Source organism: Bradyrhizobium sp. Gha (genome assembly GCF_900113735.1).
Taxonomy (GTDB): Bacteria; Pseudomonadota; Alphaproteobacteria; order Rhizobiales; family Xanthobacteraceae; genus Bradyrhizobium.
The window spans coordinates 1-40,881 of sequence record NZ_FOQM01000056.1; the positions used below are offsets into that span (position 1 = coordinate 1).

26 protein-coding genes and 11 pseudogenes are annotated in these 40,881 nt (G+C 58.6%); 10 read left to right on the forward strand and 27 right to left on the reverse strand.

The genetic code is table 11. The annotated features are described in order from the left end of the window. The 6 genes and pseudogenes from BM222_RS36990 to BM222_RS41755 form a co-directional block, all read right to left on the reverse strand. A partial coding sequence (locus BM222_RS36990; protein ID WP_143106167.1) for a pyridoxal-phosphate-dependent aminotransferase family protein occupies positions 1–618 on the reverse strand: 618 nt, incomplete at its 3' end. A gap of 166 nt (positions 619–784) precedes the next feature. Then, a pseudogene (locus tag BM222_RS36995) lies at positions 785–1,255 on the reverse strand (adenine nucleotide alpha hydrolase family protein); the annotation flags it as partial. Between the two features lie 1,635 nt (positions 1,256–2,890). After that, positions 2,891–3,115: pseudogene (locus BM222_RS40630) on the reverse strand (Rid family hydrolase); the annotation flags it as partial. A gap of 267 nt (positions 3,116–3,382) precedes the next feature. Next, positions 3,383–3,583, reverse strand: a complete 201-nt coding sequence (locus BM222_RS43550) for an MlrC C-terminal domain-containing protein (RefSeq protein ID WP_210188536.1) — start codon at positions 3,581–3,583, stop codon at positions 3,383–3,385. After that, positions 3,550–3,720: pseudogene (locus BM222_RS43555) on the reverse strand (M81 family metallopeptidase); the annotation flags it as partial. The gene BM222_RS43550 and the pseudogene BM222_RS43555, both read right to left, overlap by 34 nt. Next, positions 3,648–3,860: pseudogene (locus BM222_RS41755) on the reverse strand (M81 family metallopeptidase); the annotation flags it as partial. The pseudogenes BM222_RS43555 and BM222_RS41755, both read right to left, overlap by 73 nt. Positions 3,861–3,987: 127 nt before the next feature. On the opposite strand from BM222_RS41755, the pseudogene BM222_RS37010 reads away from it, so the two are divergent. Beyond that, positions 3,988–4,704 (forward strand): annotated as a pseudogene (locus tag BM222_RS37010) (methylmalonyl-CoA mutase family protein); the annotation flags it as partial. Between the two features lie 253 nt (positions 4,705–4,957). Here BM222_RS37010 and BM222_RS37015 read toward each other — a convergent pair. The 7 genes and pseudogenes from BM222_RS37015 to BM222_RS37045 form a co-directional block, all read right to left on the reverse strand. Then, positions 4,958–5,227: pseudogene (locus BM222_RS37015) on the reverse strand (lactonase family protein); the annotation flags it as partial. A gap of 426 nt (positions 5,228–5,653) precedes the next feature. Beyond that, complete coding sequence (locus BM222_RS37020; RefSeq protein ID WP_244547403.1) at positions 5,654–7,150, reverse strand: amidase; 1,497 nt, start codon at positions 7,148–7,150, stop codon at positions 5,654–5,656. 29 nt (positions 7,151–7,179) lie between these two features. Beyond that, positions 7,180–8,013, reverse strand: a complete 834-nt coding sequence (locus tag BM222_RS37025; RefSeq protein ID WP_092239590.1) for a GNAT family N-acetyltransferase — start codon at positions 8,011–8,013, stop codon at positions 7,180–7,182. Between the two features lie 156 nt (positions 8,014–8,169). Then, complete coding sequence (locus BM222_RS37030; protein WP_092239607.1) at positions 8,170–10,272, reverse strand: ABC transporter ATP-binding protein; 2,103 nt, start codon at positions 10,270–10,272, stop codon at positions 8,170–8,172. Continuing rightward, entirely contained in the window at positions 10,265–11,122 is an 858-nt protein-coding gene (locus tag BM222_RS37035) for an ABC transporter permease (protein ID WP_092239591.1), read from the reverse strand. The genes BM222_RS37030 and BM222_RS37035 overlap by 8 nt, the downstream gene beginning before the upstream one ends. Next, complete coding sequence (locus BM222_RS37040; protein ID WP_177243692.1) at positions 11,119–12,075, reverse strand: ABC transporter permease; 957 nt, start codon at positions 12,073–12,075, stop codon at positions 11,119–11,121. The genes BM222_RS37035 and BM222_RS37040 overlap by 4 nt, the downstream gene beginning before the upstream one ends. 97 nt (positions 12,076–12,172) lie before the next feature. Continuing rightward, on the reverse strand, positions 12,173–13,837 hold the full coding sequence (locus tag BM222_RS37045) for an ABC transporter substrate-binding protein (RefSeq protein ID WP_092239609.1): 1,665 nt from the start codon (positions 13,835–13,837) through the stop codon (positions 12,173–12,175). 598 nt (positions 13,838–14,435) lie between these two features. Here BM222_RS37045 and BM222_RS37050 point away from each other — a divergent pair. Next, positions 14,436–15,815, forward strand: a complete 1,380-nt coding sequence (locus BM222_RS37050; RefSeq protein ID WP_092239610.1) for a M20/M25/M40 family metallo-hydrolase — start codon at positions 14,436–14,438, stop codon at positions 15,813–15,815. A gap of 367 nt (positions 15,816–16,182) precedes the next feature. Here BM222_RS37050 and BM222_RS37055 read toward each other — a convergent pair whose 3' ends face one another. From BM222_RS37055 to BM222_RS37075, 5 genes are all read right to left on the reverse strand, one after another. Then, positions 16,183–17,676 carry an AMP-binding protein gene (locus tag BM222_RS37055; protein WP_092239592.1) on the reverse strand — a complete coding sequence of 498 codons (1,494 nt, stop codon included), beginning with the start codon at positions 17,674–17,676 and terminating at the stop codon, positions 16,183–16,185. Positions 17,677–17,717: 41 nt separating this feature from the next. After that, entirely contained in the window at positions 17,718–18,080 is a 363-nt protein-coding gene (locus BM222_RS40635; RefSeq protein WP_143106168.1) for a hypothetical protein, read from the reverse strand. Between the two features lie 399 nt (positions 18,081–18,479). Next, complete coding sequence (locus BM222_RS37065; RefSeq protein ID WP_092239594.1) at positions 18,480–19,697, reverse strand: serine hydrolase domain-containing protein; 1,218 nt, start codon at positions 19,695–19,697, stop codon at positions 18,480–18,482. Between the two features lie 134 nt (positions 19,698–19,831). Continuing rightward, a complete protein-coding gene (locus BM222_RS37070) occupies positions 19,832–20,158 on the reverse strand; it encodes an AtuA-related protein (RefSeq protein ID WP_092239595.1) in 327 nt (108 codons plus the stop codon). A 1-nt stretch (position 20,159) separates the two neighbouring features. Beyond that, positions 20,160–21,515: an acyclic terpene utilization AtuA family protein gene (locus BM222_RS37075; RefSeq protein WP_092239596.1), complete on the reverse strand. Its 1,356-nt coding sequence runs from the start codon at positions 21,513–21,515 to the stop codon at positions 20,160–20,162. 611 nt (positions 21,516–22,126) lie between these two features. Here BM222_RS37075 and BM222_RS37080 point away from each other — a divergent pair. From BM222_RS37080 to BM222_RS37095, 4 genes are read left to right on the forward strand one after another with little or no spacing between them, the layout of a single operon-like run. Next, on the forward strand, positions 22,127–22,981 hold the full coding sequence (locus tag BM222_RS37080) for a transporter substrate-binding domain-containing protein (RefSeq protein WP_092239597.1): 855 nt from the start codon (positions 22,127–22,129) through the stop codon (positions 22,979–22,981). A gap of 11 nt (positions 22,982–22,992) precedes the next feature. Continuing rightward, positions 22,993–23,709, forward strand: coding sequence for an amino acid ABC transporter permease (locus tag BM222_RS37085; protein WP_177243693.1), 717 nt, complete (start codon positions 22,993–22,995; stop codon positions 23,707–23,709). Further along, positions 23,706–24,353, forward strand: coding sequence for an amino acid ABC transporter permease (locus BM222_RS37090; RefSeq protein ID WP_092239599.1), 648 nt, complete (start codon positions 23,706–23,708; stop codon positions 24,351–24,353). Before BM222_RS37085 ends, BM222_RS37090 begins: the two co-directional genes overlap by 4 nt. Continuing rightward, positions 24,346–25,212 carry an amino acid ABC transporter ATP-binding protein gene (locus tag BM222_RS37095; protein WP_092239600.1) on the forward strand — a complete coding sequence of 289 codons (867 nt, stop codon included), beginning with the start codon at positions 24,346–24,348 and terminating at the stop codon, positions 25,210–25,212. Before BM222_RS37090 ends, BM222_RS37095 begins: the two co-directional genes overlap by 8 nt. 123 nt (positions 25,213–25,335) lie before the next feature. Here BM222_RS37095 and BM222_RS37100 read toward each other — a convergent pair whose 3' ends face one another. Then, positions 25,336–26,778: an MmgE/PrpD family protein gene (locus BM222_RS37100; protein WP_092239601.1), complete on the reverse strand. Its 1,443-nt coding sequence runs from the start codon at positions 26,776–26,778 to the stop codon at positions 25,336–25,338. 393 nt (positions 26,779–27,171) lie between these two features. On the opposite strand from BM222_RS37100, the gene BM222_RS37105 reads away from it, so the two are divergent. Continuing rightward, a complete protein-coding gene (locus BM222_RS37105) occupies positions 27,172–28,608 on the forward strand; it encodes an MmgE/PrpD family protein (protein WP_092239602.1) in 1,437 nt (478 codons plus the stop codon). Positions 28,609–29,213: 605 nt separating this feature from the next. Here the strand turns inward: BM222_RS37105 and BM222_RS37110 are convergent. Both BM222_RS37110 and BM222_RS40640 read right to left on the reverse strand, forming a co-directional pair. After that, complete coding sequence (locus BM222_RS37110; RefSeq protein WP_092239611.1) at positions 29,214–30,398, reverse strand: M24 family metallopeptidase; 1,185 nt, start codon at positions 30,396–30,398, stop codon at positions 29,214–29,216. A 415-nt stretch (positions 30,399–30,813) separates the two neighbouring features. After that, on the reverse strand, positions 30,814–31,137 hold the full coding sequence (locus BM222_RS40640) for a hypothetical protein (RefSeq protein WP_143106169.1): 324 nt from the start codon (positions 31,135–31,137) through the stop codon (positions 30,814–30,816). Positions 31,138–31,362: 225 nt separating this feature from the next. Here BM222_RS40640 and BM222_RS37115 point away from each other — a divergent pair, with 225 nt between their 5' ends. Further along, positions 31,363–32,361: a DMT family transporter gene (locus BM222_RS37115; protein WP_092239603.1), complete on the forward strand. Its 999-nt coding sequence runs from the start codon at positions 31,363–31,365 to the stop codon at positions 32,359–32,361. A 192-nt stretch (positions 32,362–32,553) separates the two neighbouring features. Here the strand turns inward: BM222_RS37115 and purU are convergent, their stop codons facing one another. The 4 genes and pseudogenes from purU to BM222_RS42585 all read right to left on the reverse strand — a co-directional run. Further along, positions 32,554–33,417: a formyltetrahydrofolate deformylase gene (gene purU / locus BM222_RS37120; RefSeq protein WP_210188538.1), complete on the reverse strand. Its 864-nt coding sequence runs from the start codon at positions 33,415–33,417 to the stop codon at positions 32,554–32,556. A 58-nt stretch (positions 33,418–33,475) separates the two neighbouring features. Continuing rightward, on the reverse strand, positions 33,476–35,983 hold the full coding sequence (locus BM222_RS37125) for a GcvT family protein (protein WP_092239604.1): 2,508 nt from the start codon (positions 35,981–35,983) through the stop codon (positions 33,476–33,478). Between the two features lie 524 nt (positions 35,984–36,507). Beyond that, positions 36,508–37,203, reverse strand: a complete 696-nt coding sequence (locus BM222_RS40645) for a M20/M25/M40 family metallo-hydrolase (RefSeq protein ID WP_349509900.1) — start codon at positions 37,201–37,203, stop codon at positions 36,508–36,510. Then, positions 37,158–37,283 (reverse strand): annotated as a pseudogene (locus tag BM222_RS42585) (integrase core domain-containing protein); the annotation flags it as partial. The pseudogene BM222_RS42585 and the gene BM222_RS40645, both read right to left, overlap by 46 nt. Positions 37,284–37,360: 77 nt before the next feature. Between BM222_RS42585 and BM222_RS43560 the strand changes: the two are divergent. Next, a pseudogene (locus BM222_RS43560) lies at positions 37,361–38,100 on the forward strand (IS110 family RNA-guided transposase); the annotation flags it as partial. Here BM222_RS43560 and BM222_RS43565 read toward each other — a convergent pair. After that, positions 38,085–39,077, reverse strand: a pseudogene (locus BM222_RS43565) (IS110 family RNA-guided transposase); the annotation flags it as partial. The pseudogenes BM222_RS43560 and BM222_RS43565 sit on opposite strands and share 16 nt — an antisense overlap. A 260-nt stretch (positions 39,078–39,337) precedes the next feature. On the opposite strand from BM222_RS43565, the pseudogene BM222_RS37145 reads away from it, so the two are divergent. Next, positions 39,338–40,178, forward strand: a pseudogene (locus tag BM222_RS37145) (IS256 family transposase); the annotation flags it as partial. A gap of 317 nt (positions 40,179–40,495) precedes the next feature. Here BM222_RS37145 and BM222_RS37150 read toward each other — a convergent pair. Beyond that, a pseudogene (locus tag BM222_RS37150) lies at positions 40,496–40,881 on the reverse strand (IS110 family RNA-guided transposase); the annotation flags it as partial.

The window sequence follows — 40,881 nt, forward strand, 5'->3', positions numbered from 1 at the left end:
GAGGCCGGGCGGTGTCATCAGGCCCTTCTGCGAGCCGGACATCGCGACGTCGACACCCCATTTGTCCATCTCGAACGGTATGCAGCCGAGCGAAGCCACGGTGTCGACCATGTAGAGCGCGGGATGATTGGCCGCCTTGATCGCCTTGCCGATCGCCTCGATGTCGTTCTGCACGCCCGAGGCCGTGTCGATCTGGACGACGACCACGGCCTTGATCCTATGCTCGGTGTCGCGGCGCAGCCGCTCCTCGACTTCATGCGGCCGAACCGCGCGGCGCCAGTCGCCCTTGAGCACCTCGACCTCGGCGCCCATCAGCGACGCCGCATTGCCCCAGCCGATCGCGAAGCGTCCGCTCTCCAGCACCAGCACCTTGTCGCCGCGCGACAGCACGTTGGTCAGCGCCGCTTCCCAGGCGCCGTGGCCGTTGGCGATGTAGATGTAAGATTTTCCCTTGGTCGCAAACAGCTTCGAGATGTCGCGGAGCAGGCTCTCGGTCAAATCGGTCATCTGCCTGGAATAGATGTCAATCGCAGGACGATGCATCGCCTGCAGCACTGCGTCGGGCATCGTGGTGGGCCCGGGGATGGCCAGAAACTCCCGGCCCGCGCGAACGGTCATTGCTATTGGTCCTTGTTGCTGGAGGACAGGCTGGTGGGTCACTGATTCACGTTTTACGCGCCGCTGCCGCTACGCAAAACGCAGAGCTCTAGCACTGATCTCTTGGTCTCACGGCAGCCGACAGCTTCTGCGTCCTCCCCCGAGCAGAACCAGCGGGTGCCCTTGCTAATCTTCGTCTTGATCTGAGCGTACCAGCGCCGGCGAGTTCTACCTTCGAAGCAAAGGTACTCTGTGCCCAGCCGAGCAGTGCCGCTACGATCTGGCCGGTTTGGCTGGAGTCATCATCGATTGCTTGCTTGCCGAGAATGACGAGGCTGGGGCGTTCGGCCTCCACGACGCCCTTCAGCACCTTGGCCAGACCGAGCGGCTCGGTCTTCTCGTCGGCGTTAACCAGAATGGCACGGTCCCGGGCCATGGCGAGCGCAGTACGCAACGTCTCCTGCGGCTGCTGCGGGCCGACCGAAACAATGGGGACCTCCTCGGCTTTGTCGGATTCCATCAGGTGGATCGCTTCTTCGAGCGCTATTTCGTCGAACGGGTTCATCACCATCTTAACCTCGGCAAGCTCGACGTTCATCGGTTGACCCGAACCTTGATTCGCATCTGCGAGGCGTTTTATGGACACCAGTATCTTCATATCCGCTCCCATCCGAACTCCATGAACCGTGCCACGCGCCTGACAACGCTCCCGCAATCGGCGCCCAGCATTGCCTCCTTTTTGCTCGCGCAAACCGAGGCAAAATGCGACTCCTCCACGATATCTCCTCTTCAAGAGAAGGACACTTTAGACAGCATCAGCCGCCCGCAACCATGAACCTGACTTGAACTGAACCGTTCTCGGATCAATTCAACGTCTGTGATTAAAGACGGACGGGTTCTTGAAGGTGCATGCCGGGGCTATGTAGATCGGGAGCGCTTCTCAGGACACCCAGAGACCGCTCTGCGTTCCAACTGTTGTCATGCGAGCGATCTAGCCGCTATTGGCTGTCGGGAGGCGGCGTCTTGACGGCGATTCGCTCCTGGTTTCCGTCTTATCTGATCTTCCGCCGCCGAATTTGTGCGCATTTGCGGATAGGCGGATTCAGCTGCCGCCGTTCTACGCCAAATGGACCCCGTGACGCCCTTCTACCGAGTGTGAGCTGTAGGGCATTTCGCGATGCGGGCCCTATGAAACGGAACGCCGCCGTCAAAATGCAACAGACGATCTGAAGGTTCCTGGGAGACCAGAGGGACAGATTGTCGTATGTCGCCTCACAGATGCACTTTATCGAATGTAACGCCTTTGCGGCGAAATTCATCGAAAGGCGGCGCTCGACACAGTTTTTATGCGTCATGCTAGCAGACTTTGCATCAATCGACATTGGTATCGAGCTAGGTCGAAAGGTCTCCATTCGGCGTAGGCCTCAGGATCAGCGCTTGCCGCGCATGTCTTCAAGATGGGCATGGCGAAGAACGGGCGCCGCGCTTGCGACTCTTGCATGGGTGACGGTAACGTCGCTCGTGAAGCGTAGACAGCAGGTACTTAAGCCCTGTGGCAGCGTCAAAATCATAGTCGTGCTGAAGCCTTTCGCCGTGTTGGGTGTGCGGGCATTACCGGGAAAGCCGTCATAGTCAGGTTTAGCGGTTCGGTCGGTGTCTCTGAGCAGGACAGAGGTACGGGATGGGCCCTTCCTCGGCTTAACCCACTACTGCGGCGGACCCGAGATGGCCGGTTCATCGTAAAGCACAAGACGGAAGGGAAACGCCTGACGCGCAAGCTGACGGCGGTGCGCCAGGACGCTTGGCGGTTGATGCACGCCGCCACGCAGCACGAGTGGTTCGCCGCCGTTCTGCGCGTGCACTATGGCTACTATGGCAGGCCGCACAATTACCCAGCGCTCAACGGGTTCTGCCGCGAAGTGCGCCGGACTGGCTACGTTGCCTGAGACGGCGCAGCCAGAAAAGTCGGCGCATGGGCTGGCCGGCGTTCGAGACCCTGACGGCACGCTTCCGCCTGCCAACTCGAGGCATCACTCGCACATGGGCGCAGGCGCGGATATGATGCGGATTACTCTCGGAAGAGCCGGGTGCGGGAAAGCTACATCCCCGAGCTGTGAGGGCGGAGCCGAATGGCTGAGCTACTCGAGCACGATCCTGACTTGCGGAACAATGTCTACAAGCTTTGGAACCGCATGAATTCAGGAAGCTACTCGCGGTGAGTTGACGGGCGACAGTCGTGTGATTGAGTTGCAGGTGCTTGGCAACCTTCGATATCCGCCCCGCGCGTGCGACCTCAAGGAATATTCGAACCTGCTCCCAATCCATCGACTGAACTTTCTTCAGAGTGGTTGATTGCGCCTTCAACGCGGTTAAACTCGTCAAAATACCGTGCATTGTTCAGCCAGATGTTGGGCGTCAAAAGGCGCGTCTTGTCGGCGCCAGCAGATTCGAGCAACTTGTCAATGCGCGAGAGAATTTCAGATGTTTGCTGCTTGATTGATGCGTGAGACGTATCGGGTACCTGACCGCCACATAGGCAACGCCACTAGCGATCACCAGTTGGCTCATCCGGGCATTTGTTTTGACGCGTTTGAATATCAGAAGTCATGACTTCTAAATCCTGAGTAGTCGCTTGTTATGCGAGGAGCCCGGGGCTGGTCTTTTCATCCATCGGCCAGATCGGACGGTTGACGCGAGTGTATGGAATCTTGCGGTAGTCGGAACCCGTGCCATTGTTGACGTACATGACCTTCCTGGCATCGGGCCAAAGTGCGCCATGAAATGGTTAGCCGGCTTGACGACCACAATTCTTTCTGACAAGCGGGTCGATGCCGACGTTACGAAAAAGCTCAAGTCCGAACGCCTGAACGCGAATGCTGACGAGCACAATCTCGACACCACCAACCCGGACCGCGGCACAGTCGTGACGGGCTTCACCTCGCCGCGCAATGTCTTGAGTATGACGTTCAACAGATGCTCGGCGCATTCGACCTGGTCAGTGTGCAGAAATTCCTTGTAAAGGACAATGATGTCGGCGAACTTCACGCGCTTTACCGCCAAGTGGCAATGTGGATCGAGCTCGACGCCGATGACGATTTCGGGCCGACGAGTTCGCGCACGCACTCCACGATGTTACCTTCCACATCGTCATAGCTGTGCGCCACCATCGCCCCGTGGAGTCCCACCAGCACGCCGTCAACGGGTATCGCCGCCCTGAGCTGGCCCAGGATCCCATCGCGCATGAACTCATAGTCACACCGGTTCGTGGTGCCGGCGCGCTTGACATAGAAGCAGCTCCCACTCTGTCAGCGTGTAGCCTTCTGCAGCGGCCCTGGCGCGCGCAACCCCGAGCGGCTCGGTGCTCGCTAGCGGGCTCCTGCTCGGGATCGAGCGGTCCGGCACGCCCAGATTGAGCGACTCGAAGCGGTGAAACGTCGCCGGGATCCCGAACGTGTTGCCAAAACCCTTGTCTCACTCGGTGAAACCGCAATCAGTGGTAGGGGCAATATTCTAAGATCGGCCGCAGAGGCCGTCCGCGCGCGGGCCACAGTGGGCGAAATTTCCGACGCGCTGGGAAGGGCGTTTGCAAGCACGACGCCGCTCCAACGCTGGTGCCCGACGTCTATGGGAAATGTTATGTTGGAGAACCCCGAATACGAGACGCTGGTTTGTCGACTGAAGGAATTCTCGGCCGGGCTCGGCGAAGCACCAAGGCTCCTGGTCGACAAGCTTGGTCAGGACGGGCACGATCGTGGTGCCAAGATCATCGCGTCCGCCTTCGGCACATCGGGTTCGATGTCATTGCCGGCCCGCTTTTCCAGACGCCGCAGGAAGCCGCAAGCCTTGCTGTCGGGTCGAAAGTCCACGTCGTCGGAATCTCGTCGCCTGCGGCCGGGCATAATACCCTGGTCCCCCAAGTGATCGAGGCGCTCAGAGCACAGGGCGCCATGGACATCCCGATCGTAGCTTGGCGGCGTCGTGCCGCGTCAGGACTATCAGTATCTGTACGATTGTGGAGTGGCAGCCGTTTTCGGCCCCGGGACAAGCGTGCTGGACGCCGCTCGTTCGGTGCTCGGCCTTCTGTCCGCAGTGAAACGAAACCTGTAAGCAGGCAATCGGCTGTGACACTCCAAGCGGTTGGCGCCCGATCATGAACAGCTTACCGCCGGAATGGCTACGCTCGCCAAGCGAGTGTGCAAAAATCTGGCAGAGGGCCGTGGCTTCTGCCGGGGAACTGAGACGCTGACGAGGCTACCAACTCTACAATTTGGTCCTAGCCTGGAGCCGCTATCGAGAAAAGGGAATGAATCTTCAGACCCTCTGAGTTACAGGAATATGGATTGATCCATTTGGAAGGATATCAAAAACCAAGGAATATGATCTGCGAGGGATGGCCGACAGCGACATACTGATCGGTGAAGCTCAAAGTGCCGTTCTCGTTGTCAATCTTGAAGACCGTAATGTTGTCGCTGCTAGTGTGCAGCACGTACAGGAACTTCCCGGTCGGCTCGATTGCGAACTGAAACGGCAGGCTCCCGCGTGTCAATCCCTCGCGCACATAAGTCATGATGCCGTAAGGGTCGAGCGAGAATGTCGCGACGGAATCATGGCGAGCGCCGTCGGGTTCGGCAAGCTGATTTCGTCGATTGGCGTGTGGTTACCGGCTTGCTGATCGACACTGAAGCGGTGGATGCCCCTGCCGCGGTCGGTACAGGTTCCGACGTAAGCGATAATGCGATGCCCGCATTTCTTTGTAGACCTCGATGACGCGGCCGTGTCAGCAGCGCCAGCTGTGATCGTGCTAGCGCGGGGTAAACTCATCAGGTTTCAGTGCTCCCATTTTCTCGGTCAGCCATGCCTCCTTCACCGGGATCGATTCGTCGGAGCAGCTCCTGGAATACTAGTTTCGCACACGAGGAAGCGCGCTGGCATGCTGTCGTATCAGCACGGCTTTTGCGCCTGGACTGAAGAACGCGACGAAGCAGAACCGTGCCAACACCGCTGGCGGACATGCCCGACGAGCACCCGCCAGCGTAACGTCAGGCATCATTGATCTTCAAGCATTCGCCACATGTGTTGCAGGTCGTCGCCCCTCGTTCCATTTGCCTTCCAGCGCTCGCTCGACTTGAGACGCAAGTTGAAGCAGCAATCCATCATTGGCTTGACGAGACAACGCATGGATGCCCAGCGGCAGTCCATTCTCATGCATTGCCATGGGAAGCGAAATGCCCGGGATGCCGCAGAGATTGGCTATCACGAGGTAAGGATAAAGTCCTCGCACGTTCGAGAACCATTGATCCACGGAAATGTCGCCATTGAGGGTCAGGAATTCGAGTGTGCCAAGCTTGTGGGTGGGCTGGCCCGTGACCGGCGTCAGCAGCACATCCCAGTTCTCGAAGAACTGTCCGAGCGCACGGGACACTTTGTTGTAGGTCAGCGGAATTTGCTCCTGAACATCGACCCGCTCCGCGGTACCTGCTTCCCAGATTTTGACGTTGAGGGGCTCAACGAGCGCGACAGTAGGCTTGGCATGTCCCCTGAGCGCGACAAGACGCTCAAGCTGCCGCGAAAAACGCGCGATCGAATTGGCTTTGGAGACTACATCGATAGCGCGGTAGTCGATATCCGGGGTCCGCCACTCTACCTGATGACCGAGTCCTTCAAAAAACCGCCCGACTCGCTCAAGCTCGCTGGCGATATGCGGGCTGGCACGATAGTCGCCCCATTCGTGCGAGATTGCGATCTTCAGCTTTGGCGGATCACGCTTGATCATCTCGAGAGAGGGCTCCTCGGGGAGCCAAAACGTCATGAACTCGCCAGCAGCTGCGCCGCGGCACGAATCAACGAAAGCGGCTGTATCACGCACGCTACGGCTGATGCAGCTGTTCACGCTGGTGAGCGAGATCAGATCAGATCCTGTGGGTGCTGCAGAGAGCACGCCGCGACTGGGCTTGAGCCCGATCGTGCCATTGACGCTCGCAGGTATCCGGGTTGAGCCACCGCCATCACTGGCGTGAGAAATTGGAATGGCGCCGCTGGCGACAATAGCCCCCGCTCCGGACGAGGATCCGCCGGTGGTGTAGGCCAGATTCCAAGGATTTTTCGAAATGTAGAGAGCTGGATTTTCGGCGGACACGCCCATGCCAAATTCAGGCGTGGTCGTTCGGCCGACTATGTTCAAGCCAGCCCCACGAATCTTTGTTGTCAGGAAGCTGTCGTCAGATGAGACGTTGCCTTGCATCAGCAAGGAGCCCATTTCCTGCTTTCTGCCCTTGAGCGTTGGACCAAGGTCCTTGATGAGGAAAGGCACGCCTGCAAAAAAGCCGTCAGGGTTCATTCCATCCCTGAGCGGCTCGTCGACGACATCATCGAACAATTCGATAACCGCGTTGATGGCGGGATTCACTTTCGCGATTCCCGCGGCGACCTGACTCGCAACTTCGCGAGGTGTCGCCTCCTTGCTTCGCAGCAGCTCCGCCAAGCCTAGCGCATCATACTGCATCCACTCCTCCCAACTCATCAAGAGGTTCGGGTTGGAATCGCGATGGTTCATCGTGTACTTTCCTTCTCGTTGGAGTTCGGTTACATGAACTGCATGGTGGCAAGACCGTAGCTTCGAAGCTGCCTTGGCCCATTCGGCCCACCATCCCCACGGCACATCGAGGTGCCCGTTCCGACCTCTGGGAGTCCGATGGAGTTCAGCCACACAGCGAGCCCGGATTCAGGACGAAGGTCGACGCGAAAGAATGCACCAGTACGCTCCGAGAAGATCAAAGACAGCAGACGCTGGGCGTCGTCCGGGCTGCACGCTATGACGGGGCCCGCGATTTCTCCCCGGCCGTACCGGAAACCCGCCGCATAACCGGCGATCCTTCCAGAGTTACGCACAATTGCAAAACGTGCCGTCTCCCAAAGAGTGCCGATGAGCGCCTTGCGATCCATGCCGTAGGCACCGCGATCAATGTCGAGAATATGTTCAAAATCCTCCCGCGTTGCCCATTCTACGCCGCGCGGTGCTTTCACGGGCGCGACCGCTCCCTGATGGACGGTTACTGTTTCGATCTTACGAAAGCCGAGCTTGCGATACAGCGGCAAGCCATCCGCCGTTGCCACCAGCCGGCACTCGCACTCTCGCGCCTTTTCGAGGCCGAGCTTCATGAGGTGCTCGCCGATTCCCCTTCCGCGCATTTTTTCATCGACGATCAGGAGGTTAATGATCGCAACTTCGCCGAAGAATGCTATGCAGACGGTCCCGACGACGTGATCATCGACTAAGGCAACATAGCCACAGCCCACACTAAAACACATCCCCAAGTCCTCTCTTCGGTGGGGCCATTTGGCCTGAAGCGTGAGTTTCAGCATGTCGTCTAGATGCTCGGCTGAGCGTTCGGCGAATTTGATACTGATGGTCTGCATGGCCTTCGCACCTCCTGCAAAGATCGGCCGCCTGCTTCTGCATGAGGCGAGCCTTTGCAACACACATGGATCGGAGTGCCGAGAACCATGCGGCCATCAGGCGCGCCTTCCCGGTTCTGGCGTGATCGGAAACGGCTTACCGATTGAAGAACGTCCTCAACTGCGTCGCTCAGACCTGATGCGCGCAACGCGATCGCGGGATGCAAAAGGTCCCGGCTGCACAGTCCGAGGAAGCAGGTCACTTCGCGCGCTGGCTCTGTATTGTCGCTGGAGACGCCCGAGGTCTTCTGCTTGGATATGACAACGGATAAGGTGACCAGGCCCCGATTCGATCAACGGCGGCTCCGACGTTTCACAGATTGCGCCGATCTTGTGCGTGCATCTGTTCTGGAACACGCAACCCTGGGGTGGATTCGCCGCTGAAGGAGTTTCGCCAGAAAGCCGGATGCGGGAGCCCGCGGTGCCGTCCAGATTTGGGACTGCAGAAAGGAGCGCTTCGGTATAGGGATGGTTCGGTCCTTCGAATACGCGCTCGGACGGCCCGATCTCCATGATCCGCCCGAGATAGAGCACTGCAATGCGATCGGAGAGATATCGCACGACTGCGAGATCGTGAGAGATGAAGACATAGCTGACAGCGCGGGCTACCTGAAGCTCGGCGAGGAGATTTAGGATCGCGGCCTGAACCGAAACGTCCAGCGCCGAAGTGGGTTCATCGCACACAACAACGCGAGGATCTCCGGCAAAGCTACGCGCTATGGCCACGCGCTGCTTCAGTCCGCCAGAAAGCTGGCGCGGTCGCAGAGTCAGATGTCTGGGTGTCAGGCGAACCGCTGCGATGAGCTCATCGAGGCGAGTGGACAAGTCGGCGCCATGAAAGCCACCGAGCTTGCGCAACGCGCGACCGATGATACGGGAAACCGTATGTGAGCGGTTCAAGGCCGAGTCAGGATTCTGAAAGACGATCTGCACCGCTTTCACCTCGTTGTCCCGCCGCTGGTCGAGACGCGCGGCAAGCGGCTTGCCGTCAAGCTCGATAGCGCCGCCTGAGTCGGGCGGTACTAGACCCAGGAGCATTCGGGCCAGGGTAGTCTTGCCGGAGCCGGACTCGCCGACAAGCCCCAGTGTCTCCCCTGGCATCAAGCTGAGCGAAACATCGGCGATAGCATGGACTACGTGGTCGCCTTGGCCGTATGTCTTCGAGAGATTGGTGATCCGAAGCACCGGTGCGGCCTGTGTTGGCGGCATCGACACGATCGCATCATTCGGTTCCGTACGCGGAGCCACGGTGGCTCGATCCGGATAATGGCAACGCACGAGCCGACCGCCCATATCCCGCAACTCGGGAGATTCGGTCCGGCAACGCTCGTCCGCGAGCGCACAGCGCTCTGCAAAAGGACAGCCGGTTATCTGCACACCCGGCATGGATAGAAAACCCGGGATGGTGTTGAGCCGTCCGTGCTGCTTTCTTTGGCCGCCCCGCGGCAGGCACCGCAGGAGAGCCTGAGTGTAGGGATGATGCGGTGCAGCCAGTATGTCCCGCGTCGATCCTTCCTCTACCAGTGTCCCCGCATAAAGGACGCCCAGGCGGTCACACATTTTTGCAACCACAGCTAGGTTGTGGCTGATGAAGAGGATGGAGGTGCCGAACTCGCGTCGTAGGTCGCTGATGAGGTCGAGGATCTCAGCCTCAACTGTTGCATCGAGCCCGGTTGTCGGCTCGTCCAGGATCAGCATCGTCGGATCACTCGCGAGCGCCATGGCGATCGCCAGCCGTTGCTGCATTCCACCCGAAAGCTGATGCGGATAGCGCTGCATGACCGAGCGGGGATCGGCGATCCGTACCTTCTTCAGCATTTCAAGGGTACGGACTTCACGCTCCGATGACGGGAGCCCCATTATCTCGAACACCTCGAGCAACTGGCGTCCCACCTTCAAGGACGGGTTCAGCGCTTTGCCGGGGTCCTGGTAGACCATCGAGACTTTCTTTGCCCGCAGCTCCCTGAGGGCCTCGGGCCCGAGCCGCATGACGTCCGTCCCGTCGAGCATGACGGATCCGCCGCTTATTCTGCCATTCCGTGGCAGATAACGGACGACTGTCAGTGCTACGGTGGATTTTCCGCAACCGGACTCTCCGACCAGCCCGTATGCCTCGCCGGGGGCGATGTCCAGGCTTATGTCGCGCAGCACTGCACGATCCTGGGCGCCGACTCGATAGGCAACCGACAATCGATCCAAACGAAGTGCCGGCTCAGGCATCGAGCGCTCCATATAACCCATCGGCCATCAGATTTATTCCAATCACAAGGCTGGCGATGGCCAATGCGTCAAACAATACCGTCCACCAGTAGCCGCCGCCGATCATCGCGTAATTGGTCGAGATCGAAAGCCCCCAATCCGGCGACGGCGGCTGCAGGCCGAAACCGATAAAACTCAGAGTAGCGACGGCGAAGATCGCGTAGCCAACGCGCATGGTCGATTCGACGAGGATCGGCGGAAGTATGTTTGGCAGGATTTCTACAAACATGATGTGCACTGCAGACTCGCGACGCAGCGTCGCTGCAGCCACATATTCGAGTTCTCGCTCCGATAGAACGGCGGAGCGCACCGTGCGGGACATGTTGGTGCCGAACGAGAGGCCAATGACTAGGATTACCGTCATCTCGGAGGTGCCAAGCGCGACAATCGCGAGTAACGCGACAATTACCCCGGGGATCGCCATCTTCGCCTCGATCAGGCGCGAGAAGACATCATCGACAATGCCCCGGAAATAACCGGTGAGAAGGCCGAGCACGGTGCCAATGATGGTGGCCAGGATCGTCGCCAGAGGCGCGACAGTCAGAATGTCGCGTGAGCCAGCGATGACGCGTGAGAAGATATCCCGGCCGAGCTGGTCAGTGCCGAACCAGTGTTCTGCCGATGGCGGCCCAAGCGCGTTCAGGATGTCTTGGGCCAGAGGGTCGTAGGGCACGAATTGTTGGCCGAAAGCAGCGCAGACTGCCCAGAAGAATATGATAGCCGTCCCGATCAGAAAAGGGCCGGAGCGGAACAGCGCCGCGAAGACCTCCTGGTGTCGGCTGCTGGGGGTGTCGATGTAAACGTGCGTCATTTGTAACTCCCCATCCGGATGCGAGGATTGAGGATCGAGTAGAGGAGATCAGCGATGAGCGTCGCCAAAGCATAGGTGATCCCGATGACCAGAACGGCCGCTTCCAGCATCGGGAAATCCTTGCTGGTGGCGGCAGCGAAAATCAGCGAACCGACCCCCTCATAGCGAAACAGCGTTTCCACGACTACGAGACCACCGATGAGGTAACCAGCCTGCGTCGCGATGACCGTGATCGTCGGCAGCAGCGCGTTCCTGAGCACGTGCCGCCAAATGACCAGTCGCCAAGTCAGCCCCTTCAGAACGGCGGTGCGAGTGTAATCGGAGTCAAGCGCTTCGATCATGCCTGCACGTGCCATGCGGGCAATGTAACCGAACAGGACGAGCACGAGCGGCATCGCGGGCAGGATCAGATGATAGACCTGCGTAAAGACCCCTGCTCCCTGGGGCCAGGCGGCGGAGATCGGTAGCCAGCGCAGCCAGACACCGAAGACTAGGATAAGCACGATGCCGCTGACAAATTCAGGCAGGATGGTCGCCGACACGCCACCGATGCTGATGATGCGATCAAGCGGCCGGTGTACGTTCAGCGCGGCCACTACCCCGCCGAGAATGCCGAGCGGCACGACGACGAGGATCGCCACCGATGCAAGTTTCAACGAATGGCCGATCGCTTGCAGAATGAAAGGAGCAACCGGGGCGCGGTAGATGTAGGACCTGCCCATGTCCCCCTGCAGGAAGCTCGTAATCCAGCTGGAATATTGCACCAGAAGTGGTCGATCGACTCCCAGTTCATGGTTGAGCACATTCACGGTACGCGGGTCGGCCTGGGGACCAAGGATGGCCAGAGCGACGTTGCCGGGTAGCACCTGACAACAGAAAAAAACGAGCACGCTCAGCACAAACAGAGTTACGAGGGCAAGGGCGATGCGTCGGGCGATGAAACGTGCGATCATCAGGACTCCTTTAAACGTAGACTGCGCCACGAATCAGACCAGGGCAGTGATCCAGCGGCGGACCGGACAGGCACGAGAGCCTGCCCGGCTGGCACGCTCACTCCTTCCCGGCGCTTTGCAAGAAGATCTGATTCATTGCGTTAGGTTGAACACCAGCCACTCCTTTTTTGATAGCGGTCAGGTGGTTGAAGAAATATCCGTAAACCACAGGCGATTGATCAAGCAGAAGCCGCTCGATCCTGCCCGAGGCTTCCCGCTTTGCCTCGAGATCGAGCGCCGCGACGTAGCTCTTGTTTAGCGTGTCAAACTGCTCATTCTTGAAGTGCGACGGATTCCAGGGGCCATCACTCGTGAGCCCCCCGCCGAGAAAGACATTCGGCACCCCGCGGTGATACCAGACCTGACAACCCATGACAGAATCGAGCCAGCGCGACGTGCCGTACTGCGCGTTGCCCACGTAAGTGCGGTAATCCATGATCTCGAGTTTGACGTCGATGCCGATCTCCTTCGTCCAGTTTTGAATTAACTGCACGTAAGTCGGAATTTCCAGGAATTGTTCTGTGCTCAGCGTTACCTGAAACCCCTTCTCCATTCCCGCCGCTTTCATCAGCTCCTTGGCTTGAGCGATGTCCTGCTTGCGTTGCGGCACGGTTGGATCAGTTGACGGATAGATCGGCGCGAAGGGGCTGTCGTTTCCGACGACGGCATGGCCCTTCATCAGACCCTTCACGAGCTTGTCCCTATCAATACAAAGTGCAACAGCCCGGCGGACACGCGGGTCCTTGAACGGGTCCATATCGCAGCGCATGTGCAGTGCGTGATGCCCAGAAGATTTGACGCTGATGATATCGACCCCAGGATCGCTCAGCAGCGCCACACCGGCAGTTGCCGGGAGCGCATTTATGACGTCAACCTGGCCGCCCTGAAATGCGAGGATCTCCGGCTGGATATCGCGGAAGAAGGTGAATTCAGTCCGAGCCGGCAAAGCTTTCGGTCCCCAGTAATTCTCATTCGGAACGAAACTCGCCCCCACGTTCGGGATGTACTTGTCGATCTTGAACGGCCCAGTCCCATCCCAGGATTTTTCAAAATCGCCAGCGTAAGATGCCGGCAGGATGATCGCGTTATAGTTGTCTGACGACACCAGATAAGGGAAGTTGCCGCTCCGCGAGTCGAGGTGGAATTCGATCGTATAGTCATCCACTTTTCGCGTCGCCCCCTTCTGAAGGACGCCTTTGAACACAGATAACGCATTCGAGGCGTTCTTCGGATCTGCGAGACGGTCGAATGTGGCCACGACATCGTCAGCCTTCATCTCACCACCGGAATGGAATTTGACGCCCTTGCGCAGCGTAAAGGTCCAAACCGTTCCGTCCTCGTTGGGCTTCCAAGTCTCGGCGAGGCAGGGCTGAAGCGTCAGATCGGATCCATCGATGCAAAGGAACTCGCCGACCTGCTGGATCATCGCCAGCCCGCCCTCGCTGCCAACGATGAGCGGGTCCACTGCGCCCTGGGGCACGTGGCAGGCGACCCGAATGGTGGCGCCCGGCTTCACGTTGGCGCGGGCCAAAGTCGGCGCTGCGCCAAAGCCGGCAGCCAGGGAGATTCGCCCAAGGAAAGGCAGCGACAGACCGAGCACACTGCCGTGCCGCAAAAGCTCGCGACGGCTCACGCGCCCATCGATGTATCCGTCGACCAGATGATTCTCGAGAGCTGTCAGACCGGAGCGCAGATTGTCGAGCAACTTAATTTTTCGTGCCATGGCCATTCCTCTTAGAAGTGAAAATTATCCGCGTTCTCAGGCGCGCGGCTCATCGGCGCGACCAAGGCTGTCGCGCTACGCGGCATAAAGGGACGATTCAATCGAAGATTTCCGGCATATTCGGGCATTCTTAGCCGAAAGTCGGCGCAATCACACAAATCTCGCGGCTTTCAACCGAACGAAAGATCGACGGTCGACCGACATGCCCGGTCACCGCACGTCGGCTGCCATGCATCGCTGGTAATGTATTTTTTGACGGACGATGCACTGCCGTTTCCCAAGGCGGCCGAGGCCGCGCGACTCGAAATGGACCGGCTGTCGGAGCTCGCTCTGCACGAAGCGTCACCAGTCTCAACTGCCTTTGCGGATAGGACTGTCCGATTCAGAGATCGGCGTCAGGAGATCCGGGTCGGTTGAACTGCTCCTGCTTGATCTGTCCGGCAGAAAGCATCGTTGCGTATCCGGAAACGCAGGGTTTCAGCGAACATCCGCCGTTCAACGCGTGCTTTCCATCCACGATCGACCTATGCTGCGTCAAAGGCCGTTCAGGCAATATTCGGGAAGGCGCGCTGCCGATATGAAGGCGACTACTACCCCTATGATCGGTGCAGAACTGGCTAAGGTGTTCGGCCACATCGAGAGGCACCAGGATGCGTTCGTCAGCCGTTTGCTGGATTACTTGAAACACCCGAGTATCAGTTCTGACAACATCGGCATGGACGAGGTCGCTCAGCTGCTCGTGAGCATGCTGAAGCGTATGGGATTTGAAACTCGGACTATCCCGACGTCTGGTTATCCGATGGTGCTGGGCCGCTGGCAGCACGCACCTGGAGCGCCGACGGTCTTGTTATATGGTCACTATGATGTCCAGCCTGCTGATCCCTTGGAAGCCTGGATCAGCCCACCATTCGAACCCGCAATCCGAGATGGACGCGTGTATGCGCGCGGTGCCGGAGACAACAAGGGCCAGCACTTCGCGCAAATACTCGCCATCGAGTCACATTTGGCAGTACACGGTCGCCTGCCATGTAACGTGCTGTTTTTATTGGAAGGCGAGGAAGAGATTGGAAGCCCGCATATTGCGGATTTTGTTAAAGCCAACCGCGACCTCCTCAGATCAGACCTGGTCGTAACGGCTGACGGCCCCATGCATGAGTCGGGAAGTCCGATCATTACATATGGGGTTCGCGGAGTCGTATCTTTCGAGTTGCGGGCACGAGCAGCTAATCGCGATGTCCATTCTGGCAACCTTGGCGGCCTCGTGCCAAATCCGATCTGGACGCTGGTGCACTTGCTGGCAACAATGAAGAATGCGGACGGGCAGATTACAATTGAGGGCTTTGACGATGACGTCTCGGCCCCAACAGATCTCGAGCGCGCTGCAGCGGCACGTTTGCCTCATGATGTGGAGGAAGTTAAGCGGGCTCTCGGTCTCACCAGGCTCGACAGCCCGTCAGACCGGTCAGTGGCGGACCGCATCATGTTCCATCCGACTCTCACCATTAATGGATTTCATGGAGGTTATGGTGGACCCGGATTGAAAACCATCGTGCCGCATGAGGCGTTCGTCAAATGTGATGCCCGCCTCGTCGAAAGGCAAGCCCCCGATGACATTCTCAGGAAGATCGAAGCTCATGTCAAGAAACATGCTCCAGAAGTCGAGTTCGTCGGTCTTGAGTCCACGCCACCATCGAGAACGCCGGTTGACGCGCCGTTCTCGGAAATTGTTCAGTCTGCAGTACGCACTGCACATCGCGTAGAGCCTCTTATCTATCCTTCCCTGGGAGCAACCTTGCCAGACTACGCTTTCACAAAGATCCTCGGCACACCTTCCTTCGTGGTGCCGTATGCCAACGCCGACGAAGCCAATCACGCACCCAACGAGAATATCCGGATCGATTGCTTCCTGAAAGGAGTGCGCACTGGCGCGGCTCTCTTGGATGGATTGGGTAGATCTGTATGGCCAAAAGGACTTTAGGCTTACACGGTACACACGTTATTTGGCTACGCATGGCAAGTTCGGGAATCCTTACCTGCAAGGAAGCAATGGCCAGCTGTATCGAACTACTCCGCGTCCCTGCACTACACTTGTGGAGACATGCTGCGTCCATTGATTTCAAGAGAATCTTTCCCAACTGCAAATTACCGATCAATAGCTCAATGAAAATCCAAACGCGAGGACATGTCATGGCTGGCTAAAGTTCGGCGCGTCGAGTTCAGCAAAATGATCATAGGGTCCGGTTGAGCCATCGAAGCCGCCGTCGCTCGCGTCATCGAAGAGCGCAGCGGCTGAGCGACGGCGAGGGAGATGGAGCCCATCGTCTTGGTTTCCGTCGGAACGCTGCTCAAGCCTTGCACGAGAAGGTAGATGAAAACTCATCTTTGAGCACGTTCTTCTGAATCTTTCCCATTGCGTTCCTCGGCAACGAGGGCACGACAAATATCTCTTTTGGAATCTTATACTTGGCCAGCTGGGTGCTAAGATCGCCGATGGTAGATTTGGCGTCGAAGTTTGCCGTATCGTTGAGTTCGACGATGGCAATTACAGCTTCGCCAAAATCCGCATGGGGCACTCCGATGACTGCGCAATCCCGAACTGCACTGTATCTGCTTAGGGCAGTTTCCACCTCTCGCGGATAGACATTATATCCGCCGGTAATGATCAGATCCTTGTTCCGACCGACAATCCAGACGCGTCCATGCTTGTCGATTCGTACCAGATCGCCCGATTTAAAATACCCATCCGACGTGAATTCAGCAGCCGTCTTCTCAGACAGATTCCAATAGCCTTTGAGGACATTCGGTCCTTTTACGACAAGCTCGCCGACTTCGTCGACAGCAGCGATTCTTCCGTCCTGGCGCCGAGCTTGGATTGAAACGCCTGGCAAGGCATATCCGACCGACCCAGCAACTCTCTCGTCCGAAAGCGGATTGGACGTGATAATCGTCGTCTCGGTCATCCCGTATCTCTCGAGGAGAGTGTGACCTGTTCGCGCCTTGAACTCGGCGAAAGTCTCGGCCGAGAGCGGAGCTGAGCCGGACGTAAAGAGACGAATATTTTTGCAAAGCTCGGCATTGAACCGCTCGTTGGCGAGCAGCCGGGTATAAAGTGTGGGAACGCCCATGAACATAGTTGCCTTCGAAAGAAGCGAAAGCACCTTCTCCGGGTCGAACTTCGGCAGAAAGATCATGCTCGCGCGCGCGGCCAGCATAGTGTTGGCAGCAATGAAAAGCCCATGCGCATGGAATGTAGGTAGCGCATGCAGCAGGGTGTCCCCGCTCGTGACACCCCACACGTGCGCCAGCGTCGCGGCACAGAATTCGAGGTTGCCGTGAGTAATCATCGCTCCCTTGGGACGCCCGGTTGTGCCAGACGTGTACAATATCGCGGCGAGGTCTTGTGAATGCCGACAGACCGTTCGAACACCCTTGCTATCTTGAACCGCAGCCTGCATCAACGTACCCGAGCCGTCGGCGGCCATCGTTAAGCAAGTAGTGTGCTTCAGATTCATCGGCTCCGACCAGACCAACACCTTGGGTGTCGCGTCAGACAAGATGAGGTCCACTTCTGCCTGAGTGTACGCGGTATTCATTGGAAGCCATACCGCGCCGATTTTGAGCGCAGCTAGGTAAAGGCAGAAGGAGTGGACAGACTTTTCTGTTTTGGCGCCGACGCGGTCTCCGGGCGCTACGCCGGCGTCCAGCAGGACGCTGGCGATATTGTCGATGAGAGACTCCAGTTCGGGTCGTCTCCAGGAAATACCACACTCATCAACGATGACCTTTTTATTAGCATCGAATACCCGGGGCATGAGGAGGTGATAAACGTTCTCTGGCATGATGATCTCTGCTAACCTGATGTTCGAAGGCAGATCTATGACTAGGATTCACCGATCCAGTGAAGAAGCCAGACAAGACTCTCATCTTGACGCATGTTCTCGCCTGATGGGATGGCTAGCGTGTCGCCGAAGGTCCCGTTGACGCGGAACATGATGGCCCACTTCATGGACGATAACCTGTATTCTACCGCAACCTGATAGCGAGCATCCTCAGGGAGGAGCAGTAGCACGCCGGATTTTTTGACATTACTCAAATCCTTGCAGTTCGCGCTGCATCGCGGCATCTTGGCTGCAAGATACGCCGGATTTCTGCGAGCGCTTGTCGCTTCTCCGGCGTTCCTAATCTCGATATTGAGCGCCGGTCGGTCAACGGAGCAGCGCCGGGTAACATACAAAGCACGCAAGTGATCTCCAAACAGAAGCGATCTGCCTGCTTGGTAGCGCCCGCCTCGCTTACAGCCTTGCATTCCGAGCAAGGCACCCTTCAACAATGCGTGCTCACGAAAACCTTCTCCTGGGAGAAGACGAGCCCGGGACTGAGTGAGGATCGGCCATCGCGTAGCTAGCGTTGCAGACAGGCAATGAGATGTAATCCCCAGCCGCCTGATACCTCACGCAAGAAGCAGATAGCGCGCCGAGCCCGATGCCAACGGACACAAATCTGCTCGGGACGCCGACAGCGGCCGGGCCGCTTTGCGGCATGGGTGGCTTGCGTACGAATGTGCGTCCGCGGCAGACCCAATGCGCTTCAGGTAGGCGCAGAGTTTCGCAAATTGCCTATGAGCAATTGAGAATTAGTACATTCAGCCACCGGCCAACAGATCTTTTGCAAGAGCCATATATGCCGGAAGCGTTACCGGGTCGTTGCCAGCGTTTGCCGCCACTGGATGCGATGCATAGCGCGCGATTACCATCTGCGCTTTAGGATCTATGTAGATACCCTGACCGTGAATACCACGCGCCATGTAGGCGCCATGATCATTGTGGCTTACCCACCATTGATTCCGATAAGACGCGCCAGGCAGCATGGTGAAGCCCCCCAGCTTGAATTTCTCACGATCTCCGCCGCGCACGATGTCTTCGATCACTGACTCAGGAACGATCTGGCGGCCATTGAAACGTCCGAAATTGCGCATTGTTTCGCCGAAGCGCGCCAGATCGCGCAGTGTCGTGGATAGACCACCGCCACCACTCTCCGTACCAACGCGATCGACGTGATAGTAGGCATCCTCCTCCGCACCCAGCGGCATCCAGATGCACTCGGAGAGGAGGTCAGACAAAGCCATGCTGCTGGCGCGCCTGCATATCCAGGCAAGAACATCAGTATTGACGGTCTTGTAAGCGAATTCTCGTCCGTGCTCGCCCTTCTTCCTTTGCGTACAAAGAAATTCACATATTGTGGTCGGCCCCGCGTAGCTCGCCTGGATCGGCGCCGTTCCGTTCGCCCGGCGAAGGCGCCAGACGTCAGAGTTTCCGTCGGCATAGGCTTCCGTGTATTCGAGCGCGGTGGTCATATCCATGACCTCGCGCACGCACGCATCGCCGAAAGCGCTCGATTTCAGCTCCGGCACATAGGCCGTCACAGGCGCCTTGGGATCGATATTGCCATTGGCAACCAGGATGCCGGCGAGCGTTCCGGTGAACGACTTGGTGACGGACATGGCGATGTGCGGTTTATGCGGCTTCAGCGCACCAAAATAGCGCTCATAGATCAGCTTGCCCCGGTGCAGCACCGCGATGCCATCTGAGCAGGTTTCCCTAAGCATCTGCATGAAAGTCATAGATCGACCGTCCATGGTTATCGATGCAGACTGGCCGATGTCTTGCTCCTCTCGGGGCAGTTCCGACGCGGGTCCAGCGCCGCGCCAGACATTCACGGTCGGGACCAGCTGGCGCATGTTGCTCCAGGCCCACCGCAACTCAGGAAAGTTGCGGAACGATCCGTTTTCAAACCTGACGGTCCGATCCTGTGGCGGCGGAAATCCGCTCATCCAGCCAAGCAAAGTCGGATCGGTTTCCATGCCCGCCGGGTTTGGAACAGCATCATGAGTTTCGCGACGGCTTTCAGGTTCATCATGCTGCCCACTGGGCGACATCTGCTAGCTCCTCGAATTGATAACATACCGCAAAAGGATCGGCTTGCGCGCACGGCGCCTCATTTGTCGCCCGCCGGATCCGGCTCGGAAATTTCGAGACCGAGCAGTGCCGAACTGACCGACTTGCCATGCGCGTCCAGCGCCAGCGAGCGCGTTACACCGCCACCTAGGGCCTTTTGCAGTACGAAATTCAACGCAGCCAGCTTTGGCAGCTCGTAACGAATTACGTCGCCTCGCACAATCTCCCCGAGCCATGCCTTTACGCGTTCCGCCGTCAGTTCGGCTCGAAGATGGCCGAAGTGACCCGGCTCGCGGCAGATTACTGAAACGTTCAGCGTGTTGCCTTTATCGCCCGTCCTCGAATGGGCGATTTCGCGCAACCTCATCTTAGATCTCCACGAAGGTGAACGTGGGCTGCACGATTTCGCGCGGCAAAAGCACTGACTGAACGGCGAGCACCTCGCGCACGGATTTCGTGGCAGCGCCGCCACCAGCCGGGCCATTCGTGTAAAGAGTCTCGACCTCATCGCCGATGCGCCAGGCGTCGGCAATCGACGCCGTTCGCCCCGCCACCCTCGCTCGTACCTCAGGCGGCTCGCCAACCGTCAACCCCAGCGTGTTACCGTACAGGGAGTCGACGCCGATGATGTCCAATCGAAGTTCGTCAGTTCTCACGCCTGTCAGCTCAAGTCGTTTGCGGACGATGTCGAGTGCGAGTCCTGCGCGCGCCGTTGCACCCGGGCCGCCATATGAGATCTGCCCTTCACCAATAAATCCGTCCAGATATCCGACGGACACCTTGAAGGTCTGCGTCGGCGCACTTCCTCGTCCGCCCACCACGCGCACGCGATCTGGAGCGTCTTCGATGATCTCCACTCCGGTAAAGTCAGCGACTACGTCTGGTTGGAGGTATCGTGCGGGGTCCTGAATCTCATAAAGCAGCTGTTCCTTGCAGGTCGCGGCACTGACGCGCCCCCCGGCGTGCGCAAGCTTGGTGACAGTAACAGTACCGTCAGCCGCGACCTCCCCGATCGGGAATCCGAGACGCGCGAGATCCGGGACATGCTTGAAGCCGGGATCTGCAAAATAGCCGCCCGTCACCTGCCCGGCGCATTCCAGCAGATGACCGATCACAGTGGCTTGGCCCAGCGCTGGCCAGTCGTCCATTCGCCAGCCGAAGGCGTGGATCAGTGGCGCTGTGAACAGCGACGGGTCGGCCACTCTTCCGGTCAGGACGATGTCTGCGCCGGCATCGAGCGCGCCAACGATTGGTGTTGCCCCGAGATAGGCATTCGCGGACACGATACGATCGCGATATTTGATAATGCCTTCGCCTGTCTCCTCGAACAGCCACGCCCCTTTCAGCACGGCATCAAGCACGTCGTCGCCAGTCACGGCCGCGATCTTCAAAGGCAATCCGAGCTCACGCACGATTTGCGCGGTTTTTTGTGCCGCGGCAAGAGGATTGGCGGCACCCATATTTGATACGATGCGAACCCCCTTGCTCGCCGCGATGGGCAGAACGGCGCGCATCCGCGCCTCGAGGAGCGGATCGTAGCCCTGCTGTAAATCCTTGCGTCGGCCCTGCTGAGCAATTGCTATTGTGCGCTCCGCAAGGCATTCGAATATGAGGAAGTCAAGCTCACCATGTGTTGCCAGTTCTACCGCGGGCTCGATCCGATCACCCGAATAGCCGGCGCCCGCGCCGAGTCGGACCAGGCGCGGCTTGACTAGAGGATTCATGTTCCTGGTGCCTCATGGAGAGGTCCACACTCTCTGGTTTCGTATCGCGACTGGACTGCAGACACGCGTCCTGGCCAGCTTTCGAGAGAGCGGACAGCTCAAGCGGGGTGCCTTGTCTGCGCGCGAAACTATCTCAGTGGCGGAGACGGAATCAGTCGACTTCTGGCTCGATAAGTCCCGATTCCAGCCATTTCGCATTCTTGCTGCAGGAATCGATCGCAGGACTGAGGCACCTGAATCATGACCCGCTAGTAAATTGGGAGCTTCGGCCTGCGTCAGAGAAGTCGCGGCCGCGAAAAAGACCTGATAGCGGACCACTACGAAGGAGTGGCGAGTTGACGGATAGCCCAAGGCGCAGCCCGTGGTCCGGTATTCAGCAGATCGGTGGCGTCTTCCTGCAGGCCCGAGCCGATCCCGACGAGATTTCTTCAACTGCGTTGCCCTTATCTAGCTCGGCAATACGCCCTTAGGCCCATCTGTGCGCAAACCATCGAAAAAGTTCTATTTATCGCAGTTTTCCTGCAAAAAACCGCAGAAACGTCTTTGAAATCGTCGACTAGCCGCCCTATCGTGACGCAAATTGATAGTGGTTTGACACGGGAGGAGACGCCATGAGTGCCACACCGAAGCTCTCGTTCTGGATCCTGCTGCTCGCACTGACTGGCTGTTGGTTTCCAGCGTTCTCACAGGCGGACGATTCTCTTTCAGCATCAATTCGTAAAGCAGGCGCAACTAGGGTGGCGATTGCCTCGATGCCGCCGTACATGACGATGTCGCCGAGCGGGCAGGCGGCCGGTGTTTTGATTGACTTGCAGAACCTGGTGATCAAAAGCATGGACCTTCCAGCGATTGCACCGGTGTTCACGCAATGGGATTCCATGGTCCCGGGACTGCAGGCGCACCAGTTTGATTATGTTGCCAGCCTCGCAATAACCGAAGAGCGCTGCAAGCAAATGGTGTTTTCGGCGCCCCATTATGCATATCAGATCGGACTCCACGTCCGTCCCGGAAATCCGAAGCATCTCATGAGTGTCGCAGATATTGCACGCCGTCCGAATGCGAAGGTAGCGATGGTTACAGGCGCCCCTTGGCTCGCCTATGCCGTCAAGCAGGGAGTGAAGCCCGACCAGGTTGTGCGTGTCCCTGACGTTCAGGCGGGCGTTGCGACGGTGATCGGCGGACGGGCGGACGCCTATCTCGAGAGCCAGTTCGCCGTCAGCAATCCGGAGCAGAAAGGGGTGGAGCTGGTCGTCGACGAACAGTCGCCCATTTTTGGCTCAGGTGCAGTGTTTCGCAAGGAAGACGTGCGTTTCCGAGATGCATTTGACGAGAAGCTGAACGCGTCGATCCGAGAGGGGATCATCCAGAAGCTCTACCAGAAGTATGAGATTGCCGGTGGCGATGCGCAAGCCCGGCTGCTTGGCACATTGCGCAAGGCCAGCGAGATCGTGCCCAGTTGCGAGTAGGAGTAGCTCTCGTGAAGGCCGTTTTCGAATACTGGCCTGTACTGGCGCAGGGCCTGTGGGTCACCATATGGGTAGCGGTGTGCATCATCCTTGGTGCTTTACCTGGAGCAGTGGTCCTTGCAGCTCTAAGGCTTTCCGAAACCCGGGCGATCCGAGTAGCCTCGATGCTTTTGATTGAGCTCATTCGCGCGCCTTCGGCTGTGGTTCTGCTATTCTGGGCGTTTTATGCGCTGCCGCTGCTGCCCGGGATGCCCCGGCTAAGCCCACTCGTCGCGGCAATCCTGGTTCTGACGCTCGATGGAGCTGCGTATGGCGCTGAGATTGTCCGCGCCGGGATCGAAGCCGTGCATCGCGGGCAAACTGATGCTTGTCACGCGCTTGGGGTGAGCAAAATACAGAGCTTCAGGAAGGTCGTTCTGCCACAGGCCTTGTCGCAGATTGTGCCCGGCTTCGGAAGCTTGGCCAGGAGCATGATCAAGTGGACAGCGATCGTGAGCTTTATTGGCGTACAGGACGTACTCTATGTCGCGAACTACGTTCGGGGACAAACGTTCGACACGCTTACGGTCTTTTGTTTCCTTGGTGCAATTTACTGGATCCTGACAGCTCTCTGCGGGCTTACTTTTCGGGCGCTCGAACAGCTCCTCCCTCTGAACAGGGCATTGCGAGCGGCGCGTGCATCGGCTCATGCGCCGGAGATCGAGGTTTTGACAGGAGCGGCTCAATGACGTGGGACTGGAGCTTTGTCCTGAAGATACTCCCGCGGCTCATGGAAGGCGTTTGGTATACCATTCTGGTGACGCTTGCGAGCTCGACCCTTGCGCTGAGCGGAGGTCTGGCACTGGCGATCCTGGAGAGTGTGAGTACCACGTTCGGCCGGGCATTCGTCTGCTTCTGGCTCGAACTGTTTCGCGGTGTGCCGACCCTGGTACTGCTCTATTTCACGTTCTACGTCCTCCCCGAAGTCGGGATAATTCTTCCGGCAATACCCATTGGCATCGGCGTGTTGGGCATTGTCTATGCCGCGTACTGCTCGGAGGTGTATCGAGGCAGCCTGATCACGATCCCGTCGGAACTGCGTGACGCGTGTGTCGCACTCCATTTGAGTCCCAATGTCACATGGCGACGCGTACTGATTCCGCTGATGATCAAACGGGCTGCCCCCGCCCTGCTTAATTACGTACTCAGCCTGTTTCGGGAAACGGCCGTGCTCTTCGCGCTCGGCGTGCCCGTTCTCATGGGCCAGGCTAACGAGGTCGGCTACGAGAGTTTTCGATACCTCGAGCCCTATACCCTGGCAGGTGTCATCTATCTGTGCATGAATTTGCCGTTCCTTTATCTCCTCTCCAGATTCAAGGATAAGCATGCTTAACGCTTCGGACACTCCGCGCTCAGACCCCTTCTCTGCCGCGGCGGCTGCAACTTCGAATGCGACAGGAGCACATGGTTCCGACAGCGAGCTGCAACAGGCCTTGTGGGCAATCGAATTTCAAAAAGTCTCGAAATCGTTCGGAGCGCATCAAGTGCTGGTCGATCTCGATCTGCAAGTGCGACCCGGCGAAAAAGTCACTTTGATCGGTCCCAGCGGCTCGGGAAAAACCACCGTGCTACGTCTGGCGATGACGCTTGGAAAGCCGACCGGTGGCGACATCAGGATCTTCGGTGAGAGCATTCTGTTCGAAGCCACCGGCAAGCCGATTTCAGCTGGGCAGGAAACACGCATACGACGGCGCTGCGGCATGGTCTTCCAGCAGTTCAATCTGTTTCCGCATTTGACGGTATTGCAGAACCTGATCCTGGCGCCAACGACCGTATTGCGGCAGTCCAGGGAACAGGCCGAGGTCAGCGCGCTCGAATACCTGCGCATGGTGGACCTGCAAGACAAGGCCCTCTCCTATCCCTCCCAGCTCTCGGGAGGTCAGCAACAGCGCATCGCGATCGCGCGGGCGCTGGTTATGAAACCCGAGATTCTGCTCCTGGACGAAATCACATCAGCACTCGACCCTGAACTCGCCGGGGAAGTCCTCGACGTGGTACGTGGTGTTGCCCAGCAGTCCAACGTCTCTTTGCTAATAGTAACGCATGAGATGCGCTTTGCACGTGAGGTCTCCGATCGCATCGCAGTTTTTGACCGCGGCCGCATTATCGAGGAGGGGCCACCCGACAAGATCTTCGGCCAGCCTGATTCAGAGCGCACGCGTTCATTCCTTCAATCGGTGCTGAACCACTGAGCTCTCCCCGAATGGAGGCGGACCGAGCAGCGCAATCCGCTGCACTGCAGCGTCCGCTTATTCATCTTTTTCCGATTCGCCAAGCTCGCCCGAGGTAAACGGCCAGGTCATTCTTTACGGGGCCTAATTGCCGAGGGCTCGCGGGGTCATTGCCTCGAAGATAGGCGAAAGGCTGGCACCTGCCTTTGCCGACATTACGGTCTCAATTACTCGATCGGCTACGATAGTTGGCAAGTTCGAGACTGTGCGGAACTTGGCGACAATATCGTCATCACTGAAGCGTGTCTCTTCGGACCATGGATCGCCCCAGGCAAAGTCCGCCTCGGCGCGCAACGTCCTGCTCCTCAACCCGATCCGAACAAAGCATGGCAGCTGGCGATATTGACCTCGCACGAAATATTGGGCGGGCATCATTGCTCTCGCATAATCCACGTATCTGACCTTGGCTCGCAACGCCGTTGCAGCTGGATCGGATGCCCAATGCTCGGACTCCCAGGCCGGCCCAGGCGTCACGTCAAGCAGGAACAACGAAATCGCATGAGGGATACTGAATTGTCGTGAAACGACATCTGTCGGGTTCACCGTGAGCCACCTTCGCGACAGTCGCGAAACGTGGGTGCCTACGACAATCTCTTCGATCTCATCGAGTTCGAACTTCTCCTCCGCACGGAGCTTCCTCAGCGCCGATAGTGAATGATGCAGCATGCGGCAATTTGGCCAGGGCTTATAAGTGATGTTTGCCAGCGCCCAACGCGATCCCAGTTCGCCAATCAGACCGTCTGGGTCAACTCGTCGCGACCCCACCACGGTGAAAATGCTGGGGCTGCCATCGAAGATGGATGGCAAGGCTGTCGATCCGAGCTCGACTGATCGCGCTGCAAAACCTCCCGTCATGGCTGCCCAGCCGCTATCGAAATATTTCGTATTCGGCGTGGCGATCTGTTTAGCCCACACCGGCCCGATAGGGATCGCTGCACTCGATGCGGCCATGCCGAATGTCTGCTCCAGCGCGGCAGCATCCTGGCCCAGCAGACGTCCCGCCGCTGCTGATGCTCCGAGAGTTGCTTCAAGTGCAAACCCATAGATTTCAGGCATTGAACTCACCCTGCCGGCCTCGATCGTCATTTGAGTTCCGATGTCGGATATCCGCCCTGCTACCTCGTAGCCGCAGACCAGCGCCAAAAGAAGCTCCTTCGACGTCAATTCCTTCTGCTCACAGACGGCCAAGGCCTCGGCCAGAACGCTCCCTCCGAAATGCAGGCCTGCAACCTGCCCACCAGGATATGTTTCATCGAGATCAAGACAATTTGCCAGCCTGCCATTGCCGTAACTCGCAGCAAGAGCCGTGAATCGCTTGCCTGCCCCAGCGACCGAGGCATCCGAGCCTTCGCCGAACAATTCCGCTGCCGAGCGAATGACCGGACCCAGCTCACTCTGCGCCCCTGCGATAATGCAGCCCAAGGTATCGAGAGCGAACCGTCGCGCCTCATGCTGGATAGAGGCCGGGACGTGCTCCAGAGAGAGACCGGAAATGAACTTTGCCAGTGACGCCGTCACGTCAACCATTCGCACCCCCGTCGTCGCCCCGCTGGAGCGCCCGGTTTACTGATGTCGATTCTATTGCCCGGGCTGGATGGGACCGATCGACTAGCAGTGACGAGCGCTTCGACGCCCGACTGTGTCGCGCCCGACATCCGCGGCCTGCTCTACGCTCGGAACATCCTGCACCGAGGTTACACTATCGGACGGCCAAGGCGGATTTTCCCGGATATGGCGGCCAGCAGAGCTGTATTCCGGCGCCGAGCCGCGAAGAATTAAAATATTCCATCGCCGTCGCGGAGTATTGAAATGCTATATTCCTGCACGCTCAAGACTCATCGGTGAGGTCGCGCCAGGCACGCGATCAGTTGCAAGAGTCCAGACAATCCTACGCGTAAGCTATTCACACGGGTGCCTTACATGAACCACTTGACTACCGACCTGACCGGCGAGCTAGCTCGATTTTTCTCAACTCTCGGTCTGAGCGATGTGCCCACCAATGTTAAAGCTGAAGCTCGTCGTCTTCTGCTTGACTCGATTGGCTGCATGATTGCTGCTACTCGCACGCGCATGGCGCCGATTTCCTACGGCCTGGTTGATTTTCTAGGCGACTCGAACGTCGCGTCTGTCGTCGGCCGCAAACGTCGCGCGAGTGTGGCAGGCGCCTTATACGCCAATGCGCGTCTTGCAAACTGCATGGACCTCGACGAGACCTTTCCTGTCGCCCATCACTTCGGCAGTACCGCAGTGGTCTCTGCACTCGCGCTGGCGGAGGCAAGCAAAGCAAGTGGCTCGCAATCCCTGCAGGCGCTCATAGCGGCATATGAGTTGGGTGGGCGGGTGGCGAGCGCCTGCGGGCAGATCGTATACTTCAAGGATGGTCGTGTGGTTGGCTATCCGCAACTTTACAGCTGCTCTCTGCCGGTCGTGTTCGCGGCGGCTGGCGCGGCAATCCAGCTGGAGCGTCAGGGCGAAGCGCTCGCCCGAGAAACGCTTGGCCTGGCGGGTTCGAACGCTCCGTTGCCTGCCGCGAACAAGTGGACGCAGTCACTCGATTTGCCCGACTGCAAGTACGCAGACGCTGGCTGGGCCGCACTTACCGGCGTATTCGCAGCGCGGTCGGCCTCACTTGGAGCGACAGGCTTCGCCGCCATCTTTGACGGCAATCAAAATGTGATAAAAATGTCCGGTACTGACCCCTTTGATGCGGACCTGCTGGTTGGCGACTTGGGTTCGCGATGGATGCTTCCCGACATCACCTACAAGCCCTGGCCCACGTGTCGCTGGACGCATCAGGCGATGACCGCGCTTCTGAAGGCTATCGCCAACGAGACTATTGATCCCGAGCAGGTCCAAAGCATTCTGATCGGAACCAACGCATTCACGAGCACTCCTCGTTTCCGCAATCCGGCGCCACGCACATTCTGTTCGCGGCAGTTCAGCATTCCGCACGCCATAGCGATGCTGTTGCTGGACGTTCCCGTGGGTTCGGCGTGGCTGGATGAAGGGCAGGATGAAAACCCGAAGGTTCGTGCCTTGCGAGAAAAGGTACATGTCGAACAGTGGGATCATGCAGACACGTTTGGAAAGCACATTGCGCGCGAACAGACGCGCAAGATGCCCGCGCGCGCCCTGGTCGTCATGCACGACGGCAGGCATTTCGAAGCTGAATCGGATTTCGCATTGGGTGATCCCTGGACGACCGAGACAGCATGGGATGACGAGCAGGTAATCAAAAAGTTTCGAGTCACGAGTGAATTATCGACCGATCTCGCAGACAAGGTCATTGAAGCGACACTGAGTATCGAAACGCAACCTTCCGTCGAACCGATCATGTCGGTATTGCGTGACGTTTAACACGTCCTCGAGCGTCCGACGTGCTAGCCGACATATGCCACCATCTCGACCCGGCTGCCGTTGATGCATACGCGAGACAATCGGGGTGACCAGCGATTCGAGCGCCTCGCCGATTTCATCCGCGGGCGCGAACGTTCTTGCAGACGGCTGGCGCTGAGTTCGATATCGCTGCGCTCTCGATCCCGACGGCGACGATAGACCTTCGCGCCGGCCTGTGATTGACGAGCGATTCATCTGGGAATGCACGCGATCGATGACGCGGGCGGCGAGCGGCCGCGGGCTATCCATGCCCCCCTGATGTTCACGCTCGACGAAAGCAGCCCGCTGCTCCCAGTCTGCAGCGGCTGACGGTTATCTGGTCCGCAAAACGAAACCAGGTTGTTTCGGTCGCTATTCTGCGGAGCCGAGAACAACGGCACGAGTTCAGGGACGTCTGTTACCCCTAGACCGAAGCTTTATCGCGGCGATGCCGAAGGTGCCTGCGGCAGCACGTTGGCTGATCGCACAAATCTGGCACCGACAGACTTGACAGACCAGTAGGTCGGTGCCCCTGCCGATGTGCATCGTGACGCTCGAAACCAAAGGAGCACGGTAGCGTTCAACGCCTAAAGCTCAAAGAGCTTACGGGGTACGCGCGCGAACGTTTCCACACCCGACTCGGTCACGCGAACAGTTTCACTGAGAGTGACGCCGAAATCCTCTTCGACCCAGTTGCCAAGCATCAGATGGAAAGTCATGTTTGGCTTGAGTTCTGTCGTATCGCTTTCCGCGAAGCTTGCGGTTGGCTCAACCCAGGCCGTAAATTGATTTTCGATACCGATCGAGTAGCCACACCGAGACTCTTTCGAGAAGCCATGTTTCTCGATCGCGCGGAGGACCGCGACGGCGACTTCGCTGCAGGCGCGTCCGGGCCGGATCGCCTCCAATGCGGCCTCGAGCCCAGCTATTTCCGCGTCGTGCAGTCGACGCAGGCGGTCCGAGGGTGTCCCGATTGAGAAAGTGCGCATGATGGCGGCGTCATAGTTGTACCGGTTGCCGCTCACCTCCATGTTGACTTGCATGCCGCTTCGAAAGACGTCCTCGCTCCAAAGAATGTGCGGGGTACCCGTGCGAGGTGATGTGGACATCAGCAGCGGCCGCAATCCCGTCGCGGCGGGACCTCCTCTGACACCAGCTACCTGTGCAGCCATGATTTCCACTGCGGCGTCCGCTTCCCGCACGCCAGGACGGATTACTTCCGCGGCCCGCATGATTGCAGCATCGGCGAGCGCAGCTGCTTCGCGCATGACTGCGATTTCCAGATCAGACTTGACGCCGCGAATCCAGTCTACCGCTCTGGTGCAGTCAACGATCCGGGCCTGCGGCAGGCGCCTCTTGAACTTCTCTACGGCGGGCGCCATGAGGTTACCTTGCTCAATTCCCACCCCGCGGGTCGCGACGCCGAGATCAGAGATATAGTCGATTACCGCGTCATAACCATCTGTATCCGGCTTGCCGACGAGGTTTTCCGGATAGCCGATGACCTTGTCTCTCGTCATGAATGTTTGATGGATGGCCCCCGGCGCGCACATCCGACGCACAATGAGCGTCGGCTGCTCTTCGTTAACCGACACCACAAGCGCGTGCAAGGCAAGCATCCGGGTCAGGTTGCCGGTCAGATACGTGATGTTGGCCCAGCTGGTGATGACAAGCGCGTCGATATCGCGCCTTTTCATATCCAATTTCACGGCGGCAAGCCTTCGCATGTACTCGGTTCTCGGGAAAGCCTGCGGCCCTTTGCTGATTGCCATTGTCTGACTCCATGTGGTTCCGCCTGCTGCAGACGGGGGAATTTCTGGTTCAATACGCGTCGGCCCATTAATCGAACCGACTGCTGCCTCCTTGCGAAGGAACAGCAACTTCCAAAACGCGCTTCCGTCCCGCGATGCTCTCGCCGGGGTCTTTTGGTCGATGACCGTCCTCTGGACAGAGATGCGGGATTTTTTCAGGTCCAACCCATTGTTTTGAGCGATTTTGTTTATTCTGAGCTGAAAAGCTGCATAATTATCGAATTTGATGACGATTTTGAGCGAACGCCTGGGACAGCCATCTGCTTTGCTGAGCGAATGCGTCGCTAGCTAAAGGTACTTGTAAATCTCGCTCGACGACGGGCATCGGCGCGGATCGGCACAGGGCACCCTGTTTCTTCTTCGCTTCTATCCTGGTTCAGAAAACTCTTAGATCGAGCAAGCGCGAGGCGCGCTGCTCCAACCATGCCTTGAGCTCTCGTCGGAGACCAACGTACCGCACACCCGGTTGTCGTTTTTTGCCGGTTCGCAAATCGAAGGCGAACGAACTATCGGGCTGCTTGGCTTCAGGTGGGTGACCAACATGTTTCAGGGCAAGATGGCGCAGGCCGCGCTTCAAGCTGGTTCGAGATTGAGTTGATATCATCGTCGCCCCGAGGCTGCACGGTTGATTGCATGAAAGCTTCACATGCTCAATAGCAACGCAGAATTTCTGCATGAGAGATTGCACATAGGATGTCATCGACTCCATGTGTTCGCTATTGGGAGCCTGGCCGGACGCTCTCGTGTGCGGCCAATGAGCCTTGCCTTCCGAGGTCGGCAACCGGTACGCACGCAGTTTTATCCGGCGGATTAACGGGCTTTGTCTGGCTCACAGTCGGCGGAAGGCATTGTGTCGCCGGATGGCTTCGGCTCGCGGGTGTCTCACAGTCCTTTCCCCGGAGCACAATGGAACGTGATGTCTCGAATGTCTCTCCTTGCAAGGATCTCAGCCCATACCGACGAACGCTTGACGCATCGGGTTGGCATCGGCTTGATGCTCCTGGCGGTATTCGTGTTCTCCTTCGGCGATGCGACCGGTAAGTTCATTGTCGCGACCACCCCTATCGGTCAATTCTTGTGTTTGCGGGCGTGTGCTGCGCTCCTCCTGCTGTCGCCCATGATCTGGCGGAAACGGCAGGATTTTGCGAAACTCGAACGGCCGGGCCTGCAATTGGTCCGGGTCGCATTTTCGACGACAGAGGTAACGTCGTTCTTCCTCGCCACGGTCTATCTTCCTCTTGCCGACGTCGTCACCTACTATCTCGCCTGTCCGATCTTCGTTACAGCGCTGTCGGCCATTGCTTTACACGAGCGGGTCGGCTGGCGGCGCTGGAGTGCCATTCTGGTCGGCTTTGCCGGCGTGCTGATTGCGCTGCGACCGTCGCCTCAAAGCTTCAGTTGGCCGGCACTGATTGCACTCTGCGGAAGTTTTTCCTTTGCCGGGCTGATGCTTATCACCCGGCATTTGCGCAGGACGCCCGATGTCGTGATGATTACGTCTCAGTTTGTCGGGACACTCCTGTTTGGCGCGGTACTCGCGCCGATCGGCTGGGTAACACCTACGCCCTGGGGCATCCTGCTGTTTGCTGCCGCCGGAATGATATCAGTGTGTGCATTCTTATGCATTAATCGCTCGCTCAAGCTCGCGTCGGCCAGCACGGTCGTTCCCTACCAGTATTCCATGATTATTTGGGCCGTCATCTTAGGCTTCGTCGTTTTCGGCGATATGCCATCACCGGCAACGCTCGTCGGCGCTGCGATCATCATTGGCGCGGGACTTTACATCTTTTTGCGGGAACGAACGCTGGGGCGAGAGGAGCCGGCAGTGGGCACTCCGGATGACTCACCGTTGCAGTCGAAGTTCAGGTTTGAGGGGCTTTTTCTGAAGAACAGGCTACGAAAGAGTCGATGCACCTTGTCGTGATCGGCGCGATTTTCAGAACGGCTCGCCAGTATCCCGCCGGTCGCTCTGCGAAGGCAGGCCTGCAACCACCGTCGTGGCCACGATGAGAGCGATAGGCATCTGGCTTTTGACATCGCGTGCAAGCGCAGCCTCCCGCAGCACGCCCCGGACTGACCGCCTGGGTAGTATCGCTTTTGGTGTGAGGCGTCTTTGTCAGCTGGTGAAGACGACGGTCTTCTTCCCGTTCAGCACGACGCGATCCTCAAGGTGATGCCGGACGGCGCGGGCAAGCACGCGCCGCTCGATATCCCGGCCCTTGCGGACGAGATCTTCAGGCGTATCTCGGTGCGAGATGCGCTCAACATCCTGCTCGATGATCGGACCCTCGTCGAGATCAGAGGTGACATAATGTGCAGTCGCACCGATCAATTTGACTCCGCGTTCATGAGCTTGATGGTATGGCTTCGCGCCTTTGAAGCCTGGCAGAAATGAATGATGAATGTTAATGCAGCGGCCCCACAGTTTGGCGGAGAAGCCGTCCGACAGGATCTGCATGTAGCGGGCAAGAATGACGAGATCTGTTCTGGTTTCCTGCACAAGTTGCCAAATTCGCGCTTCCTGCTCCATCTTGGTTTGCTTGGTGACCGGCAAATGGTGGAATTGCAGCCCAGCAAGATCCTCAGAAGCCAAGTGCTCGCGGCCGTGATTGGAAACAACGCTTGTGACCTCCATCGGCAATTCGCCGATACGCCAGCGATAGAGCAGATCTGCCAGACAATGATCAAATTTGGAGACAAGCAGCATCACGCGCTTCAATGCGGCGCTCGGCCGCAAGGTAAATGTCATGCCGAGCCGACCGGAGAGTTCTCCGATGGATGCAGTAATTTCTGCTTCCGACTTGGCCTGATCCAGTCGATCAAAGACCACGCGCATAAAAAAACGACCGGTCTCGCTATCGTCGAATTGCTGCGCATCCGTAATGTTGCAGCCAGCTTCGAATAGGAGACCTGAGACGGCCGAAACGATGCCTGGGCCATCCGGACAGGACAAGGCGAGAATCATGGAACGATCGGACATGGCGATCACTGCCCGGCGGCGGGCCCCAAAACTGCGGTTAAATACTGGAAGGTGAAACTCAAACTTTGCAGCGCGCTTTGAGCAACTCCGGAGCGATGATTTCGTCGAGACTGCGCCACTCACCCTTCACTCGAGTGCGATTCGGATCGTAGAAGGCGCGCAGGGAAGCGATGGCGGCGTGCTTTTCGCCCGCGATTTCCACTTCGAAATTGCCTTCAGATAGCCATTGGGCGTTCACTCCGCCTTCGGCACGCAGATATCCCATACCGACGCCACAACCCAAGGAGTGCCCAAAGCCCGCGGAGCGCAGGTAGCCCACAAGCGATCCATTGCGCCAGACCGGCTCGGTTCCGAACATCAGCGGCACGGCCTGGGGCACGGCCAATTGGACGAGGCGTCGAGACGGGGTCCGTCCCCGCTGCGCTTCGACCGCCGCCCGTCCCAGGAACTCCTGCGTCTTATTCCAGGCGATCGTGAAGCCCAATCCGGATTCAAGGGGAGAATCTTCGTCGCTCACATCCGAACCCCAATCGCGGTATCCCGCCTCGAGCCTCAGTGTATTCAGTGCGACGTACCCGGCGTGTCGCAAATCAAGATCACGCCCCGCGGCGATCAAAGAATCGTAGACACCCAACGTCTGCTCGGTCGGAATGTGAAGCTCCCATCCGAGTTCGCCAACAAACGTCATGCGGAATGCAAGTGCCAAGGCGTAACCGACCTCGATCTCACGGGCCGCAGCGAAGGGAAATGCGGATTCCGAGAAATCCGCCGGACTTACCCGCGCCAGCAACTCCCGTGAACGTGGTCCCATTACAGACAATGTGGTGTAGCCCGACGAGATATCCGTAACATATACGTGGCCCGCGCCTTTGGCATGGCCTCGGAGCCAGGCGAGATCGCGAATGCGCTGCACCGCTGCCGTGACCACCAGAAACTCCTCTTCGCCTGTTCGTGCAATCGTGACGTCGGACTCCATGCCACCTCGTTCGTTGAGCCACGGCGTGTACACAATCCGGCCCACTGGAACGTCGACATCGTTGGTAGAGAGGCGCTGAAGCAGCGCAAGTGCGTCTCGCCCCTGGACCAGCAGATGTGCAAAGGATGTCTGATCGAATAGCGTCACTCCCGAACGCGTCGCCTGATGTTCCATACCACTGGCCTTGAACCACTCGTCGCGCCAGAACGTCGCGTGCGCATTCGTCGACGCCTTGGATGCATCAAACCATTGCGCCCTCTCCCATCCTGCAACCTCGCCAAACTTGGCGCCAGCTGCGGCCAACCGGTCGTGCAGCGGAGACACTCGCACGTTGCGTGCCGTGGTGGCCGACTTGTGAGGCCAATGCAGGGCCCAGAGGTTTCCGACGGATTCAACTGTTCGATCATGCAAATACCGGCGATTGCGCTGGAACGGCATGGCTCGCCGCACATCCATTTCCCAGTAGTCACTGGACGGCACGCCGGTCGACATCCACTCGGCCATCACCTTGCCGGCACCACCGGACGACTCAATGCCGCACGAATTGAACCCTGAAGCCACATAAAGTCCCGAGACATGGGGTGCAGGCCCCATCAGAAATCTGTTGTCCGGCGTGAAACTCTCGGGACCATTGAAGTTCAGTTGCAATCCGACATTCTCGAGGGCCGGCATTCGGCGCATGGCATGAGTAAGGTACGGCTCGATGTGCTCGAAATCATCGGGCAAGGAATCGAAACTGAAATCGTGCGGAATTCCATCCATACCCCAAGGCTTGCCATCGGGCTCAAAGAACCCGACCAGCAACTTTCCAGCGTCCGCTTTCGCGTAAAAGCGAGCGTCCATATCTCGAATGGTGGGGAGATCGGCCGGCAATCCGGTAATGGCTTCTGTCACGACGTAGAAGTGCTCCGCCGCATGTAGCGGCACCGCCCAGTTGAGATCCGCGGCAAGTGCCCGAGTCCACATTCCCGTGCAGATCACGACTTTTTCGGTGCGCACGAGGCCTTCTGCGGTTCCAACGCCGACGATTTGCTCCCCTTCGACGATGATGCGGGTCACGGGGGTCCGCTCAAGGATCTTCGCACCCCCCTGTTTGGCGCCAGCCGCGAACGCGCGAGCCGTGTCTACGGGACTCGTCATCCCATCGGAAGGTATCCAGGCGGCGCCGAAAACGTCTGTCACATCGAGCAATGGCACACGCCGCCTGGCTTCGGCAGCATCGATGATCTCTACCTCCAGACCAAAGGAGCGCCCCATCGAGGCACCCCGCCTCAGCTCCTCCATCCTTGCGGGCGTGGCCGCAACCGTGATCGACCCGGACTGGCGAAAGCCCGTTGGCTGGCCGGTGAGCTTCTCGAGATCTCCGAACAATTGCGCTGTGTACTGAGCCAGCCTCGCCATGTTCTCGGTGGCTCTAAGCTGGGTGACAAGCCCCGCTGCGTGCCACGTCGTACCACAAGTGAGCTGATCTCGCTCGAGCAGCAGAACATCACGGTGTCCAAGCCGGGTCAGGTGATACGCAATGGACAGGCCAATGATGCCGCCACCGACGATGACGTATTCCGCGTGAGATGGGAGTTTGCTTTGCATTCGACAACTCAGAGTAGATGACTGCGGGGCAGGCCTGGGCAGATCGAGGATCGGCAACCGTCTGAACTCCTCGCGCGAAGGCCGACATTCCCCGACCGCTGAGTGGTGCGGCCTACAACTCCGCTCGTGCTAGCGGGCAGGTCGGCAGAACCATGCAAGTCCGATGTCCTTCGCGAGAGTCCGGTTCCGTCCTAACCGAACGAGAACGGTCTGGCGGAAATAATATCCAGACCAGAATAATTATTTGACTAATATCCCGCAATACTACGCACGATTCCTGCTTGATACACCGAACCGGCGATGTTTTCCTCTGCTCAATCTAGCCGGCGCGTATCAAGAGTGCACGATCAACCCGCAGTTGATGTCCTGCCGGGCTCGGGCCCCTAACCGAGCCGCCAGGGAAGTGTGACTGGATTCGCTGCGGCTTGAGAGTCAGATGGCTTGCAGCGACGCGCTTTCGAAAATGCGAACATTCGCCATCGATTGGCTCAACAAGGAAAGCGACCTTCATAGCAGATGTGGTCTTACGCTTGCGCCTTTGGCTTAAGACAGCACACCAGACAGGCGATCGTCCAGAAGCGTAGACCCGCTGATCGAGCGCAAGCCACACTGCGGCCGATCAACCGCAAGTCGCATGATCTCGCATCGCCGATTGGCTTGGAGACAGATGCCTCCACGAACTCAAAGCGGCAAAGTCGTTTCGACAAGATTACCGAGTAGCCGATGCGATAAGGTAACGCCCCGTCATCGAAATCGTACTCGGGATTGTGAAACTCGGCCGTTGGGTCTGTTACCAAGAAAATAAAGGTGCCGGGCTCTGCGAGGAGCATATAGGCGAAATCCTCGGACACCATGAGTGGCTTGATCCCGTCGTCCACTGAGGCGTCGCCCACGAGAGAGCGGGCTGCGATGATGTCGTTGTTCGTATCGTCGGTATGGTTGAATGTGAGAGGCTCGAGCCGTCGGTAGTTGAACTCGATCTGCGCGCCCAATCCGTTTCCTTCAGCACACGTGACCTTGCCCCTAAGTTTTGTCCAATCCTGAGTTCGCCTGGCAGTTGGATGCCCAGTTGGGCGGTGGTAGCGACGGGAGCTGGCGCGGAGCTTTCGGCATAGCGCAGCGCCAAATCCCGGCGCGAGTGGCAGGTGAAGGCGAACTCGGAGGGCGTCTTCCATCCGAGCTGCGAGTGTGGCCGTGCCTCGTTGTAATCGACACGCCAGCTTCCGAGTGCGACGCGAGCCTGGGCCAGTGACGTGAACAGCGTCTCGTTCAGCAATTCATCCCGCAGCCGGCCGTTGATGGGGAAGACGGCCCCGCTCCCTCGGCACCGGCGATATACTGGCGATGGACGAGCCCGCTAACAGGAGCAATTGAGCAATGGAAGCCGCCACAATTGGGTTGGACATTCCGAAGCACGTATTTCACATCCATGCAGTTGTTGGCGAAGGCCAAGTGGCCGGTCGCCAACGTCTCGGGCGAGGCGAGATCATGTCGTTCTTCTCCTCGCTCGCAGCTTGCCTGGTCGGCATCGAAGCCTGCGCGCCTGCTCACCACTGGGCGCGGGAGATTCGGCAGTTTGGACAAGATGTCAGTTTGATTCCGCCAGCCTATGTTAAACCCTAGCTACGAAGAGGAGCCAAAGAATGACGCCGCTAACGCGGCCGCGATCTGCGAAGCGGTCAGTCGTCCCAATATGCGGTTCCTTCCAATCAAGGGCGCCTAGAACCAGGGCTTCTTGATGCTTCATCGTGCAAGAGGCTTGCTGGACCGCCAACGCACCATGACAGCTTGCGCCATTCGGGCTCACTTTGTTGAGTTCGGAATCATTGTCGGGCAAGGCCGACAACGGGTGGATGGTCTAATGGACTTGTTGGATGACGAAGAAACCGACGCTACCGGCCCATGCCCGCATCGCACTGGCCGTCCTTGTGAGCCAACTGAAGCCATTGGACCGGAAGGTCGAGGCCATCGAGCGCGAACTGGCTGAGATCCAGCAAGTAAATCCGATGGCGAAGTTGCTGTCCTCGATTCCCGGGATCGGTCCCATTACGGCCACGGCTCTCGCCGCGACCACGCCGGACGCGACCATGTTCCGCTCCGGGCGGAATTGGGTTGCATCAACCCACATTCGGTGAAGGATGACAGCCATCTTTCTGGCCAGCGCGACCTTCGCACGCTTGCTTCCTTGCCGGTGGGCAACACGCACCGCCCAGGCCTTCATCGGAGACCATCGGGTTGATGGCCTGAGAACGACGTTGGCAGCTTCGAACAAGGCTGTGCGCGTCTCTCCATCTCCGACTTTTGTGATCCGTCCCACCCGATCAACCTCGCCAGATTGGTATCGCTGGGCGTTAACCCGAGATTGGCACCGACGGATTGGGAATGCAGGAATCGCCTGGGATCGTCCACAGTGGAGCGGAAGGTCAGCGCAGAGACCGGGCTGATCCCCGGCATCGTCATCAAAATCCGACAAGCCGGGTCACTGCGCACGGCCTTCAGAACCAGACGATGGACCCGGGCGTACTCCCGCATCAGCGCTTCGCGTCCGGCAAGCAGCGGATTCATGACGCCTCCAGTAAGGCGTCATCGCTGACCAACTCACGAACTCGTCTCGCGAACAGAGTCCGCGATACGATTCCGACTTTGAGACCGAGCGGACGCAGAAGTCCGCCGATGACTTGCTCTGTGGCAGCGATGGAGCGGATGATATGCTTCCGAGCCGCGGCCAGGGTCCGCGCCCTTTGGCTGCCGATGCTCCTGATATGAAGAGGCTTGAACCGTTCTCACCACCTGCGCGATCCCACGGGCGTCATTCCGATCGGTCTTCACTGGCATGGCCCAAAGTGCCGCCTTAACCTGGCGGCTTCCAAACTGACGGCCGGCAGCCCCAGTTCGATTAGATTTGCGGTCAGCCATTCTGATATCCGTCCTGCTTCAAGGCCCACCCGTTTAACTTGACCAGCCCACGATTCGAGTACTGCACAATCGATGGCGCGTCCGCCAACGTGGTTCCCTCCCGGATAAGCTTTCCGGTCTCGTCCACCGCACATACCGCAACGGAATTCAGCGAAACATCGAGGCCGGAGTAGATCATGGCTTCTCTCCTTTCCGGATGGAGTTGGTCTATGATCGTCAGCCAAAACGTGGCGCGCGGCAACTCGGTCAGGCAATCGGAACCGAATACCCCATCTCTTCCGAAAAGCGGCTGCGCTTCATGCCCTGGTGCTTGTCGTGGGCCAGAACGAACTTCAAGCTGGATTAAGCCGGTGGGGCAAGGTCACACGCCTTGATCTGCCTTTGTCCGAAGTTCCGCTGCAGGGGCGTGAGGCTCCTGACCGTGCCGCGAAGCACGAAGTGAGCAACGGCTATCGCGACAGGATCTGGGAGACCCGCGCTGGCACGGTCAGAGCTGCGCATCCCCAAGCTGCGCAAGGGCTCCTACTTCCCCGGCTTTCTGGAGCCGCGCCGGATGGCCGAGAAGGCGCTCACCGCCGTGGTTCAGGAAGCTTGTGTGCAGGGCGTCTCGACCCGCTCGGTGGACGACCTGGTGCAGGCCATGGGTATGACGGGGATCTCAAAGAGCCAGGTGAGCCGGCTCTGTGCCGAGATCGACGACAAGGTGAAGGCCTTCCTCGTCCGGCGGATCGAGGGCGACTGGCCATATCTGTGGATCGACGCCACCTACGTGAAGGTGCGCCAGAATGGCCGCATCGTGTCGGTTGCAGTGATCATTGCGGTCGGCGTCAACAGCGATGGCCGGCGCGAAGTTCTCGGCATGGACATTGGTCCCTCCGAGGCCGAGACGTTCTGGACGGCATTCCTGCGCAAGGTCGCCCGCCGCGGCCTGCGCGGCGTCAAGCTGGTGGTCTCCGACGCCCACGAGGGCATCAAGGCCACTGTGGCCAAGGTGCTCAATGCCTCCTGGCAGCGCTGTCGCGTCCACTTCATGCGCAATGCGCTGGCCCACGCCGGCAAGAGCGGCCGGCGCGTCGTCTCCGCCTTCATCGCCACCGCGTTCGCCCAGGACGATGCCGAGGCCGCTCGCACGCAGTGGCGCAAGGTCGCCGACCAGCTCCGGCCAAAGCTGCCCAAGCTCGCGGGTTTCCTCGACGAGGCCGAGACCGATGTGCTGGCCTATATGACGTTCCCGCCCCAGCACCGGACCAAGCTGCACTCGACGGATGAGATGGACAAGCGATTTTTTATGATCGCGCCGCGATGACGATTGCAGAAATCGCGTCCATTCTTTTGTTCGGCCGCGCCGCGGGCCATTCTTCCGTCCCGGCCACCGATCTCGCAGCCGCCGCGCGCAGGGTCGGTCAAGGCTGGCCGCGTGCGGCCACCGCACGGCTTGGCCTTGACCGGCCCGAGCACGGCGGCATGCTGCCGTGGAACGGGACTGCATTCCTGGCTGGCACTTGCCGTCAGCGGCGGTTATGGTTGTCGGGCGCGGGCGACCTCGTGGCGAAGCGTGACGCGTCGGCTGCAAGCGTCACCGGACTGCCTATTTTGTCCTGCCGAGCTGAGGCGCCCGCGCGCCGAGTTTTGGCCGCCGCGGTTTCCATTGCGACACCAATCGTTCGTAGTTTCGCTCCGCCTGGGCGGCAATCAACATCTCACGGTCGCGCAGCGCCTTGATGTTGTAGGCATAGGCTGGTCCACGCCGGCTGCCCTTCTGTTGCGGATGTCCAGCTTGAAGTTGCATTGCGCGGGTCTTGTTGGCGACCAGCGCCGGGCGCGCCCACAGGTAATCCTCGCCCTTCGTCAACAAATGCCAGCAGAGCACCGTGAGCTTGCGAGCCACGGCCACCGCGGCGACCTGATGGCCACGCCGGGCGCGGATCCGTACGAAAAAAGCATGCAATGGACCGGGCGCCTTGGCCGCGGCCCAGGCAGCC

Excerpts from the sequence above, each read along its gene's own strand:
- BM222_RS43550 (WP_210188536.1), bottom strand. The coding sequence starts at position 3,583 with ATGCGCCGAGCATCTGTTGAACGTCATACTCAAGACATTGCGCGGCGA.
- BM222_RS37020 (WP_244547403.1), bottom strand. The coding sequence starts at position 7,150 with ATGAACCATCGCGATTCCAACCCGAACCTCTTGATGAGTTGGGAGGAG.
- BM222_RS37025 (WP_092239590.1), bottom strand. The coding sequence starts at position 8,013 with ATGCAGACCATCAGTATCAAATTCGCCGAACGCTCAGCCGAGCATCTA.
- BM222_RS37030 (WP_092239607.1), bottom strand. The coding sequence starts at position 10,272 with ATGCCTGAGCCGGCACTTCGTTTGGATCGATTGTCGGTTGCCTATCGA.
- BM222_RS37035 (WP_092239591.1), bottom strand. The coding sequence starts at position 11,122 with ATGACGCACGTTTACATCGACACCCCCAGCAGCCGACACCAGGAGGTC.
- BM222_RS37040 (WP_177243692.1), bottom strand. The coding sequence starts at position 12,075 with ATGATCGCACGTTTCATCGCCCGACGCATCGCCCTTGCCCTCGTAACT.
- BM222_RS37045 (WP_092239609.1), bottom strand. The coding sequence starts at position 13,837 with ATGGCACGAAAAATTAAGTTGCTCGACAATCTGCGCTCCGGTCTGACA.
- BM222_RS37050 (WP_092239610.1), top strand. The coding sequence starts at position 14,436 with ATGATCGGTGCAGAACTGGCTAAGGTGTTCGGCCACATCGAGAGGCAC.
- BM222_RS37055 (WP_092239592.1), bottom strand. The coding sequence starts at position 17,676 with ATGCCAGAGAACGTTTATCACCTCCTCATGCCCCGGGTATTCGATGCT.
- BM222_RS37065 (WP_092239594.1), bottom strand. The coding sequence starts at position 19,697 with ATGGAAACCGATCCGACTTTGCTTGGCTGGATGAGCGGATTTCCGCCG.
- BM222_RS37070 (WP_092239595.1), bottom strand. The coding sequence starts at position 20,158 with ATGAGGTTGCGCGAAATCGCCCATTCGAGGACGGGCGATAAAGGCAAC.
- BM222_RS37075 (WP_092239596.1), bottom strand. The coding sequence starts at position 21,515 with ATGAATCCTCTAGTCAAGCCGCGCCTGGTCCGACTCGGCGCGGGCGCC.
- BM222_RS37080 (WP_092239597.1), top strand. The coding sequence starts at position 22,127 with ATGAGTGCCACACCGAAGCTCTCGTTCTGGATCCTGCTGCTCGCACTG.
- BM222_RS37090 (WP_092239599.1), top strand. The coding sequence starts at position 23,706 with ATGACGTGGGACTGGAGCTTTGTCCTGAAGATACTCCCGCGGCTCATG.
- BM222_RS37095 (WP_092239600.1), top strand. The coding sequence starts at position 24,346 with ATGCTTAACGCTTCGGACACTCCGCGCTCAGACCCCTTCTCTGCCGCG.
- BM222_RS37100 (WP_092239601.1), bottom strand. The coding sequence starts at position 26,778 with ATGGTTGACGTGACGGCGTCACTGGCAAAGTTCATTTCCGGTCTCTCT.
- BM222_RS37105 (WP_092239602.1), top strand. The coding sequence starts at position 27,172 with ATGAACCACTTGACTACCGACCTGACCGGCGAGCTAGCTCGATTTTTC.
- BM222_RS37110 (WP_092239611.1), bottom strand. The coding sequence starts at position 30,398 with ATGGCAATCAGCAAAGGGCCGCAGGCTTTCCCGAGAACCGAGTACATG.
- BM222_RS40640 (WP_143106169.1), bottom strand. The coding sequence starts at position 31,137 with ATGACATCCTATGTGCAATCTCTCATGCAGAAATTCTGCGTTGCTATT.
- BM222_RS37115 (WP_092239603.1), top strand. The coding sequence starts at position 31,363 with ATGTCTCTCCTTGCAAGGATCTCAGCCCATACCGACGAACGCTTGACG.
- purU (WP_210188538.1), bottom strand. The coding sequence starts at position 33,417 with ATGTCCGATCGTTCCATGATTCTCGCCTTGTCCTGTCCGGATGGCCCA.
- BM222_RS37125 (WP_092239604.1), bottom strand. The coding sequence starts at position 35,983 with ATGCAAAGCAAACTCCCATCTCACGCGGAATACGTCATCGTCGGTGGC.